General features: G+C 54.5%; 48 protein-coding genes (1 of these 48 running past the window's edge). 25 read left to right on the forward strand and 23 right to left on the reverse strand.

Features of this window, described 5'->3' with window-relative positions; all coding sequences use genetic code 11:
- The 6 genes from AC2FFP_RS02545 to AC2FFP_RS02570 all read left to right on the forward strand — a co-directional run.
- Window positions 1–424: the 3' portion of a tetratricopeptide repeat protein gene (locus AC2FFP_RS02545; protein WP_496769142.1), read on the forward strand. The gene continues 965 nt to the left of window position 1, outside the view; only the last 424 of its 1389 coding nucleotides appear in the window; its start codon lies off the left edge, out of view; its stop codon occupies window positions 422–424.
- Window positions 425–844: 420 nt separating this feature from the next.
- Entirely contained in the window at window positions 845–1102 is a 258-nt protein-coding gene (locus AC2FFP_RS02550) for a YjhX family toxin (protein ID WP_496769145.1), read from the forward strand.
- Window positions 1103–1112: 10 nt separating this feature from the next.
- Window positions 1113–1634: a GNAT family N-acetyltransferase gene (locus tag AC2FFP_RS02555; protein WP_496769147.1), complete on the forward strand. Its 522-nt coding sequence runs from the start codon at window positions 1113–1115 to the stop codon at window positions 1632–1634.
- Between the two features lie 263 nt (window positions 1635–1897).
- Window positions 1898–2788 (forward strand): DMT family transporter, encoded by an 891-nt coding sequence (locus AC2FFP_RS02560; protein ID WP_496843689.1) that lies wholly within the window; start codon window positions 1898–1900, stop codon window positions 2786–2788.
- A 43-nt stretch (window positions 2789–2831) separates the two neighbouring features.
- A complete protein-coding gene (locus AC2FFP_RS02565) occupies window positions 2832–3164 on the forward strand; it encodes a protein tyrosine phosphatase family protein (RefSeq protein ID WP_496723918.1) in 333 nt (110 codons plus the stop codon).
- 44 nt (window positions 3165–3208) lie between these two features.
- A complete protein-coding gene (locus tag AC2FFP_RS02570) occupies window positions 3209–3859 on the forward strand; it encodes a glutathione S-transferase family protein (RefSeq protein WP_496880677.1) in 651 nt (216 codons plus the stop codon).
- A 31-nt stretch (window positions 3860–3890) separates the two neighbouring features.
- Here AC2FFP_RS02570 and AC2FFP_RS02575 read toward each other — a convergent pair whose 3' ends face one another.
- Window positions 3891–4481, reverse strand: coding sequence for a TetR/AcrR family transcriptional regulator (locus AC2FFP_RS02575; RefSeq protein ID WP_496723914.1), 591 nt, complete (start codon window positions 4479–4481; stop codon window positions 3891–3893).
- 138 nt (window positions 4482–4619) lie between these two features.
- Between AC2FFP_RS02575 and AC2FFP_RS02580 the strand changes: the two genes are divergently transcribed.
- Entirely contained in the window at window positions 4620–4976 is a 357-nt protein-coding gene (locus AC2FFP_RS02580) for a TrmO family methyltransferase domain-containing protein (RefSeq protein ID WP_496880731.1), read from the forward strand.
- Window positions 4977–5257: 281 nt separating this feature from the next.
- Here the strand turns inward: AC2FFP_RS02580 and AC2FFP_RS02585 are convergent, their stop codons facing one another.
- The 7 genes from AC2FFP_RS02585 to AC2FFP_RS02615 form a co-directional block, all read right to left on the reverse strand.
- Entirely contained in the window at window positions 5258–6088 is an 831-nt protein-coding gene (locus AC2FFP_RS02585; RefSeq protein ID WP_496880678.1) for a hypothetical protein, read from the reverse strand.
- A complete protein-coding gene (locus tag AC2FFP_RS02590; RefSeq protein WP_496880732.1) occupies window positions 6075–7742 on the reverse strand; it encodes an AAA family ATPase in 1668 nt (555 codons plus the stop codon). The genes AC2FFP_RS02585 and AC2FFP_RS02590 overlap by 14 nt, the downstream gene beginning before the upstream one ends.
- Before the next feature lie 605 nt (window positions 7743–8347).
- Window positions 8348–10213, reverse strand: coding sequence for a TniQ family protein (locus tag AC2FFP_RS02595; protein WP_496880679.1), 1866 nt, complete (start codon window positions 10211–10213; stop codon window positions 8348–8350).
- 1 nt (window position 10214) lies between these two features.
- Window positions 10215–11231 (reverse strand): ATP-binding protein, encoded by a 1017-nt coding sequence (locus AC2FFP_RS02600; protein ID WP_496880680.1) that lies wholly within the window; start codon window positions 11229–11231, stop codon window positions 10215–10217.
- Window positions 11224–13401 carry a TnsB C-terminal domain-containing protein gene (locus AC2FFP_RS02605; protein WP_496880681.1) on the reverse strand — a complete coding sequence of 726 codons (2178 nt, stop codon included), beginning with the start codon at window positions 13399–13401 and terminating at the stop codon, window positions 11224–11226. Before AC2FFP_RS02605 ends, AC2FFP_RS02600 begins: the two co-directional genes overlap by 8 nt.
- Window positions 13398–14129: a hypothetical protein gene (locus AC2FFP_RS02610; RefSeq protein ID WP_282157040.1), complete on the reverse strand. Its 732-nt coding sequence runs from the start codon at window positions 14127–14129 to the stop codon at window positions 13398–13400. The genes AC2FFP_RS02605 and AC2FFP_RS02610 overlap by 4 nt, the downstream gene beginning before the upstream one ends.
- A 137-nt stretch (window positions 14130–14266) precedes the next feature.
- On the reverse strand, window positions 14267–14551 hold the full coding sequence (locus tag AC2FFP_RS02615; protein WP_425597020.1) for a helix-turn-helix domain-containing protein: 285 nt from the start codon (window positions 14549–14551) through the stop codon (window positions 14267–14269).
- Between the two features lie 522 nt (window positions 14552–15073).
- On the opposite strand from AC2FFP_RS02615, the gene AC2FFP_RS02620 reads away from it, so the two are divergent.
- From AC2FFP_RS02620 to AC2FFP_RS02630, 3 genes are all read left to right on the forward strand, one after another.
- Window positions 15074–15340 carry a hypothetical protein gene (locus AC2FFP_RS02620; RefSeq protein WP_282157039.1) on the forward strand — a complete coding sequence of 89 codons (267 nt, stop codon included), beginning with the start codon at window positions 15074–15076 and terminating at the stop codon, window positions 15338–15340.
- Window positions 15341–15489: 149 nt separating this feature from the next.
- Window positions 15490–21876 (forward strand): P-loop NTPase family protein, encoded by a 6387-nt coding sequence (locus tag AC2FFP_RS02625; protein WP_496880682.1) that lies wholly within the window; start codon window positions 15490–15492, stop codon window positions 21874–21876.
- Window positions 21827–22450 (forward strand): hypothetical protein, encoded by a 624-nt coding sequence (locus tag AC2FFP_RS02630; RefSeq protein WP_496880683.1) that lies wholly within the window; start codon window positions 21827–21829, stop codon window positions 22448–22450. Before AC2FFP_RS02625 ends, AC2FFP_RS02630 begins: the two co-directional genes overlap by 50 nt.
- Window positions 22451–22818: 368 nt before the next feature.
- Here the strand turns inward: AC2FFP_RS02630 and AC2FFP_RS02635 are convergent, their stop codons facing one another.
- Both AC2FFP_RS02635 and AC2FFP_RS02640 read right to left on the reverse strand, forming a co-directional pair.
- The gene (locus AC2FFP_RS02635; protein WP_282157036.1) at window positions 22819–23388 is read right to left on the reverse strand and encodes a metallophosphoesterase; all 570 of its coding nucleotides are present in this window, start codon (window positions 23386–23388) and stop codon (window positions 22819–22821) included.
- Between the two features lie 20 nt (window positions 23389–23408).
- The gene (locus tag AC2FFP_RS02640; protein ID WP_282157035.1) at window positions 23409–23831 is read right to left on the reverse strand and encodes a hypothetical protein; all 423 of its coding nucleotides are present in this window, start codon (window positions 23829–23831) and stop codon (window positions 23409–23411) included.
- 195 nt (window positions 23832–24026) lie between these two features.
- Here AC2FFP_RS02640 and AC2FFP_RS02645 point away from each other — a divergent pair, with 195 nt between their 5' ends.
- Window positions 24027–24284 carry a helix-turn-helix domain-containing protein gene (locus AC2FFP_RS02645; RefSeq protein ID WP_282157034.1) on the forward strand — a complete coding sequence of 86 codons (258 nt, stop codon included), beginning with the start codon at window positions 24027–24029 and terminating at the stop codon, window positions 24282–24284.
- A 248-nt stretch (window positions 24285–24532) separates the two neighbouring features.
- Here AC2FFP_RS02645 and AC2FFP_RS02650 read toward each other — a convergent pair whose 3' ends face one another.
- A complete protein-coding gene (locus AC2FFP_RS02650; RefSeq protein WP_496843691.1) occupies window positions 24533–26815 on the reverse strand; it encodes an adenosylcobalamin-dependent ribonucleoside-diphosphate reductase in 2283 nt (760 codons plus the stop codon).
- Window positions 26816–26943: 128 nt separating this feature from the next.
- Here AC2FFP_RS02650 and AC2FFP_RS02655 point away from each other — a divergent pair, with 128 nt between their 5' ends.
- Window positions 26944–27375, forward strand: coding sequence for a DUF1489 family protein (locus AC2FFP_RS02655; protein WP_282118950.1), 432 nt, complete (start codon window positions 26944–26946; stop codon window positions 27373–27375).
- Here AC2FFP_RS02655 and hisG read toward each other — a convergent pair whose 3' ends face one another.
- The 3 genes from hisG to hisS are packed head-to-tail and all read right to left on the reverse strand — an operon-like array spanning window position 27376 to window position 30641.
- The gene (gene hisG, locus AC2FFP_RS02660; RefSeq protein ID WP_058275488.1) at window positions 27376–28065 is read right to left on the reverse strand and encodes an ATP phosphoribosyltransferase; all 690 of its coding nucleotides are present in this window, start codon (window positions 28063–28065) and stop codon (window positions 27376–27378) included. It abuts the gene before it with no gap.
- Complete coding sequence (locus AC2FFP_RS02665; RefSeq protein WP_496770418.1) at window positions 28062–29150, reverse strand: ATP phosphoribosyltransferase regulatory subunit; 1089 nt, start codon at window positions 29148–29150, stop codon at window positions 28062–28064. The genes hisG and AC2FFP_RS02665 overlap by 4 nt, the downstream gene beginning before the upstream one ends.
- Before the next feature lie 3 nt (window positions 29151–29153).
- Window positions 29154–30641, reverse strand: coding sequence for a histidine--tRNA ligase (gene hisS, locus AC2FFP_RS02670; RefSeq protein WP_496696219.1), 1488 nt, complete (start codon window positions 30639–30641; stop codon window positions 29154–29156).
- A gap of 131 nt (window positions 30642–30772) precedes the next feature.
- Between hisS and AC2FFP_RS02675 the strand changes: the two genes are divergently transcribed.
- Window positions 30773–30967: a SlyX family protein gene (locus AC2FFP_RS02675; RefSeq protein ID WP_058275721.1), complete on the forward strand. Its 195-nt coding sequence runs from the start codon at window positions 30773–30775 to the stop codon at window positions 30965–30967.
- A gap of 4 nt (window positions 30968–30971) precedes the next feature.
- Here AC2FFP_RS02675 and AC2FFP_RS02680 read toward each other — a convergent pair whose 3' ends face one another.
- The 3 genes from AC2FFP_RS02680 to dnaE all read right to left on the reverse strand — a co-directional run bounded on the left by AC2FFP_RS02680 (window position 30972) and on the right by dnaE (window position 35150).
- Window positions 30972–31346: a hypothetical protein gene (locus AC2FFP_RS02680; protein WP_496880733.1), complete on the reverse strand. Its 375-nt coding sequence runs from the start codon at window positions 31344–31346 to the stop codon at window positions 30972–30974.
- Window positions 31346–31564, reverse strand: a complete 219-nt coding sequence (locus tag AC2FFP_RS02685) for a YMGG-like glycine zipper-containing protein (protein WP_282151813.1) — start codon at window positions 31562–31564, stop codon at window positions 31346–31348. The genes AC2FFP_RS02680 and AC2FFP_RS02685 overlap by 1 nt, the downstream gene beginning before the upstream one ends.
- An 85-nt stretch (window positions 31565–31649) precedes the next feature.
- Window positions 31650–35150, reverse strand: a complete 3501-nt coding sequence (gene dnaE / locus AC2FFP_RS02690) for a DNA polymerase III subunit alpha (RefSeq protein WP_496843694.1) — start codon at window positions 35148–35150, stop codon at window positions 31650–31652.
- Between dnaE and AC2FFP_RS02695 the strand changes: the two genes are divergently transcribed.
- The 9 genes from AC2FFP_RS02695 to AC2FFP_RS02735 all read left to right on the forward strand — a co-directional run bounded on the left by AC2FFP_RS02695 (window position 35149) and on the right by AC2FFP_RS02735 (window position 46393).
- Entirely contained in the window at window positions 35149–35292 is a 144-nt protein-coding gene (locus tag AC2FFP_RS02695) for a hypothetical protein (protein ID WP_496843695.1), read from the forward strand. The genes dnaE and AC2FFP_RS02695 overlap by 2 nt on opposite strands.
- 202 nt (window positions 35293–35494) lie before the next feature.
- The gene (gene xdhA / locus AC2FFP_RS02700; RefSeq protein ID WP_496880684.1) at window positions 35495–36856 is read left to right on the forward strand and encodes a xanthine dehydrogenase small subunit; all 1362 of its coding nucleotides are present in this window, start codon (window positions 35495–35497) and stop codon (window positions 36854–36856) included.
- On the forward strand, window positions 36853–39255 hold the full coding sequence (xdhB, locus tag AC2FFP_RS02705) for a xanthine dehydrogenase molybdopterin binding subunit (protein WP_496843697.1): 2403 nt from the start codon (window positions 36853–36855) through the stop codon (window positions 39253–39255). Before xdhA ends, xdhB begins: the two co-directional genes overlap by 4 nt.
- Window positions 39255–40190 (forward strand): xanthine dehydrogenase accessory protein XdhC, encoded by a 936-nt coding sequence (xdhC, locus tag AC2FFP_RS02710; RefSeq protein ID WP_496770370.1) that lies wholly within the window; start codon window positions 39255–39257, stop codon window positions 40188–40190. Before xdhB ends, xdhC begins: the two co-directional genes overlap by 1 nt.
- Window positions 40187–41704, forward strand: a complete 1518-nt coding sequence (locus AC2FFP_RS02715) for an ABC transporter ATP-binding protein (RefSeq protein ID WP_496770368.1) — start codon at window positions 40187–40189, stop codon at window positions 41702–41704. Before xdhC ends, AC2FFP_RS02715 begins: the two co-directional genes overlap by 4 nt.
- Before the next feature lie 39 nt (window positions 41705–41743).
- Window positions 41744–42826: an ABC transporter permease gene (locus tag AC2FFP_RS02720; protein ID WP_496725549.1), complete on the forward strand. Its 1083-nt coding sequence runs from the start codon at window positions 41744–41746 to the stop codon at window positions 42824–42826.
- Between the two features lie 3 nt (window positions 42827–42829).
- A complete protein-coding gene (locus tag AC2FFP_RS02725) occupies window positions 42830–43750 on the forward strand; it encodes an ABC transporter permease (protein WP_496725548.1) in 921 nt (306 codons plus the stop codon).
- Between the two features lie 35 nt (window positions 43751–43785).
- Complete coding sequence (locus AC2FFP_RS02730; RefSeq protein ID WP_496725547.1) at window positions 43786–44859, forward strand: BMP family ABC transporter substrate-binding protein; 1074 nt, start codon at window positions 43786–43788, stop codon at window positions 44857–44859.
- Between the two features lie 166 nt (window positions 44860–45025).
- A complete protein-coding gene (locus AC2FFP_RS02735) occupies window positions 45026–46393 on the forward strand; it encodes an MFS transporter (protein ID WP_496880685.1) in 1368 nt (455 codons plus the stop codon).
- Between the two features lie 42 nt (window positions 46394–46435).
- Here the strand turns inward: AC2FFP_RS02735 and AC2FFP_RS02740 are convergent, their stop codons facing one another.
- Together AC2FFP_RS02740 and AC2FFP_RS02745 are read right to left on the reverse strand one after the other, a co-directional pair.
- Entirely contained in the window at window positions 46436–47668 is a 1233-nt protein-coding gene (locus tag AC2FFP_RS02740; RefSeq protein ID WP_496770364.1) for an HlyD family secretion protein, read from the reverse strand.
- A 3-nt stretch (window positions 47669–47671) separates the two neighbouring features.
- Window positions 47672–48052, reverse strand: coding sequence for a hypothetical protein (locus AC2FFP_RS02745; protein ID WP_496770422.1), 381 nt, complete (start codon window positions 48050–48052; stop codon window positions 47672–47674).
- A gap of 204 nt (window positions 48053–48256) precedes the next feature.
- Between AC2FFP_RS02745 and AC2FFP_RS02750 the strand changes: the two genes are divergently transcribed.
- From AC2FFP_RS02750 to AC2FFP_RS02760, 3 genes are all read left to right on the forward strand, one after another.
- Entirely contained in the window at window positions 48257–49324 is a 1068-nt protein-coding gene (locus AC2FFP_RS02750; RefSeq protein WP_496880686.1) for an NAD(P)/FAD-dependent oxidoreductase, read from the forward strand.
- Window positions 49321–49974 (forward strand): DUF938 domain-containing protein, encoded by a 654-nt coding sequence (locus tag AC2FFP_RS02755; protein WP_496770360.1) that lies wholly within the window; start codon window positions 49321–49323, stop codon window positions 49972–49974. Before AC2FFP_RS02750 ends, AC2FFP_RS02755 begins: the two co-directional genes overlap by 4 nt.
- A 68-nt stretch (window positions 49975–50042) precedes the next feature.
- Window positions 50043–50378: a carboxymuconolactone decarboxylase family protein gene (locus AC2FFP_RS02760; RefSeq protein ID WP_496770358.1), complete on the forward strand. Its 336-nt coding sequence runs from the start codon at window positions 50043–50045 to the stop codon at window positions 50376–50378.
- A 39-nt stretch (window positions 50379–50417) separates the two neighbouring features.
- On the opposite strand, the gene AC2FFP_RS02765 is transcribed toward AC2FFP_RS02760, so the two are convergent.
- The 4 genes from AC2FFP_RS02765 to ggt form a co-directional block, all read right to left on the reverse strand.
- Window positions 50418–52925, reverse strand: a complete 2508-nt coding sequence (locus AC2FFP_RS02765) for a GcvT family protein (protein ID WP_496770356.1) — start codon at window positions 52923–52925, stop codon at window positions 50418–50420.
- 137 nt (window positions 52926–53062) lie between these two features.
- Entirely contained in the window at window positions 53063–54310 is a 1248-nt protein-coding gene (locus AC2FFP_RS02770; RefSeq protein WP_496770355.1) for a hypothetical protein, read from the reverse strand.
- A 100-nt stretch (window positions 54311–54410) separates the two neighbouring features.
- Window positions 54411–55817, reverse strand: coding sequence for an FAD-binding oxidoreductase (locus AC2FFP_RS02775; RefSeq protein ID WP_496770353.1), 1407 nt, complete (start codon window positions 55815–55817; stop codon window positions 54411–54413).
- Between the two features lie 25 nt (window positions 55818–55842).
- Complete coding sequence (gene ggt / locus AC2FFP_RS02780) at window positions 55843–57636, reverse strand: gamma-glutamyltransferase (RefSeq protein WP_496880687.1); 1794 nt, start codon at window positions 57634–57636, stop codon at window positions 55843–55845.
- Between the last annotated feature and the right edge of the window lie 35 nt (window positions 57637–57671).

Genomic DNA, 57671 nt, shown 5'->3' on the forward strand with positions numbered 1-57671 from the left:
GCTTCGACCCAATGACGGAAACGTTCTGGACTTTCGCGGCGTGATACTACTGGTTATGGGTCGCTTTGAAGAAGCGTATGACGTCAGCGACCCAAGCCACCCCAGAGAGATAGGAAGTCATCGGTTTGCCCACAGGAACATTCACGCGGTTGCCAGTTTTCACATCGGTGAGTTTAGGGAAGCAATCGCATCTTTGAAATTTGCGAGTGACAATGGGGACCCGGTCAGCGCGCTCTCTTTGGTTTATTTGGCGGCTGCCCATCAGAGTTTGGGTGAATTCGAAGAAGCAAAGGCAACACTAAAACAACTTAAACAGTCCTGGCCAGAGTTCAGGCCAGATCTTGTACTAGCTGTGTTTTATTCCAGTCCAGATTTATCAGAAGAGGTGATTTCAGCCTTAACGGATGCGGGATGGCGGTTTTAAGATATACCCTTTCGAGCCATGGTTGGAGACAGGCCCACGCACGTAAAGTGTGTTTTACCGCCAACACAAGCGAACATACCTTGGTAGTTTTATTGAACGCCGAAAGCGGTCATTGGAATTTGTTGTAGCTAACGGCGGAATTGTCCCGCATCTTACCAGTTTAAGCGCCGTGTAGCGAACGCCTGCTTCTCGGCAATAGATGCATTCCGCATGGTCTGTATTTACCTGAACCGATTCAGAGCCTAAGTGCTGACAGTGACTGGGGCAGCGGCCTCTCACAATGGAGATTTTGTGAAAGAGTCCCGGGCCTAACGCCCGTTCCTGCCGACGCAAATTCAGGAACACCCACACTGATAGGCACACTCATGCGCGACGCTGAGTGGCCCGTTTGTTGTACTTTCGTAAAATCGAGACATCCCAATGAACATCTCAAAGCACGAGCAACGTGTTTTGCATGAACTCGCTTTAGGCGGCGAGATAAAATTCGTGCGCGCTGACAACGGCAAGGTCAAATCCGTACAGTGCTTCACACGTTACGGCTTCGTATTCTCAGCTTGCACCTTGGACGTATTCACGCGGCTCAAGGAAAAGCGCTTCATCAAATCCATCAAAGGCGGCCAATACCGCATCACCAAACTGGGCAACACATCCGTGCGCGCCCAAATGAACCAGACTTGAGGAAACACACATGAAAAACGATGACATTGACGCCATTCTAGACGTCCACCGATTGGCATTTGGCGAGGCCGAAGGCGAAGATATAGCTCAGCTCGCCAAGAGCTTCCTTGACCATCCGGAGACGATTTCGATCAGTGCTGCACGGGACAGGAAACTCGCGGGTAATGTGCTGTTCACGCCATTTGTCTTTGCGGATCATCCCGATGCGACATGCTACCTGCTCGCACCGTGCGGCGTTGTTCCAGAATACCAAGGCCATGGCGTTGGAAAAGAAAACATGGAGACTGGCATCGAGCACCTCAGGTCCATCGGAACGGACGCAGTGTTCGTGTTGGGTGTCCCGACATTCTACCCGAGATACGGCTTTGTGCCGACCCAAAAGCAGGCACCTTATCCTGAATTGATGAGAGCGGCTGATGCTTGGATGGCTCTGGAGTTGACCTCAGGTATAGTCGAAAGACTGAGCGGCCCGACAAAGGCTATCCCACAATTCATGCATCCGCATTGGTGGGATACGTCACAACACGGTTGATGTCTGCATCGCCAGCAGAACCAGGCACTCGGTTTCAATGAACGAGTGCCTGGTTCGTCCCGCGATTGAAATCAACTCCACCAAATGCCGCAATTTCCCAATTTGAATGCTATCGCCATCCAATAATACGGTTAGATCAATAATCATACCAATTAGTATGATTATTGTTGACTTGGTGCTCACGCCAACATAATCACACTTGAAAGTATGATTATGAGTGGCCGAACTTCATTTGCTGCTCCTACAACGCAAAGGATACGGCAATGTCTGAAACAACAACCGCTCAACTAGGCAAGAACCTTCGATTCAAAGGAATGTTAATCGCGCTTGTCGGTGCAGCTCTGATGAGCCTCGACCCGGTGTTCATCCGGCTTTCTGGAGTCGATGAACTTGAAACCACATTCCTTTTTGGTTTGTTTACCGCAATTTCCATGGCTGTCGTCATTCAGGTAACTGACAAACGGGGTTTGTTCAAAGTCCTGATCGAAAGCGGGTGGCCTGTGATTGTCGCTGGCATTTTGATGTTGGGCAGCAGCACTGGCCTGGTCTTCGCCATTAAGAACACCTCTGTCGTCAATACCTTCGTAATTCTCAGTGCAATACCCGCCGTTGCAGCTCTGTTTGGTTGGATTTTCTTGCGCGAACGTGTCTCCAAGCAAACGATGTTTGCGATCATCGGGGTTATTGTCGGCATTGTCGTGGTTGTTTCCGGTTCTACCGGTGGCGGTGCCAGCAGTTTATACGGCGACTTGCTTGCCCTGTTTGCCGTTGCCGTTCTGGCACTGATGCTGACATTGCTGCGCAAATTTCCGGACGTTAGCCGCATGGGCGCGGTAGGCTTCGGTGGCTTCCTCGTCGCAGTGGTCATGTTCTTCTTCACCGAACCATCCTCCTTCAGCACCAACACATGGCTGATCATGGGCGTGATGGGTCTTCTTACGGCCCCGTTTGGCCGTGTACTGTCGATGGTTGCGACTCGCTACGCCACAGCGACTGAAGTTTCGATGACCCTGATGCTGGAAACCGTTCTGGCACCAGTTTGGGCATACATTTTCTTCACTGAAGTGCCGGGTGCCAACAGTCTCGCCGGTGGCGCCATCATCTTGATCACCATCACTGCTTACACGCTGTATCTGGCGAAACAGAAGGACTGAAACCGCAAGGTTTCAGTCCTCTTTATGATGACAGGAGTTCAAAATGGACATCAAACAGATCTCAGCCGACTTCAGCGTAAGCTCGCAAATTTTTGAGAATGACCCGACAGCCGTGAAAGACGCTGGATTCAAGGGGATCATTTGCAATCGGCCCGACGATGAGATTGCGGGGCAGCCCAGGTTTGCCGAGATAGACAAGGCAGCGAACAAACTTGGATTGGCTGCCCGCTATGTGCCCGTTCAGCCCAGCGCGGTAACGAGCGAAGATGTGGCTGCATTTATCAAAGCGCTCGGAGATCTCGAAAGCCCAGTTTTGGCGTTCTGTGGGTCGGGTATGCGCTCTGCCTCACTGTGGTCCCTGCTGCACGCAAAGTAACCACTGACTGAACTTCCTGACCAATTTCAAAGCAAGAGGTGACCATGACTAAATTTGAGATTGTAGGTTATGATTTTTGCCCATTCTGCCAACCCACCTTAATCACGCTCAAGGAAAAGGGCGCTGAGTTCAAGGTTACTTACATAGAGCCCGACAAAAAGCCGAAGTGGGTGTACCAGTTATCGCCGCAGGGCGCGACGCCGTTTCTATTGGTGAACGGTAAGCCGCTATTCGAGTCTGCTGCCATGAACGAGTTCGCCAACGACGCAACCAGTGGCGACCTGCATCCCGAGGATGCGTTCCAGAGAGCGCAGAATCGCATGTGGATTGGTCGCAGCTATGATCTGCTGGATCACATCTATGAATTGAAAACCGCCAACGAACAGGTTGTGTTTGAAGTTGAAAAAGAGAAGCTGAGAGCCAAACTCTGCACGATTGACGAGGCTTTGGGCGATAACACGTATTTTAACGGGGGCGATTTCAGCCTGGTAGATACAGCGTTTGCACCTTCACTCCGAGCCATCGTGATACTGGATGAACATTTCTCGACGGCCATACTATCTGAATTACAAAACATCGCTCGGTGGTCCAACAACGTCCTAAAAAGGCCATCGGTTCGGACGTCAGTTGTTGAACACTTTGAAGCCAATTCAGTGGCAAAAATCGCTGCTAGCGAAGCGTTCGTGGTTCGCTAGCGCACGGTTAAGGCGGTGTGCGCACTGAACCCTAAGACTGATTAGAGTTAGCCAATACCATAGTGGTTGCGGCCTCCGCGAGCCGGACGATCTGCTGGTCGTTCGGCTGCCTTCTTCCAAGCAGAGCTTCATCCCGGTAGGCTGAAAGCATCGATGTATAAAGAAGTATCTCCTCGTGGGGATCGGAAATGGACAGCCGTTTTTTGAAGAAATTATATAGTGCGGCATTTGTTTCATCAGGGGCCGCTGTAAAGAAAGTCTCTATGATCTCTGGCGATTTGACACTTTCTGCGGTCAGCAACCTAAAGACACGCATTGGTTCTTCTTGGATGTGCCAGCGGATAAATCCCTCTGCGAAGCCGACTAGCGCTTGTCGCGTATCAGAATGCTCAAGATGGCGAGTGAAGTCCGCATTGCTTGATTGTCCAAGGAACTTGATAGTTGTTCCAAACAATTCGATCTTGGATGGGAAGTAGCGATAGACGGTCTGCTTCGTCACGCCTGCTAGCGAAGCTATCCTGTCCATATTGGCGGCTTCATAGCCCGCCGAAAGAAATTCTTCCCTAGCAGCGTTCAGGATGGAGACGCGCTTCGCTTCTCTCTTTTCTTCCATCTTGCCCATACTGCGGTAACCACTCCCAATATTATCATCCCCATAAGTATGATAATATTGACTCCGGAGCAAGCGCAAGTTAATCACACCGCTCCGTATGATTATTGGAAAGTTCTCTAGATGCTTACCCTCAACCCAATTGGGTGAATCAAAACGCCCGACGAACGACTTGAAGATTGCCCGAACAATGTCGAGGCCGAAGGACCTGAATGTGAAGTCATCTTGTATCAAGAGTTTGCGCCGGGCTTGAAAGGTCTACGTGTCGGCCAATCGGTATTATTGTCATACTGGTTTGAAGGTGTTGAAAGGCCTCTTGTTACACAAACCCGTGGACCAAAGGCCAACGGTAAGGAAGTTGGCACCTTTTCCCTACGTTCTCCGCATCGACTAAACCCAATTGCTGCCTCAACTGTTCCAATTCAGTGGATATCCGACGACAAACTTGGTGTGAGAGGGCTAGACTGCCTCAGCGGATGTGAAATGACCCATAGTTTGCCCATTTGATCTCGTGTAACTCGTTGTTTTTGTTGCAGTTCATATTTGAATATTACTCTTTGGCGCCCATAAAATACACATAGCACGTACATTCAGTACAAGTTGGTTTCTTATCGCAAATTGAGCCCTAGGCTTGCGCTGAGGGCTATTCTAATGCCTCACGGCCCACGAATTTGTCCTCTTGCATCTATGGAAATCAAAGACCAGTTGTTGTGAGGTATTCAGCATAGTGTTTTCTTCCTCGCAACACAGGCAGATGTTCTCTACCACCCTAAAATTGATCTAAAGGCCTAGCAGTTATCAAAGATCCAGTCTGAAACACTTCGCCTCGAGATTGAGCGAAAGAAAATCGCTGCCCAAGAATTTGGGCCTGTCTCAGCAGATTTCCCATCACTAAGCTCAATCAAGTATGAGTGAAATTCGTCGCTGCTAGCCCGGTAGTCCCTATGCTTAGGAAGAATCGCATCGGGTTGAGCCTTCAAGCGTCCCCATCTCTTTCCAATATGCGTTAAGAAGTTGGTCCTAAGAACTATGTTGTCTACATGAAATTTGACGTTGTTGTAATTTGGATTGGAGGCTGCAATCGTATAGTTGATCGTAAAAAGCGGTGGAGTGTCGTTCGGGTTAAATTTTAGATCGATCAAAGGCTCTACCATGCAATCATCGTAGTAGGGATGAAGGACCCTTGCATGAGTTACCTGATCAAATAATCTCTCACCACGCATTCGATTGCAGGAGCAAGCTGGTACAAGATTATATGAAACGCATGCGTACTCTGGGTACTTTTTTTTCGTTAAATAGTGGTCAAGTTCGGTTGGATTATATCCCCCGCACATTGGGCACGTTTCCCCGGCAAGTGAATCCCGAAGCTCTCCAATGTAGCCCATTCCTTTGGGAGGCGATTCATACAGGTCAAGAACGGCCCGTTTCTCTTTAGCAGAAATGCGAGTAGACCTTACAATGTTCGGGTCTCCACCCGCAGCATCGTAGTGCTGAGCCAGGCGCCCCGCACGCAATCCGAGTCTGAGAAGATTTGGGTACGTTTTTCTTAGTTGCTTGTTTCTACTGGCCGCACATAGACTGGCCGAGCCGCTGTCATGCGGCTTATCAATCTTCTTCATTTTTGTTTACAATCTTAGAAATCAAATCTTCTGATACGAGCGACTTAAGAGATGAGACGTCCTGACCGGTTCTTGAAATGTGACTGAGAGCACGGTTTTCGGTAGTTTCCATTTCGTCTTCGCCAAAAACAAAAAGAGAAATTAAGCCGACATCGGCTCCGAACGTCTTCATCCTTGTTTTTTGGACGCCCACTCTACCGCCAACAACACTTTCTGCGCCGTCCCTAATGATATGAACCATCTCTTCTTGCACACAACGGACAACATAGGCCGAGTGGGTGGCAACTACGGCAACTGATCCCGTCAATTCTAAGACTCTGTGCAGAGAACCCATCAATGCATCGATAAATTGAGGATGCAAAAACACTTCTGGCTCATCCAGCAAAATTAAAGATCCATTTTCGGTATAAGCGGAGGAAAAGATGCAAAATCGTATATAGGCTTCTTCACCGGAACTTAGATCGTTTGGTTCCCGGCCGAACACGCCCTTTGAACGATCTATTGATTCCTGAAAATCAGAGATATCTTCTTGGACTTGACCATCGGTTCGCGTGAAGAAAACAACGTTACCATCACCCATGTGTGCTGGACGAATTTTCGACACATCAATCGGGCCATGTATTTCATGGAAAATGGAGATAGGGCGTTTCTTTCGAGCTTGGTCCAAACTATCAAGTAATATTTCAAACCGAGTTGTGTCAGCTACCCTAGCGTCCGAACCAATCATTTCCAATAAAGTATCAATTAGGCTGGCTGACGATCGCCCGGCCTCATCAGCCATATTGTATATCTTATACCCAGATACCATTCGCTTTAGTGTCTGCGGTGGGAAAACCTTTGAGACCCTATGACCTGAGTAAAAACCAATAATTCTGCTTGGTATAAAATTTCCGCGCCAGTCGTTCGAAAGAGCACCTAGCGCCATTTTGGCGATATGCCGTAAAGTTTGAGTTTTCCCTGAACCATTCTTCCCGATTAGAACTGCAATCCGCTGCCCCAGATCCGTAGTCAAACCGAATCTAAAATCAAATGAATATTCCCTACCGTCCCGTAACCGGAATCCACACCTAAACTCGGGGCGTGCAGCGTCAATCGACGCACGCTCGTTTTCCTTTAGTATTTCGATGCCATTTTCTAAAAGAAACGATTGTTCAGTCCGCCTAATCAGGGACTTTAGCACTCTCTTCCTAAGGCGGTGATTTTTGATTTCTGGGTTATTTGGCCGATATTCTTTCAATGAAATGATGTCGTTAACTGCGAGTAAAGCCTCCAAAGCATGGTGATTGCCAAGATGGTCAACCAGCGCACGATAATCCATGGCCGAAAGTCCCATCGTGACGAATGAAACTCCTAGATCATTTGAGCTTACGTCAACAAAGGCTGTTTTTTTGGTGCTTTCATCAATAATATGGATAGCTTCGCCTGCATCAAGAATCCTTTGGCCCGTTTGATTTGATAAGAAGCAAATACTTACCGGCCCGTAGGTATACCATTTGGGTCCCAAAGCACTCTTTGGCACCCAAAAGTGAACCCTACAACTGCCATCCGGAGCGACTTCAATGACCGCAAGCCTAGAACGATAGTACTCTTTTAGCTCGGCCTCAGCTAAGCGTATTGGATCCTTACCCGTAAAGAAAAAAGCTGAACTTGCCATCAATGCCAACCATGATTGTTTTTAACTTAGCGTACTGTTCTAAATCTAAAATTTCACCCCCTAGACGCGCCCTATCTGTATAGGACCTAGCGACCTAGTGCTTCAACACTCACCAGCCTGAAAAGTTCGCAGCAGCCGCGAAAATCTGAAGCGGCATTTGGCCGCCAGCAATGTACGCGAGAGTTTTGGTGCGGCTAGCGGCACTACTTGCCCGGCGACCCAGCGAGGAACGGGCTGTTCTGCGCAGAAGAGCCGAGTTACCGGCTCACCTGAGGAAGGATGTCGGCCTTCCGCCGGAGGTTGAACAACCACCTCCTTCGCTCTATCGGTTCCCATTTTAAGGAAGCGACCAAGCAAACCGCTTCAACTCGTTGGTCCGAGTACAGATTAAAAGGAAGGAAAATCCGATCACTGACTTTGAAAGAGAATATACCTTTGCTGGCGACATGGACGCACAGTTTGAACTCATCAAAGACGCGTTTCACAGCGGAGATGAGCAAAAATTTGAGCACGCGCTTCGCACCGTATGTGACGCGAGAGATAGCCTTCGTCGCGGAATTCTCGATATGTTAAGAGACGCAGATTGAAGCGAACCGCCGCATTCGTCAAAAAACATTAGTATCCTCGTTAGCCAACGCGGCTTCAGATGGTACCATGTTCAGAACATGTTCGACGTCCCTGCGACGATAGACATTCCGACCATTCTCGTTAGAGCGATCAAGCGGTTCAACCGACGCCTTTTTCAGCATGGATTTAAGTCTTTGCGAATTGAACTTGCTTTGCCGCGCCAGATTTCTAAGTGTCACGTAGCGCCTATTGAAGTTGTCTAGATCTTCCTGACGCACCACGGACTGAGATTTCCGGGAAATTGGTGACCTGCTCTTTCGAAGCGGCAGATAACCACTGTCGCATAGCCATTTGATGACGCAATCATTGACCCCAAGAAGGCTTTTGAGTTCTTTCTTTGTGAGGCCTTCAACGACCGCAGTGTGCAACTTTGACATGACCTCATCCACATCAACAACAAGGTTTCGATATGTCCGCTGACCGTTGGTAAAACCGACCCAATCCAGTTGGCTTTCGATGATGAGGGTTACGATCTCACCAGTACTGCAAACAGCCTTTCTTGCTGCTGTCTGAATATCGGCATGCGTTCGACCCAGATACCTGACGGGAACCGCCTGCCTTATTAAACGATGTCGAAACTCCTTCAATGCGATGAGCGAATATCGTGGTTTAGCACGGGCTCTACCTGTGACAGGTACAATGAAACCCCACTTCCGCATGACATCAAACTGGCTGCGCGACATATTGAACACCTTCTGGGCCTGGGGTTGAGCAACGGAAGCGGACGTCTCTCTTAAGAAGTCGTCGGCTGCAATTGCGTCAAAGAAACCCATCGCACCATGTTGGATCTGTCCATCGTCAGCTGGTAGAAACTTCTCTTCAATCAGCAATGTCCTCAAACGCTTTGGATGCAATCCTGTCTCTCTTTGAGCAGATGCCAGCGAGTGAACTCGTCGCCTTAGGCATTTCTTTCCAAGAACAGTTTCGTCTGCAGCGATCGGATAATTTGAAATGATGTGGTCACGAACGATGCCCAACATTTTGTTGTACGACTGTGGCTTTCCGCTGAATGCCAACCACTGGTAGAAACGTCCCCAGTGAGCCTGCGGTCCGCCTGACGGGACACCTGGGCGGCGCTGAAGATCTGTAAGCACGGCGCGAAACGCTTCTTCGCCTTGCGACGCGACAGAGAATCCAGCCGATCCCGCTGCCAGCCAATCCTCTGCTTGGAATGCCGCCAGATTTGCCGTTGGGCCGCGCATCATAACCGCTCCGAGCATTTCACAGGTTTTGCTCGCAACTTGAATGCTGAACTTATTGAGCCAATTGTACTCGACACGTCCTTGGAACCTGGCGATTAGGTAGCTTTCCAAATCCGTAGGGGATCTTCTGGCGCTTGCTGCGTCAGCACTGGAGATGATTTCGAAGTCATCAACAATGCGTCCATGAAAGTCATGGGCATTGCGAGGGCTCTTCAGGGCGTCGAGGCCTAGCAACGGCCTAGAATGGGCAACACAGGTTCTCACGCTTGCCATATGCCAGTAACTCCGGCCATAGGCACCAAACTCGCCTCCTGTTTCGATGTCAGCGATGATGCAGGCCGGGCATACGCGTTGGGTAGAACGTAGCAAGGTACGTTTCTCGAAGAACTGGCCTCCAATCGTGTGCCCTTCACCGGTACCGCTGCGGACCGCATTTGACTGAAGCATCTCGCGATCAACATCGCCAAGCTCTGAGAGGCGATTAAGCTGGGCTGTTTCACCACGGACCAGTGCAGGAAAAGCAATCTTCACGTCAGTGTAAAAGTATTGGGCGTACTCTGCTAAGTTTGCCGCAGCCAAACGTGACCCAAATGAGGTCTGTGTCTCAAACGGCTGTAGGTCGATCAGGAACGGCAATGGCATTTCAACTCTCTCCGTCGAGGTTGACGTTTACGTTTGCACCTGAACTTGGGACTACGATATTGAGGTAATCTGGAACGATATACGGGTTGGCGGCGTCAACCAGTTTGTACTTCTCCTGGAATCCCGCAGCGAAGTCAGCGACGGTAACCTCCTTGGCTTGGTTTGTAATTGCAGCGGTCAAACCTCGAATTATTTCCTGAATGGTCTTACCGAAATCACCGCTGGATGCATGAAGCAGTCTCCGGACGAAACTCACTTTTCTCAGATCCGGGTGCAGGTCAACATCGACCACTGAAGCATAGTGCGAGACGATCGACATCACGTCCGATTTGTGCGTTTCGGCCACCAGTTTTGAACATGAAATTCTCGTCGTTCGGTTCACCAGTTGATCATCGCGCTGAACCAATGTGTTGAGCTCGGGCATGCCGGCAAGAACCACGCATACTGGCCATTCTTTGTCCTGCAAAAGGGAATTAAGAGTATTGATAACTTTAGTGATCTCAATGCGGTTCTGATTGATGATAAAGTCCTGCGCTTCATCAATGAATAACACCAGAACCCCCGATTTCTTTAAATACTGCCGCACAAGATTCCAGATGTAATGGGCTTCCTTGTTGTTGAGATTGAGGGGGTCAACATCGCTTTTGTACCCCAGTTCAGCTAAGATATTTTGCCCAACGGATTTCAGCGTCGCAGGAGAAGATGCTTTGATTGCACATACGTCAGTTTTGGTTATCCGCTCCACGCCACGCCTGACAACACGCTTGGGCTGAAGATGCGGATGGTGATCCAGCACATAATCGATGACGGTACTTTTTCCGGAGCCCGAATTGCCGAAAAGAACAATGCCCTCGCATTTCCGGCGTTTTGGGGCAGCGATCTCGATATCCAACCTTAAGTCAGCCAAAATGGATGTGAACGCCCTTGAGAAGTCTTTATGAAGTTGGTTTTCAACAAAGATGTCGTTGAGTTTGCGGGTCTCTTTCGAGACCCGCATTGCACTGTTAAAATCATCCATTGTGGCCTGTCCCATGAAAAACCAAACCACTTGCCTCAACAATGGCTTCGTCGTCTATGGCTGGACATTCCGGTTGCTGAACGACCTTGCGGGCTTCAGGAGCTGCTGCCTCTGACGCAGCAGAACTCACCTTGAACGAGGTGGCGACGAAGTGTTTCTCCATCTCCGCCGAGGACAAAGCTTCGGCTTCAAGCCCTAGGAAGACAGATTTCTCAGCCCGGTTTATCTGCTTCGCCGTGCAACCGAACGGGGTCATGTCCATCAACAGGAATGGTTCGTTATTCATCGCTCGAATATCTGCCAGCGCCTCCAGAACGACGTGTCGCTTCAGTAGGGATTGATCATGATTGTATTGACGAATGGCCCTCACCTTAGCGATCCAAAGATCCATTCGAATACCATCAAACCCACCCCCGACAGCCTTGGCAGGAAACCACATCCCGTCGATCAGCACGTCAACAGTTCCAATGTTTTCGGGATTAATCCGCACTTTGACATTGTGTTCATCGTCTGGTCGACGAAGGAATAACTGGTCAAGTTGGTCGCATCGATATTGAATACCGCACACCAGAACGCCGTTCCCGCGCACCTTTCGGCGCACATTCAGACCGAAAATAGCGCGGCGATCCTTTGGCAGCGGCGGCGGACACATCGGATACCGCCGGCTCAATCGGTCCCATGCGTTGTTTGGCGTTTCGCCATTCAAGCCCTCATGTGGTCGATTGTGGTAAACATCGACAACAAATCGCACCAACATCATCGCGAGCATGTCATCAGTTAACGTCGCCGTACCCTCGGAGTCGAAATCTCCCTTCTCGGCAGGGTTTGAAAATACCCTGCCATTGGCCTCTTGGAACAAATCCGTATTGAATGTTCCGAACACCCTTTCGATGAACGGGCGCAGCCATGGAGTTGCCCCTGCAGGTGTATCGTGCGTGGCGCCTAACGCGGCCAGAGCTTCCGCAAACTGATACGATAGAAAAGCCGTACCCTGGTCCGTCGATACGAAAGACAGCCCGCAATATTTATCCCAGCGGTCTTGCGCACCGGCTGCGATTGCAATGTCTGTTTTATCTCTCGTAGCCAGCGATAAGCATTTAACAGCTTCTGCGCCGGATGGGTTTTTGCATATGTGGATCGCCAAAATGCACTTGGTCGTCGCGCAGATCGCAACATACATCCAGCGCCGTTGCTTTGGGATTTTCTTGCGTTGCTCTTCTGTCAGTTGCTCCCAAATGAAGGTTGTCGTTGCCAGTGTCATCAAGTCGATTTTGCCTTCGTCGATCTCTACATGCTCACCTGGAAACTGAAGAGGAATCCCTCTTTCAAACAGAGCATATTTCTTGCGAGCGGCATCGAGGCCCCGACGCTGGCAGTATACAAAAAATGCATCCATTTTAAGGATAGCCCGCCGCACGGCGCTGAGTTTTGGGATCTTCCATTCGTGCAGGCCTGCTTCACGGCGTTCAGCATTGACCTTAGTAAACGCCTCTTCGGTCTCTTCCGCTATTTTCTTTTGGCTCTTTCTGCGACGTGTCGCGTACTCCTGAACACATTTTGTCAGCAACGCCACCACTCCGGGTTCAAACCGCTGTGTATAGTTTCCTGACTCGCCAATGCGGCTTCTCAGACCTTCAATGCGCAATCCCGCATCTTCATAGTCCCAATACCATCGGAGCAAAGTGCGAGCCCCTGGTTCATCCGGAACCTCGCATACCTTTCCAGCCCGCTTGTTCTTGCCGTTACGCTGGAAAGCTTTCCACTTCTTTGTCACCGATGCCGTGATACTCGGCAGAAGCCCTGCGATTGAGACATCTGTTCGAACAGCCTCCTTCAGTTCAAACGCGCGGTGTAATTCATCGCAAAAGAGCTTTTTCCAAAACACATCTTTGCGCTCGTCTTCGGGGAGGTCTGCAAACTGCAGGCCATCATCGACACGCGGTTTCCGAGATTTGCGAAGACTGTAATCGTCCCGCTTATAGACCAACCGCTCGGACTGGCCGAGTTCGTAGATTTCTTCGTGTGAAAATGTCTCAACTACGCGTGGTTCAGTCACCGTTTCAAGCATGACGCACTTGGCGTCTTGTCTGACAAATCTATAAGCGGTCTCGTCGATTACAAATTTGTCGCCGGTGCAGTAGTTCCAGAAGTTATGATTGATAAAACTCATGACAGTGCCCCCACGCGGACAACTGTGCCGTAGTCGATCAGTCCAGCTGAGACTTGATGCAGGACGCCACGATAGATGGAATTTAGGATCGCCCCGTAGGCTCTTCCTGCGAGCCCTACAGCGTCAATTAGGTCGCTGATTGTTGTACTCCCATTTAGTCGGCGTATTTCCCGCTCAACTGCTAATTCCGCTTCCTGGTCGGCAATCCTCCGGATGGCATGGTACCGCGAGTTGTTGACCTGTTGTTGACGCGAAATCGTGCGGTCCGTGAACAATGCGACTTCGTTTGCAAATCCTGCAGGGACGCAGGCAGCGATTTGCTGGAGGGTGAGATCAAGCCGGTCTCGTACAGCTGTTTCAAATGGTTTGACGGCCACCAAGATCTTGTAACCATCTGAACGATGGGCAAGTAAATCGAAAGTGTGCTTCTTCTGGTTACCGTCAACATCCACGTATCCAACTGGGCCAGCCTGCCCAGTAACTTTAACAATGCCTGGTTGAGACAGGTAATGCTGAAGCCCTTTTCGCTCCAAAATAGCCTCAACCGAAACAACGTGGTTTGGACCGGAGCCCTCGTTTGGTAGCACCACGTTGCTTGTACCGTGTCCTTTTGTTCGCCGATTGATAGCTCTCGCTCCCGGTAGGAAAACGGGTTGAGGAAAGCCATGGGTAGTAACATTTGAAGACATGCTGTCTCCCTTCTTTTGATGAAATTGACCAAAAGCCATCTGTCGCTGCCCCAAGCGGTGCTGCGTTAACTTGACTTTTGGCGTTAAAAGAGGGATCAAAGCGGTGTGATGGATCTGCCAGATTTTTCACACAGCTTACAAAGGTCGGAGCGCTCCAACGCTTCGGCCTTTGCCTCTTACGGAACCCCAGAAACTTTGTCGTTCTGAACCTCCTTTTGCTGGTTTTCGTTTTGTGATTGATCTGGGTGGTCAGAATATCGCGACGGCCATATGGCGGCCGGATCCTCACCAAGCTTAGCGGCGATAGCGCTCTGAATTCGCTTGCTTTTAATAACACCCGAACAGCAATTTGAGACGGCCCCGGTACTAATCTTAAGCTCCGCGGCTATGCTACTGAAGCTATGTCCGAGCAGCCGAATTCGGTATTTCAGGTTTTCTCTCAAGGCCACTTCTTTTTGCATCGCTTCGACACCAAACCGCTAGATGTAGTATGACTTCATACCGATCTCTATGCGGGTGATTCTCGGCTGGCAAGAGCTTCGAATCGTCATACAGGCACGATTTCCCCACGTGGCAGACATGGAGCTGCTTATTCAGAAAAGCTGTTTTTATTCAGTGCCTTCACAGCTTTCTTAAGGGTAGATTTAATAATTAACTTAGGGAAAATCAGAAATCGCCAATGAAACCTAATCGTTCAAGATCCGAAGGGCGTTCTAACGTTAAATTGGGGTCGGAGCGCACACGTATCGAACTTCAAACGCTTCATGTATGAAATTCGGCCTTAGTGATGTTAAATCACTCGTAAGTGCGACAATTCGACTCACGGCATATCAAGTACGTCTGGCACTGCTTTTGAAGCGCATGACGGCCCACAACGGCCATTCACCGACCAGTCAGGTTACTGCAAACCTAGCCAGCTTTGCGGACATTGGCTTTCGTGATCAGTGCCTCTATCATCCACTGAAGATCAAAGAGGTATTTAGATGGAACGCGAACCCAACCTTGTCATTTCTAGCGCCTCGCAGCGCATCGTTGAGGATGGGCTGCCATTCAAGGTAGACATCTACAAACTCGAAGGCGGGGACGGATGGTCGCTGGAGGTTGTGACCGAAAACGGGACATCCATCGTCTGGGACGATCTCTTTGACGACGACCGGTCTGCGCTAGAGGAAGCCGTCACCACCATTCGCAGAGAAGGTGCAGTGGCATTTGCCAATGGCGGGTCAAACGTCATTCCATTCAAGAACTAAGCTAGGCACGAACGGCCCAGAACTGTCGTTCGACGCTGGTGTATGCCCTATGGCGACCGATAGCCTTGCCAAGGCCTTGAATCGTAGGGCAATCGATGTGAACATCGTTGGAGACTTGTCACTAACTATCGCATTGAAAAGATGAAGTATTGAGCAGATCTTTAGACGTACTTGGCGCACCCGCATCTAACGCCGGAGATGAATTTCATGAAGCCTGGGCACTCGGAAACGCCCTAAAACTGCTGGACCCGGCTACAGGCCTTACGGAGCTAACAGTCGAGGGTGTTAGGGAGGCTGCAGAAACTAGGGACGACGCAAATTGGGACGGTGTGGACTGCGCATTATACTTCGACGACAATGAGAATCATGAAAACTCACGCGTTGAACTCGTTCAGCTAAAGTACTCGGTGACTGGCCAGAACAATAGTTGGACGCTTGCTCGTTTTTGCGCATCAACAAAGAAGACAGGCAATAACTCCGTGGCGCGGAGACTCGCAGACGCATTTCGGGGTGCGATTAAGGGGAAAAATACTGGCCAGGTGAAGGCATCGCTGGGCATTAAGCTGGTAACGAACCAGCCAATAGCAAAAAGCCTGCAGAACACTATAGATAAGGCAAAAAGCAGTGAGTTGCAGGGAGACGATTACGACACGCTGAAACGAGCAACTGGTCTCGGGAAAAACCAACTAATCCAATTTTGCGATTTGCTTTCGCTTGAAGGCGGTGAAAACGCCAGAGCTGAGCTCCGTGAACAGAATACAAATGCAATCGCAGAACTTGTTCTGAGCCCAGTCAAGGACATGGCCGACAATCTGCGTGTGCGTATTCAGGAACTGCTTGGCCCGGAGGGGAATCGCGCTGTCAAGCGCGATACGGTGTTGAGTTGGTTTAACCTTGGTAGAGGGCAAGGGCTGTTCCCTTGCGAACCACAGCTTGAGCCCCTTTCCGAAGTGATCCCGAGAACCATAACTGAAACTCTAGCCAGCGAGGTTCAAAAGCATTCACCGGTAGTGCTGCATGGAAAAGGGGGCTGTGGAAAAACAACGACAGCTAGAAGTCTAGAGACCGCGTTGCCACCTGGCTCAAGAACCATAGTTTACGACTGCTACGGCGCAGGCAGCTATCGTGACCCGTCAAGGCCAAGGCATAGTTCGTGGCAAGGGTTCACTCAATTATCTAATGAACTAGCGAGGTTGACCAAAACTCCGCTGTTCTTTCCTTACAAAGAACGGGAAGACATGGCGCCGTCGTTCCGCCAAAAGTTGGAAACGGCGGCTGAGATTTTTGGTCGAGAGAATCCTGGTTCACTGCTGGTCATTGTAATCGACGCTGCGGATAACATCACAACTCACGCAGCTTCACAAACTCCGCCACAGATGTGCTTTGTGGATCAGTTGATTGCCTTCACAGATTTACCCTCCAACGTTCGTATTGTTGTCACCTGCCGCACCTCTAGACTGTCAAAAATGAACCTCCCTGAGGGGTCAAAAAAAATCCCATGCCCCGAGTTTTCTCTGAGTGAAACAAGCGCAATGGTCACGCTTCGTGGTTTGGAAGGAAGCGAAACTGAGATCACCGATTTTCATGCTCTCTCGCGTTGTATTCCTCGCGTTCAAACAAGTGCGTTGGCCGGAGCAAAATCGTTGTCAGATGCGATCGACTTTCTACGCCCTAATGGAAAGTCGTTGAATGATCTCTTCGATGCAAAGGTTCGCGAGGCTTTTGACCGTAGTGGAGTTAACATACGGCGTAGCCATTGGTGTGCAGCTTTGGACGAACTTTCAGCCCCGATACCTATTGGTGTATTGTCTCGCGTTTGCAAACTTAACGAAGAAGTCACTGAAGACATAGTGAACGACCTTGCACCGAACCTGCGGTTAGGTGATCGGGGCATTGAGTTTTCTAACGAGGACTTTGAAGAGTACTCGGAGGCCACTGCCCAAGAGGCAAAGGACACGGTGCGTTCGGCGATTGCCGATGTTCTTGTATCTGAGAGACTAAATTCAGGTTATGCAGCCTCGCATTTGTTTGACGCGCTGATAGCTTGCGGCAGAAAATCTGAGATGGGTAGTTTCCTCGGAGAAAGGGACGGCACTGCCGCGATTTCGGATCCGATTGTTAGGCGAAGAGTGGATCTTTCACGTCTGCGAGCCGCACTCCACATCGCATCAAATGATCAAGACGAAATAGCCGTTGGAGAGACAATGTTTGTCGGAGCCGAAGCGATGCGAGCCTCCGGCAAAGTTGACAACCTAATTTTGGAGAACTCTGATTTATCGGCCCCTTTCCTAGAGGAAACAGTTGGCCTTCTCGTCCTCAATGACCCCGAGAAACGAAGCAAGCAAGGCTCGGTATTGTTCAACCTTGCACGAGAAAAAGCGAGGCAAGGCAAACCCTTTGAAAGCCGCCTAAATCTGCAGGCCGCCGAAGAGTGGATGCACCAAACCTTTAATGATGAAAACCGGCATCATAGCTGGAACACACAACAGCGTGATGTCGTAACAAGATTATTGACGTTTTATGCCCTTCGCGGATGGCCGTTGGTCGAACAAGATTGCGATCGATGGACGAATGCCTCTTTCTGTGTAGCTTTGCGCAAATGGGTAATCGCGAAGATTGTGATCGAGTGCGGCCCTAGCGTGATCGCTAATATCTTGGAGGAGATGAACTTTCGCTACCATTTCCTGGCAGTCAATGCTTTGCGTCGAGCCGGCGTTACTCCCTCACCCGAACAGCTGAAAAATGCCCTCATCGGCCTCTCCCAATTCGATTTTGAGATGATTGCGGAAGATGACGGATTTGGATCCGGACCGTCGCTAACAGCCGAAATAAGGGATGAAATACTGTTCTTTCTCGAGGGGTTAGTGCCAACTGGAGAAATTGCACAGGAAACTCCGAAGTTAATCTTGAATATACTGCGAAATGACTGGCCGCGAAATTTCCAAGGGCTTCATCTAACCTATCCTTACCGCATAGACTTTGCACTGCGCACAGCCATTTTAACGTCGCATTCAAACGGTGAGGAACCAGACCTCAAAGCTGTCTTCACTGAACCGGAAAGGCCTAGAGAAGAAGAACAGGCTGAGGAAAGCGAAAGGGAATTCAAGCTCGCAAAAGAGCGGTATGATGAGATCTACGGGTTGCTCCCAGCATATAAAGCATACGCATCTTTGTTAGGCAGCAGGACAAGTACCGCCGCTAAGCAGTTGGATCAGAAAATAACCAACCTGGGTAACACAAGTAGCAGGAGTTATCACTTTTCTTACATGAGGAGTATTCTGCGCCTCAGAGCGACCGATCTACTGCTTTCGTCAGGGTTGGACCGACCAACCAAAGTCACCTTCTTGAATTCCTCGCTGGCCAAAGGCGAAGGCTTTTCTGACCAAGACGCTGAACTGTGTGCGATCACTTTGCACGATCCCTCACTGCAAGCTGTAGTTGCCGAAACGTTGGAGCGAAAGTCGGAGGAAGTTCGGAAGCTTCACGTCCGAGCAACCGAAAAATCTGAGTATCTGCTTTCAATAGCGCGCGTATTCATGGACTTCTCTAAAGACCATGCATCGGTGATTTTTTCGGACGCGCTGAAGATTGCAGAGGAAGTCGATCTCGAAGCGTTAGACGTGTTACATGCTTTCTGCCGCGTCGTGAGGCGGGAGCGCCCAGATACATCGGAAACGAGAGAACTCTTGGGCGCGTTTGCGAGGGTTGTACGGCATGCCGGCGAATTGCTAGATTCGGAAGATGGGTTTCCTTTGGAAGAGGCCTTGGAGGCGATCTCCATATCGAACCCACCTGTTGGCGCAATGACCGCTTCTCGTTGGGGAGATGAAGGGTTCACTACGCGCTGTAACGAGATATCGCTGTTCCTAAAAGCTACGCTCGACACAGGTTGGCTTAGCGCACCCGATGGATATTCGCTTGCCCAGGTCCTGGGAGATGTGCCGCCATCGGTTGAAGACAGAATTCTGAATGACTTGGGCAAAGTTTCTGAGGACGTAGGGGGTGGTTTGTTGAATCATCTCGTTCAGCGAAAGATTTTGGAAACAACACCCTACTCTGATGCCCATCTTCCCGACAATCTGGAAGAGATGTGTCGATCCACGAAATCCGCAGCGGCAGCTTGGTCCCGGCTTGAACAGATCAGGCATTTCAAATCAATGGCTTCGTCGCCGCAAAAACCTTATAGCGAAAAAGCCGATCCGATGCGGCCCGAACCAAATAAGGAAATTCAGACGGATAAAGGTGAAGCCAATTGGTCCTCCGTTGATCCGCTGTCTGCTGATACAATCGCTGACGCTCAAGAAGCAGATCGAAATGCAAGAATTTTCGACTACAAAGAGCGTCTGCTTGAGTTGCGGACGCGAGTTCGGTTTGCAGATCAGATAAAGCACCTCAATACACTCGCTCAATGCGCACGGACATCTAGATGGCCCGACAATGAAATAGAAGCGATCTTTGCTGCTTTGGACGACTGGCCAGGAAGGGCTACAAGCGAGTGGTGCGCAAGCGAACTTCCTAAGCTGACTGTGGACCTTGGCAGCAGAACGATGGGCTATAGTTGGTATCATGGAGAACAGTTCACTGAACTCCAGACCCGATCTGGGCTACCTCCAGAAGGCCGACGTCAAGTTGTTTTAGACTTGGTTGAACAGAATGCCTCGAAGCTGGGTGCAGCGAGTCTTCTGAAGCTTCTTGCCGAGTACGTGAGCAACCTGGAACTGGAAACAGCGGATGAACTATTGGTTCGGCTGATCGACCGCACAGAAGTTCGCCTAAACATTGATGACGACGTGCGTAATCGGTACCTATTTGAGCCACAAAACCTACCCTCAACTCAAAGCGAGATCGTCTCAGCTCTGATTTACAGGTATTTGGGCGATATTGATTCAAGAGTGCGTTGGCAGGCTTCTCACGCACTTTTGACTTCCGTGCAGTTAGGCCTAGCAGACTTGATAAAAGGTGTTTTGGATCATGCTACTGGGCAGTTCAATTGCCACTACACTTTCGCCGACTGCCCGTTTCAAGAAATGAACGCTGCCCAACAATTGTCGATGGTGTTGGCTCGAGTGTCATCTCATCATCCGGCTATTATTGAGAACCATGAAGCCGCAATCTTGAAGCTATGGGCCAAGCACCAACCGCACATTCTGATCGGACATTTCCTAGCGAGAGCGCTTGATCAGGCACGACAATGCGGAGCGAACATAGAGGTGGATGAAACAAACCTGGCCTCAATGAACGGCGCAGCTTCGACGAGGGCACCGAGATTGAAAGATCGCCATTCCCGTGCTTTCGATAGTCACGCCGACCCAGGCTCGAGATTTAGCTTCGACAGCATGGACATCATACCATATTGGTACTCTCCCGCATGCCGGATGTTTGCAGATTTGTCATCCAGTGAGTTGATCCAAGTTGCCGAGGAATGGATCGTGGATCGCTGGGATGGCCACAAAGAGACCAGTCATTGGGTGAATGAGCCGAGAAAGAGCCGTTTGAAAGATGACGACTACGGACTTTATTCGGCGGGGCATGGGTCACGACCGACCATCCATCGACACTCGGTCTATTTACAATGGCACGGCTTGCACATGGCGGTTGGCGAACTGATGAAAACACGCCCTTTGGTGGGAGCTGATGACGATCACTATGACACTTTTGAAAGTTGGTTGGAGCGCGATGACACGACCTATCCAACGATCTGGATATCGGACCTTCTAGAAGCGTTGCCACTTTTGAACAGATACTGGGAACAACTTGAACCTGATCGAGAGGAATGGGTTGGCGAAGTGGATGCAGTTGATCCGCTGGCAGAGCTAATTGCGGAAGACGGTAGCCTGGTCCTTTGTCAATATCGCGAGCACGGGGTGTATGAGTATGGAAGTCAGGCAGCCCATGGAGAAGTTCGTAGTAAAGCTGCTTTCGTTCCAAGCAAGACGGCTCCCGCGCTTTTGCGTGCTTACGCAGCCACCGAAGACTATTATGATGTTTTCATTCCTGACCTTGACGAGTTTGACGAGGACAAACCAAAGAATCGAGATTTCAGTACAATTCCAGCCATCCAGCGCCCAATGGGCAATCGTGATTCCGGAGTAGACGAAAAAGACCCACGCCGCTTTGAAGCACGGAGTATTCAAGCTGCTCCTTCAAGCGCTCTTTTGGGTGCCCTTCAAATTTCAGCTGGCGCTTTGTCATCTCCGTCGTGGGGTGTTGCAGAAAATGGGACCACAGATTTGCGCTACCGTACTTGGAGCACTACTCCGAGCGACAGCGAAAGGTCTATGCGACATAGATCATATTCCTTTATCGACGGATTTCGATTGTGCATCACCAAACATAGCCTTCGAAAGTGCATGGATGAACTTGAATGCGATTTAATAGCAACTGTGAATTTTGAACGTTCAATTGGGAGCGACTATGGCCAAAACAGAAGAAAAAGAGTCGCACAAAAAAGGGTCGAAGTCATCCGGCTCTGTCGCGACGGAACATATGAAACGAGATCAGGCAATAGAGGAGCTTGGGCGCAAGCTCATCAGTGAACTGGATGACCGTGACATAACAGCAAAGTGGATGGCTGCTTACTTGTCGGAGCAGATGATCGCCTCTGAGGAAGATGCAACACTCAAACAGGAAACTGCTGATCTGATTTTGAAGCTTTGGCCGGAACGACGCCACTACCCTGGCAGAGATCCAATGCAACGATATGAAAAAGCACTTTCTGCCATGGAGTTACAGCTATCTACTGGTGATCCAGTGTTCCAAATCCGGACGCCATTCGAACCGCCAAATGGTCCCAATGAGGATAAAATCAGCTTGGCCAGAAAACTGAAGCACCATGCTGCAAGTTTGGCTTCCATGTTGGTTAGGGAAGTCGTGGCAGAACTAGATCTCGACCAAGACCAGCTTGCTGAGATTGCCGAAATTGCCGATCCAGATGCAGAAACACGTTTTCTAAATGTCTTGAGGGTTGTGGTATACGATAAGGAAAATGGAAAAGACCAAAACGATACACACGGTGAAATTCGAGAGGTGATATCTGATCTTCGACTTGCTCTCGAAGAGCTCGAGACAGTTCTTCAGCAAGGGGTTGAGGATTCGAAGCGAATAAACTAGCTGAATTTGATGCGCGCAAATTTGTGACAATGCAATCCGAGTAGATGTTTCATCTTCCAACAGGGTGGAGCATCATTCTGATTATGTAGCGAAAGGCAGCTTTGCAGGCAGCGTATTGGGCTATTTGCGAACGCGGCGAATTCACACCTTCCGCCCTTCACCGTGTATGCTCTGTCTCCTTACCCAAGGTGGCGGAGTTTAGCGCGCGTTGCATGGCATCGAAGTGTTCGCGTGATATCATCGCAAAGAGAGATTTCCTGTACCTAGTGATCATAACGGGTTCACATTGAACCGCCTCCAGGATTTCAGACGTGTTGCGTCTCAATTGGGTCGTTGAAAAGGCCTTCAAATCTTGCCCTCGTAGCGGTCTAAGTGTTGAGTTTCGCCCTATGCTCAACATCGCCCCAATGCTTGTTTAGCGGCAACTTCTTTGCCCGACGCGCAATATCGGCAAAGGTAACCGGCATAAAGTCCCACACATCAACGCCGACATTCACAGAATTGCGAGACCCGCGCCAATTGTCGTGAACATGACCGAAGAGCTGTAGTGCACCTTTGCGAGCATGGTTCCAGGTAACCATTGGGTAGTGGCACAATGTGTTGGGCAGGTTTTGGGGACCATCCTGCAATTCTACGAAGTGCGCGATGGAGTCCCAGGGTAGTTCCAGTGTTGGCTTGAGATCATGATTGCCAACGACCAAATGACGCTCAGCGCCCGGCAACTGATTGAATATCTGCTCAACATAAGCGCTGTCCTTGGCCTTGGAGCCAAAAGCGAAATCACCCAGAATCCAAAGTTGGTCCTCCGGGCCGACCACCTTCCACATGTTTTCCAACAGTGCCGCGTCCATCTGCGATGCCGACATGAAGGGGCGGTTGCAAAACCGCATGATGTTTTCGTGGCCGAAATGCGTATCAGCCGTATACCAGATTGTCATTGTGTGTTCTCTCGGCTCGGTCAGCCCGCCAGAGCCCTAAATTCCTCAGGGGTGTAGTCGAGGGCCAGTAATTTCAGAAAGAGCAGTTCCAGCGGCAATTGTGTCTCCATCCACTGCACTTTTTCGGCATTGATGCTTAGATCGAAACCGCCAAACTTGTTCAAGGAAATGCAAATTTCACGCCCATTTAGAAAATCCCAAAGGAGCTCGGAAAACGGACCCTCCCCACTCTTTGGATGCGTTGAAAGGCCGGAACACTGAGCAAGGATTGATGGCAATACGTCCGTAAAGACAGCCCATGCCTGATGTAGCTCCTGTATTTTCAATGTTTGCAAACTAGAAGTGGGCTGCAGTGCTGTCGACTTTAGCGCCAGTACCGGTGCAAACTTCGATAGGATAGCTTCCTTGGTGTTTGAGACATCGCCTGCTTTCACGCCTGTCATCTCAACACCCAACCTGTATGTCGTCGATGGCAGCTGAATCCAGAGAGCTTTGCGAAACGCCCAAAGCGCAATACAGGTCCGCAAGGGTTATATGTATATTTGGCATCACTACCCACCTTACATGTATAATCTGATTTTTAGATAATCTGAAAATGAGATTACTGGAAGTGTCCGAAGCATCTTACGGACACTCAATTGACCAAAACACTTCACACCGACGGACACTTGGCGCTCATTGAAGCGCTCATTTCAGCCCGTAAATCCCAAAATCTCTCACAAGCAGCCTTGGCGGAGCGGTTAAGGTGTCATCAATCGTTCGTTGCGAGGATCGAGTCGGGTCAGCGGCGTATTGATGTGCCAGAATTGGTGATCATTGCGCGGGCGCTCGATGTTCCTGCGGAACACTTTTTCGAAGCCGTCATTAAGGCCGTACCACCGGGTGAACGGATTTAAATATCTGATTTTGTTTACTAATCACGCAACCAACAAAGGACTTGTGCGACTTTGGATGTGACCGAAGCAAGATTTTCGCGTCCAAAATCTACTCAAGCCCCATACTCAAAATAGAGACGGCTTCACCCCGAAAGCATCGTTGTGAAGCCGCTCAATGTACAAACTATGTGTAGATAGTGGACCCAAGTTAGAACGAATTGGGCAATCTATGGGTCACTTCACAGCGGAACACGCTGAAATTCACGACATCAGCCACATTTTGAATGACCGCAGCTGCGGCAGGTCATGCAGCCCTCGATCATCACCATGTCGTACTGGCCGCAGGATGGGCAGGCTTTGCCGCGTGGCGCGTCCATGTTGACGACCTGAGCCTGGGGGTCGGATTTGAGCGCCATGCCCTCGCCCTCAAGAAAGCCGATATTGATCATGTGCTGTTCGATCACGCCACCAATTGCGGCCAGGATCGACGGGATATACTTGCCCTGAACCCATGCGCCACCGCGCGGGTCAAACACGGCCTTCAGTTCTTCCACAACAAAAGACACATCCCCACCCCGGCGGAACACGGCCGAGATCATGCGGGTCAGCGCCAGCGTCCAGGCGTAATGCTCCATGTTCTTCGAGTTGATGAACACTTCGAACGGACGACGACGGCCACCAATGACAATATCATTGATCGTCAAGTAGATCGCGTGTTCGCTGTCGGGCCACTTCAACTTATAGGTCGACCCTTCCAGAGATTGTGGGCGATCCAGCGGCTCCGACATGTAGATCACGTCGCCACCGTCAATTTCATGCGGTGCGCTTGCACTTTCACCCGGCGCTTTGTCTTCGCTTTCCGACACGGTCAGGACGGACCCCGTCACATCGTTCGGACGATAGGTCGTGCACCCTTTGCACCCCTGATCCCAGGCCTGCATGTACACATCTTTGAAAGCGTCAAAGCTGATGTCCTCGGGGCAGTTGATCGTCTTCGAGATCGAGCTGTCGATCCATTTCTGCGCCGCGGCCTGCATCTTGACGTGATCGGAGGGGGACAGCGTCTGTGCGTTGACGAAATAGTCTGGCAGCTCTTTGTCGCCAAATTTGTCGCGCCACATCTGCACGGCGTAGTCCACGACCTCTTCTTCAGTGCGCGAGCCATCCTTTTGCAGGACCTTCCGCGTATAGGCATAGGCAAAGACCGGCTCGATCCCTGACGACACATTCCCCGCATAGAGAGAAATTGTCCCCGTCGGCGCGATCGAAGTCAGCAAAGCGTTGCGGATACCGTGTTCGCGGATTGCATCGCGCACGTCATCATCCATCTGCTGCATCGTGCCGCTTTCCAAGTATTTCTCGGCGTCGAACAGAGGGAACGCCCCTTTTTCCTTCGCCAAGTCGACCGACGCCAGATACGCGGCGCGCGCAATCGCTTTCAACCAGAGCTCGGTCTGACGCGCGCCCTCGTCCGATCCATAGCGCAGACCCAGCATCAGCAAGGCATCTGCCAGCCCGGTCACGCCCAGCCCGATACGGCGCTTGGCCTGCGCCTCGGCGGCCTGTTCGGGCAGCGGGAACTTCGACGCGTCGACAACGTTGTCCATCATGCGGACGGCTGTCGCGACCAGCTCTTGCAGGGCAGCCTCATTCAGATGGGCCGCATCTTCGAACGGCTCTGCCACAAGACGGGCAAGGTTGATCGACCCCAACAGACATGCACCATATGGCGGCAACGGCTGCTCGCCACACGGGTTCGTCGCCGCGATGGTTTCGGCATAGCTGAGGTTGTTGGCATTGTTGATCCGGTCGATGAAAATCACACCCGGTTCGGCATAGTCATAGGTGGCCTGCATGATCTTGTTCCACAGATCACGCGCTTGAACGGTGTGGTAAACCTTGTCTTCGAACACCAGCTCCCACGGGCCATCGGCTTTGACAGCTTCCATGAAAGGATCGGTGACCAGCACAGACATGTTGAACATGCGCAGGCGTGCAGGGTCGGACTTAGCCGTGATGAACTGTTCGATATCCGGGTGGTCACAGCGCATGGTCGCCATCATCGCACCCCGGCGCGAACCTGCGGACATGATGGTGCGGCACATCGCGTCCCATACATCCATAAAGCTCAGAGGCCCGGATGCATCCGCCGCGACCCCATGCACATCCGCTCCGCGCGGGCGAATGGTCGAGAAATCATAGCCGATCCCCCCACCCTGCTGCATGGTCAGCGCGGCCTCTTTCAGCATATCGAAGATACCGCCCATGCTGTCCGGCACCGTGCCCATGACAAAGCAGTTAAACAGCGTCACACGTCGCGCAGTGCCTGCGCCAGCGGTGATACGGCCAGCAGGCAGGTATTTGAAATCTTCCAGCGCTTCGAAGAACTTCTGCTCCCAATGCGCCGGGTCTTTTTCGACCTGCGCAAGATCGCGAGCGATACGCCGCCAGCTGTCCTCAACCGTTTGGTCAATGGGCGTGCCATCGGCCTGTTTGAAACGATATTTCATGTCCCAGATCTGCTCGGCGATGGGGGCGGCAAAGCGGCTCATTGGTGATTCCCTGTTCTGAAAGAGGTATCCAGATTATCCCAGATCACACCTTAACCACAACACCTTGATGACAGGCTTTCTTGAGCTACAATGTATAGACGGTCTTGGGACGACTCTGTGGGAAAGCTGTGGATAAGTACATAAACCTCATAAAACTCTCCGTCGGATCGGAAAGCGTCGACACGCTGATGGAATGGCAGGATAGCCGCAAACCGCTTTATGAAGACGGCTTGCCGCGCCACGTCACCCGCATGTGGCCCAAGCGCGAGGCCGAGATTCTGAACGGCGGATCAATCTATTGGGTGATCAAGGGTGTCGTACAGTGCCGCCAGAAGATCCTGCGGCTGGACGAAGTGCGCGGCGAGGACGGTATACGCCGCTGCGCCATCGTGCTGGACCCTGAGGTGCACCGCACACAGAATGCCTTGAAACGCCCGTTCCAAGGGTGGCGATACCTCAAACCGGAAGATACGCCTGCCGATCTTCCCAAAGGACGGGCCGAGGATGATTCTCTGCCCGACGATCTGAATCGCGCGTTGGCGGACATCGGCGTGCTGTAATCAGCTCAGCCGGTCAAGCAATTCGGAAAGAACCTCTTTTTCACCCACACCATAGCTGGCAACCCGACTACGCCACAGCGTGGCCTGTGATTGCAGGATCAGGCCGTCCGACAGGATTTTTAGGTGGTTTGCGCGCAATGTCTCACCTGTCGAGGTGATATCGGCAATCGCCTCGGCGGTTTCGTTCATCACAGTGCCTTCGGTTGCGCCCTGGCTGTCGACCAGAGTGTAATCTGCAACCCCAGCGTCCGTCAGAAACTCGCGCACCAATCGGTGGTATTTGGTCGCAATCCGCAACCGGTGCCCGTGGGTTTTGCGAAACGCTGCCGCCGCAGCATCGAGATCGTCCAGGGTTTCGACATCGACCCAACAGGCAGGGGTCGCAATGATCAGATCCGCTTTGCCGAAGCCCAACTCGGAGACTTCTTCAATCTGCTGTTCCCACCGTGGCAATTTTTCGTGCACCAGATCTGTTCCGGTGACACCCATATGAATGCGGCCAGCTGCCAGTTCGCGGGGGATTTCCCCGGCAGACAGCAGGATCAGCGAGACTCCGTCGATCCCTTCAACCTTACCGGCATATTCGCGGTCTGATCCGCTGCGCGACAATGTGATGCCGCGCTTTTCGAACCACGAAAAGGTCTTATCCATCAATCGGCCCTTCGAGGGCACGCCCAGTTTCAAGCTCATTGCGCGGCCTCCTCGATTTCCAGCATCAGGTCCGGGCGCAGTACGCCGCCAACAGCTGGAATTTCTGCCCCGTTGCCCAGTTGTCGCGTCAGCGCATCGTAACGCCCGCCGGTGGCAATCGGAGGCAAATCGGGGCGACCTTCGGCATAAAACCCAAAGACAAACCCGTCGTAATACTCCATCGACGTACGCCCATAGGCAGCCTCGAAATCCAACCGGCTCACGTCAACACCACGCGCCTGCAGGGCAGCAATTCTTGCCTCGAGCCTGTCCAGCGCCGGGGTGATCTGAGGCAGGTCAACGGCCACATCCCGCAACTGCTCCAAAGCAAAGGGCATGGTTTCCCGAACGGTCAGCAGAGATTCCAGGCCTGCAAGCTCGTTGTCCGAAATTGGCGGCGTCTCACGATCTTCGCGCAACGCGTCGATGCGGGCCTCAATCTCGGCAGCGCGGCGTTTTCCGATCATAGGAACGTCAAACCCCATCGGGTCTGCAGCCTCCAAAAGCATTGTGCGGTGATCCGGCTCGGGCTTTCGTCCGGCGAACCGGTCCAGCAAGACGCGGAACCGACGTGGACGCCACAGGTGGCGCATCAGCGCGGCCTTGCGCCGATCCGTAGTGCGCAGCCCCTGAACAGCCGCCGTCAGGATGCCGATGTCACCGGTTGCCGCGCGCAGGGGCAGCCCCCGCAATTGCAGGGCAAACAGGGAAAACACCTCTGCATCGGCCCCGGCGGGATCATTGCGATCGAAAACTTCATATCCGACCTGAATGTATTCGTTGGATCGATCCGGGTCATGCTCTTGCCGACGAAACACTTCACCTGAATAGGTATAGCGCGCGGGTTCAGCCCCTTCGGTCATGTGCATCTGCACCACCGGAAGGGTGAAATCCGGGCGCAGCATCTGTTCGCCACGCAACGCATCCGAAGTCACGTAAGCACGCGCGCGGATGTCTTCGCCATAAAGGTCCAGCAACGTTTCAGCCGGTTGCAGCAGGGGCGTATCCACAACCTGCGCCCCGGCGGCTTCGAACCGGACACGCATCATCGCGGCGCGGGCCTGTATCTGGGAACGATTGGGCATCGGTCAGTCCTGACTGTCCAGAATCTCGCGCACTTTGGCGACCAGATCACCACGTGACACTTCGAACTGGCTGGGGCGTTCTTTCCATTCCTCGAGCGTGGCGCTTTCGGCAATCTTCGCGCCCAGGATCAGATCCTTGATCTGCACGATCCCATTGGCTTTCTCGTCACCGCCCTCGATCACTGCAATCGGAGAGTTCCGTTTATCCGCATATTTCAGCTGATTACCGAAGTTCTTGGGGTTGCCCAAATAGACCTCGGCCCGAATACCGGCATTGCGCAGTTCCGCCACCATCGCCTGATAGTCGGCCATCCGGTCGCGATCCATAACGGTCACGACTACAGGACCCGTGGCTTGCGCGGCTATCCTGCCTTTTTCGCGCAGGGCAGCCAGCAGACGGTCGACACCGATGGAGACGCCGGTCGCCGGAACTTCCTGCCCGGTGAAGCGTTTGACCAGATCGTCATAGCGACCACCACCCGAGACCGATCCGAATTGCCGCTTGCGGCCTTTCTCATCGAAAATCTCAAAGGTCAGCTCGGCCTCATATACCGGCCCGGTATAATAACCCAGGCCGCGCACGACCGAAGGGTCAATCTCGATCCGGTCCGCGCCGTACCCGCCCGCATCCAACAGGGTTCCGATCTGTTCCAACTCGGCGATCCCATCTGCACCGATCTTGCTGTCGCCTACGGCGGCGCGCAGGTTGGCCAATGTTCCGGCGGTTTCGGCGGCCTTGGAGGTCAGAAACGCGATCACCGGCTCAGCCTGATCCTCGCTGAGGCCAACGCCGTCGATAAACGCGCCAGAGGCGTCCAGACGGCCTTTGGTCAGCAGCTCTCGCACGCCCTGCTCGCCAACTTTGTCGAACTTGTCGATGGTGCGCAGAACGTTGTCGCGGGCAGCGACGTCTTCGCCAAGCCCCATGGCCTCAAGCACGCCATTCAGAACCTTGCGGTTGTTGACCCGCACCAGATAGTCGCCGCGCGGAATGCCCACGGTCTCCAACGTATCAGACAGCATCGCGCAAATCTCGGCGTCTGCGGCCATCGAGGCCGTACCCACCGTATCCGCATCGCATTGATAAAACTGACGATACCGCCCCGGCCCCGGCTTTTCGTTCCGCCAGACCGGCCCCATCGCATAGCGGCGATAAGGCGTTGGCAGATCGTTGCGGTGCTGCGCATAGACGCGGGCCAACGGCGCGGTCAGATCATAACGCAAGGCCATCCAGTCGCCCTTGTCATTCTCGTCGACTTCCTGCCACGCAAAGACGCCTTCATTCGGGCGATCTACGTCGGGCAGGAATTTGCCCAGCGCCTCGACGGTTTCAACCGCGCTGCTTTCCAGGGCGTCAAACCCGTACTGATGATAGACGTCCGCAATAGCCCGCAGCATCTCGGTGCGCTGCGTGACTTCCTGGCCGAAATAGTCGCGGAACCCTTTTGGCGTTACGGCCTTGGGGCGGGGCTGTTTCTTGGGCTTGGCCATGTGGGACGTCCTTGGGAGTTGCCTTGTTCCGCGCGCGGTCTATCCCATGGCCTGCATCGGGGCAAGGCGCGCTTTCGCTGGCCATGCGCTATCCGGGTCGCTATGACCGGCCTAAGACACAGGAGTCCCCCATGCAGCATCTGGAAGAGCAGATCGCCCATCTTGCCCGTACGGTCGAAGACCTCAACTCGGTCGTCACTCGACAACAGGACGAGATTGATCGTTTGACACGCCGTGTCGAAATGCTGATGCGCCGCGAAGGCGAACGGGCGCAGGAAGGCTCGGGCGGGATCGTTTTGGGCGACGAACGCCCGCCACATTATTGATGACTTAGAGCCCCAGCGACTTTTTCACCGCGTTGTCGACCACGCCGCCCAAAAGGGCATCCTTATCCGCGGCGCATCCTTCCGACAGCGCCGCTATGAAGGCTTCGCGCAACTGGGCCTTTTCCTCATCTGTGGCCGCATGTTCTTCGATATTGATCTGACGATTATGAAGAGATAGCGCCGTCATTTTTGCGACTACAGTCACAACAAATTCTTCGTCACCATCCGCCTCTTCAGCTATTGAGGCGCAGGTATAGTGCATCACAGGCAATGCGTCCTGCACCATCTGCTCAGCAGCTTCATCGGCAGATACCACGCACGGAGCCGCTAGAATTGCGGCGCAAGCTGACATTCCAAGTTTGTTAAACTGCATCACCATCACTTCCAGTTATGTCCAATAATGGCTCCGGCCACGCCACCAATTGCGGCGCCTTTTCCATCACCGACAATCGCACCAACACCTGCGCCGATCAGCGCGCCCTCAAGGGTCTTCTTTTTCTTCTTGTCGTCCGCCGACGCGACCGAGGCTGCAACCAAAGCCAGCGATGCCGTCGCTCCAAACAAAACTCTTCTGAAATTGAGACCTGCAATTGTCATATCAACACCCTCCTGCGGCATGACCCAAAGACATCTCTGTCGGGTCAGCCTAGCGGGGTGCTAACTGTCTGGCAACAAAGAGAGGTCAGATCTCTTCGACGGACAGAATACCTTCCAGCGATTTTATCGCGCCTTTGATCTGCGGGTTGATCGGAAACTCAGCGCCCAGGTCCATTTCGACATCACCTGGCAGGCTTGGGTCCAGTAACAACAATTGGATCGGTCCGCGCGCCGCGCCTTTAGCGGCAGTTGCGGCATCCTCAAGAACTTTTGCCACGGTTGGCACCGCTTGCGCTGCGTCAACAAAGATACGCAGGCCCGTCGCCCCGGCTTCTGCCACAACGGAATCCGCCGGGCCGACTGAGCGCCCCAGCAGCTTGAGTTGGTCAGCTTCCATCGTCGCCTCGACGGTCAGCACCACCTGTGCTCCGGTTTCCAGATACTCGCGTGACTTTTCGAGCGTTTCTGAAAACAGCGTTACTTCATATGCACCTGTCGGGTCGGACAACTGGGCAAAGGCGAACCGGTTGCCGCGTGCGGACTTTCGCTCTTGCCGTCCGGCAACAACTCCGGCCATTTTAGCGATCAAAGGGCCCGAACGCGCCTTTTCGGTCACTTCGTCCAACGTCAGAACCTGCTTACGCCTTAACGCGGGCATGTAGTCATCCAACGGGTGGCCTGACAAATAGAAACCAATAGCCTTAAATTCTTCGCTCAAACGTTCCGCCGGCAGCCAGTCTGGCGAAGGCGACAGGCGCGGTTCGGGCAGATCGTCTCCGGCTTCACCAAACAACGACACCTGGTTCGAGTTCTTCTGGTCATGGATTGCCGCCGAATATTGCACCAACGGATCGAGACTTTCGAACACGCGACGGCGGTTTTTGTCGAGCTGATCGAAGGCCCCTGCCCGCGCCATCATCTCCAGCGGGCGCTTGCCGACCCTCTTCAGATCAACCTTGCGGGCAAAGTCGAACAGGTTCACGAACGGCTTGCTTTCGCGCCCCGCGACCACAAGGTTCATCGCCTCGACGCCCACGTTCTTTAGTGCCCCCAATGCATAGACAAGATGGCCGTCGACCACATCGAAAGTCGACAGCGAGCGGTTTACGCAAGGCGGCACATAAGGCAATTCCAGCCCTTTGCGCACCTCCTCGAAGTATACAGCCAGCTTGTCGGTCAGGTGGATATCGCAATTCATGACACCGGCCATAAACTCGACCGGGTGGTTCGCCTTCAGCCAGCCTGTCTGGTAACTGACCACGGCATAGGCGGCTGCGTGGGATTTGTTGAAGCCGTAGTTGGCGAATTTTTCCAGCAAGTCGAAGACTTCGCTGGCCTTCTTGGCATCGACTCCATTCTCGCCCGCACCCTTTTCGAATTTCGGGCGCTCGGCATCCATCGCTTCTTTAATTTTCTTACCCATCGCGCGGCGCAGCAGGTCGGCACCACCAAGGCTGTACCCAGCCATAACCTGCGCGATCTGCATCACCTGTTCCTGATAGACGATGATGCCCTGGGTTTCCTCAAGGATATGGTCGATCAAGGGGTGTACGGATTCAATCTTGCGAAGCCCGTTCTTCACCTCGCAATAGGTCGGGATGTTCTCCATCGGACCGGGACGATAGAGCGCCACTAGGGCAACAATATCTTCGATACAGGTCGGCTTCATGCGCTTGAGCGCATCCATCATGCCCGAGGATTCCACCTGAAACACCGCTACCGTCTTGGCCGCGGAATAGAGTTTGTACGTTGCCTCATCATCCAGAGGGATGGCGTTGATCTGGTTCTCGGCCCCGTCGGCAGGCTCATAAAGCTCGGTTCCGTCGGCGGCGACGTGCAATGGACGGTTGGATTTGAAGATCAGATCCATCGCATTCTGGATCACAGTTAGCGTCTTCAGACCAAGAAAGTCGAACTTTACCAGCCCGGCCTGTTCCACCCATTTCATGTTGAACTGAGTGGCCGGCATGTCGGATCGCGGGTCCTGATACAGCGGCACCAGCGCATCCAGCGGGCGGTCTCCGATAACCACTCCCGCCGCGTGGGTCGACGCGTTTCGCAGCAACCCCTCGACCTGCTGGCCATAAGTCAGAAGGCGGTCCACAACCTCTTCGTTGCGCGCCTCTTCGCGCAGACGAGGTTCGTCTTTCAGCGCCTTCTCGATGGAGACGGGTTTGACGCCTTCCACCGGGATCATCTTGGACAGGCGATCCACCTGCCCGTATGGCATCTGCAGAACGCGCCCAATGTCGCGCACGGCAGCTTTCGACAGCAACGCACCAAAGGTGATGATCTGCCCCACCTTGTCGCGGCCATATTTCTGCTGCACGTAACGGATCACCTCTTCGCGGCGATCCATGCAGAAGTCGATATCGAAGTCCGGCATCGAAACCCGTTCCGGGTTCAGGAACCGTTCGAAAAGCAGCGAATAGCGCAGCGGATCAAGGTCAGTAATCGTTAGCGCATAGGCCACCAAAGATCCCGCACCCGAGCCCCGACCCGGCCCGACCGGGATATCGTGATCCTTGGACCACTGAATAAAATCGGCAACAATCAGGAAGTAGCCGGGGAACCCCATGCCTTCGATGATGTCGAGCTCGAAATCCAAGCGTTCCTGATATTCCTCTGGCGTTACTGCGTGCGGGATCACTGCCAGGCGTTTTTGCAAACCATCATTCGCAATACGGCGCAGTTCGGCAACCTCGTCATCAGCGAATTTCGGCAGGATCGGATCGCGGCGATAGGCCATGAACGCGCAGCGCTTGGCAATCTCAACGGTGTTCTCAATTGCCTCAGGCAAGTCGGCGAACAAAGTCGCCATCTCCTGCTGCGACTTGAAATAGTGCTGCGCGGTCAGGCGACGGCGACCTTCTTGCTGATCGACATAGGCCCCCTCCGAGATACAAATCAGCGCATCGTGCGCTTCGTACATATCTGTGGTCGGGAAATAGACGTCATTGGTGGCGACCAGAGGAAGGTTCTTGGCATAGGCCATTTCCACATGGCCACGCTCGGTCAGACGTTCGGCCTCGGGTTGACCGCCCTCACCCGGATGACGCTGGAGTTCGATATAGAGGCGATCGGCGAACATCGCTGACAATCGGTCCACCAAGGCTTCAGCCGCGGGGCGTTGACCCTGTTGCAACAACATCCCAACCGGTCCATCCGGCCCACCGGACAAGCAGATCAACCCTTCAGATCGTTCCGCAAGTTCTTCCAGAGTCACCTGCGGCAACTGCCCACCCTTGTCGACGTAAAGACACGAACTGAGCTTCATCAGGTTCTCATACCCGGCCTCGGACTGGGCAAGCAAAACCACCGGTGCGGGTGTTTTGGGCTTTTCGCCCGGTTGCGCCTGCACATAGGTCAGGTCAACCTGACAACCCATAATCGGCTGCACTCCGGCCCCGCTGGCGGTGACCGAAAACTCCAAAGCCGAGAACATGCTGTTAGTATCCGTCACAGCGACGGCGGGCATATCCATCTTATCACACAAACCGGGCAGCTTTTTCAGCCGCACGGCGCCTTCCAGCAGGGAATATTCGGTGTGAACACGGAGGTGAATGAATCGAGGAGTACTGCTCATGACTGCCACGCTATCCCAGCCGCGCGCCCGGCAAAAGCAGGAACCTTGGCTTTGGATTGCCAAAAAGATGGGCTTTGATTATTCGGCTTTTCCAGAAGGTGCTTCGGAGCCCGACAGTAGCCAAAGACAAAAAATGCTTTAGTTTCAATCAGGTGATCGCTAAACGAAGATAACAATCACGCAGCGTCAGTGCTCAATGGTGTATCACATAGGTAGTTTTTCTTGCCAGACAACCTGCGCTGTTTCTAACATCAGTTGGCAAGCTATCCGCCCGCTACTCTTTCTACGTCGCATCGAAGGGGGGCACGCAAGGGCGCAACCGGGTAAGGCGACGGGTTTCTCGAATGAATATCACGTTTCTTCTGAACGGAGAGACAGTGGAACTGGCGGATGTCGATCCGACAGCGACCCTGCTGGATTGGCTGCGTGAGGATCGCGGCCTGACCGGCACCAAAGAAGGCTGCAACGAAGGCGATTGCGGGGCATGCACTGTCATGGTGACGGATGAAGGTGGCCACAAGGCGCTGAATTCCTGCATCCTGTTTCTGCCTCAACTGCATGGTAAGGCGGTTCGCACGGTCGAAGGCGCCAGTGGCCCCAACGGCGAGGCGCACCCAGCCCAGCAGGCGATGGTGGATCTGCACGGCTCGCAATGTGGCTTCTGCACCCCCGGTTTCGTTATGTCGATGGTGGCAAGTCATGCAAATGGCGCGACGGATCACGACACCCAGCTTGCTGGCAACCTGTGCCGATGCACCGGCTACGCGCCGATCATTCGCGCCGCCAAGGCTGCCGAAGAAGTTCCCGTGCCAGTTTGGGTGAAAGACAAGCCAGTCGCCACGCGGGTCACATCGCAGATGTTGCCGGAGTCTTCGGATGAATTGGCCAAAATCTACGCGGAACACCCGGACGCCACTCTGGTCGCCGGCGCGACGGACGTTGGGCTTTGGGTGACCAAGCAACTGCGTGACCTCGACCCAATGATTTTTCTGAACCGCTGTGATGATCTGAAAGAGATCACCATCACGGATGACGAGGTTCTGTTCGGCGCGATGGTCGATATGAACCGGATGGGCGAAGCACTGGCGGACCTGCACCCGTCTTACGCCGAAATGATCCGGCGCTACGCCAGCGTTCAGGTGCGGCACGCGGCCACCGTGGGCGGAAATATCGCCAACGGCTCGCCCATCGGAGACAACCCGCCCGCACTGATCGCCCTGGGCGCAACGCTACATCTGCGCAAGGGCGACGAACGTCGCTCGGTCGCATTGGAGGACTTCTTTATCGACTACGGCAAACAAGACCGGACACCTGGCGAGTTTGTCGAATCCGTGAGCTTTCCGCGTCAGGCGGATCGTTTGAAGGCCTACAAACTCAGCAAACGGTTCGATCAGGATATCTCGGCCGTGTGTGGGTGTTTCAACATCTCTGTTTCGGACGGTATGGTTGCTGATGCCCGTATTGCCTTTGGTGGTATGGCTGGCACTCCAAAACGGGCTTCAAATGTCGAAGCCGCGCTGGTTGGCAAGCCATGGACGCATGAGACCGTTCAGTCCGCCATTCCGGCCTTCGACAGTGATTTCACGCCAATGACGGACATGCGCGCATCGGCCAACTATCGGCTGCAGACCGCCAAAGCGCTGCTCGAACGATATTTCCTTGAGGATCAAGGCGAAGTGACAAATGTATTGGAGGTGTCCGCATGAGCGTGACCAAACCCCTCCCCCACGACGCGGCGCCACTGCATGTCGCGGGAACCGCACGCTATGTAGATGACATTCCGACACCCAAAGGATCGTTGCATCTAGCCTTTGGAATTAGCCCGATTGCCAAGGGTAAGATCACCACGATGGACCTGTCGGCGGTGAAGGCAGCTGAAGGTGTCGTCATGGTGATGACAGCCGACGATCTGCCATTTGCCAATGACGTCTCACCGTCGATCCATGATGAACCTCTGCTGTCTGATGGCACGGTGCACTATATCGGGCAGCCCGTTTTCCTCGTCATTGCGACCAGCCACCTTGCCGCGCGGAAAGCGGCGCGTTTGGGCCAGATCGATTATGCCGAAGAGACCCCAATCCTGACGGTTGAAGAGGCGCTTGCCGCAGACAGTCGGTTCGAGGACGGTCCGCGCATCTACGCCAAGGGCGATGCGGATGCGGCCATTGCGGGTTCGGCGCATGTGATCGAAGGTGGATTCGAGCTTGGCGGTCAGGAGCATTTCTATCTGGAAGGTCAGGCTGCACTGGCCGTGCCCAATGAGGGCGCGGATATGTTGGTGCATTCTTCGACCCAGCACCCGACCGAGATTCAGCACAAAGTAGCGGACGCTCTGGGTGTTCCGATGCACGCGGTTCGCGTTGAAACGCGCCGTATGGGCGGCGGCTTTGGCGGCAAGGAAAGTCAGGGCAACGCTTTGGCTGTTTCCTGCGCTATCGCGGCACGTGCAACCGGCAAAGCCTGCAAGATGCGCTATGACCGCGATGATGACATGATCATAACCGGCAAGCGCCACGCGTTCCGGATTGCATATAAGGCCGGATTTGATGAGAACGGCCACATCCAAGGCGTTTCCTTCCTGCATCATGCGATTTGTGGTTGGGCACAGGATCTGTCCCTGCCGGTCGCGGACCGTGCGATGCTGCATTCGGACAATGCCTATCTGTTGCCGAATGCCCGGATCGAAAGCCACCGGCTGAAGACTAACACTCAATCCGCTACCGCCTATCGCGGGTTCGGCGGACCTCAGGGTATGGTCGGGATCGAACGCGTGATGGATCACGCCGCGTATGAACTGGGCATGGACCCGGTCGAATTGCGTCGCCGGAACTACTATGAGCCGGCGCATGTTGTTGCGGATCCCGTGATCGCTGAAAAGCCGCTGGGCCATCCTGACCCGCACGAGGACCTGACCAGCCGAGGCGCGGTTGAGATGGGCAACGCCCCGGTGCGTCCCTTGCCCGCAGGTGGCAATACCACGCCGTACGGGATGGAGGTCAGTGACTTCGAACTGCACGGCATGACTGCCAAGTTGCTGCAATCCAGCGACTACAACACGCGCAAGGCAGCCATCCAGAAGTGGAACGCCGAGAACAGCGTGATCAAGAAAGGCATCGGCTTTTCTCCGGTTAAGTTCGGCATTTCGTTTACGTTGACCCATCTGAACCAGGCGGGCGCGTTGGTGCATGTGTATCAGGACGGCTCGGTCCACCTGAACCACGGCGGCACCGAGATGGGGCAAGGTCTTTTCCAAAAGGTCGCGCAAGTGGCCGCGTCCCGCTTTGGTATTCCGTTGGAGATGGTGAAAATCACCGCGACCGACACCGCCAAGGTGCCGAATACCTCGGCTACGGCCGCGTCCTCGGGCAGTGACCTGAACGGTATGGCGGTCAAAGCGGCCTGCGACACGATCCGCGACCGGATGGCTGACTATCTGGCGCATCGACATCAGGCCGATCCCTCAACGGTGACGTTCTCTGATGGCCACGTCTCGGTCGGCGTAGAGCGCTACACATTCTCAGAAGCAGCTGCGCTGGTTTATCAGGGCCGGGTCAGCCTGTCTGCGACCGGGTTTTATAAGACACCCAAGATCGAGTGGGACCGGATCAAAGGCCGGGGGCGTCCGTTCTTTTATTTCGCCTACGGCGCGTCGATTACCGAAGTCGTGATCGATACACTGACAGGCGAGAACCGCATTTTGCGGACGGATATCCTGCATGATGCAGGCGCGTCGCTGAACCCGGCGCTGGATATTGGGCAGGTCGAAGGCGCATACGTACAGGGTGCGGGATGGCTGACCACGGAAGAACTTGTCTGGGACGGCAAGGGCAATCTGCGCACGCATGCGCCGTCGACCTACAAGATTCCCGCTTGCTCGGATCGGCCTGACGTTTTCAATGTCGCGCTCTGGAGCGGTGAAAACCGCGAGGACACGATCTATCGCTCAAAAGCGGTCGGAGAGCCGCCCTTCATGCTGGGTATTTCCGCGTGGCTTGCCCTGTCGAATGCGGTGGCGGCGTGCGGTGACAGCTACCCGGCACTTGATGCACCCGCCACGGCTGAAGAAGTCTGGAAGGGTGTCCAGCGGGTAAAGGGAGAGACCTGATGGGATTTGATCGAGAGGCTTTGAGGGAGGCGGTCAAAACCCACGGCAAGGTGACCCGGGTGGTTATCGCCGGGATCAAGGGGTCATCCCCCCGTGAAGTTGGCGCTGCAATGCTGGTTTGGGAGGACGGGCAGTCGGGCACAATCGGCGGCGGCACGTTGGAGTATCAGGCGTCTGAAGCAGCCCGATCCCAAGCAGCGCCCATGCGCCAAACGCACCACGCGCTCGGCCCGGATATGGGCCAGTGTTGTGGCGGTGCAGTAACTCTGCTGAGTGAAATCTACGATCTTGCGGCCGTCGACCGGCTGGATGATGCAGTCATTGCGCGCTCGGCTTCGGGCGGTGAGATGCCGCTTTCGGTCAAGCGACTGTTGTCGCAGGCCCGCGGTCAAGGTGTTGCGCCCGAACCGCAGCTGATTGACGGCTGGATGGTCGAACCCGTTCACGAACCGGCGCGCAATCTGTGGATATGGGGTGCCGGTCACGTTGGCCGGGCTCTGGTAGACGTTCTATCCCCATTGCCTGATCTGTCGATCACCTGGGTCGATACCGGGCCTGAGCGTTTTCCCGAAACGGTGCCCGCAGGCGTAACCGTCGTTCCGGCAAGCAAACCGGCCGAGCTGGTTCGCCATGCGCCGCGTGATGCCGAGCACCTTGTGCTTACTTATTCACACAATCTGGACCTGGAACTGTGCAACAGGTTGCTTTTGCATGATTTCCGCTTTGCGGGCCTGATTGGCTCGGCTACGAAATGGGCGCGGTTCCGATCCCGGCTGGCCGCTTTGGGACATGCGCCCGAGCGGATTGGCCGGATTACCTGCCCAATCGGAGATCCAGCCTTGGGCAAACACCCGCAGATGATCGCAGTTGGTGTCGCGGCGCAGATCCTGCGCCCTGCCCGGCAAAACGAAATAAAGAAGGACCTGAGCGCGTGACCACTCCACTTCTAAGCTTACAAGGGCTGACTAAAGCCTATCCCGGCGTCGTGGCCAATGATCAGGTGTCCTTTGACATCGGTGAGGGTGAGGTACACGCCTTGCTTGGCGAAAACGGCGCCGGCAAATCCACGTTGGTCAAAATGATCTACGGTTTGGTAAAGCCCGACAGCGGCACCATGCTGCTGCGCGGACAAGCCTTCGCGCCACCCGAACCCCGTGCCGCACGGGCGGACGGGATCGCGATGGTGTTCCAGCACTTCTCGTTGTTCGACGCATTGAACGTGGCCGAAAACATCGCCTTGGGGATGGAAAACCCGCCAGCCATGGGCGATCTGGCTGCGCGTATTCGCGAAGTTTCGGAAACTTACGGTCTGCCACTGGATCCTTATCGCACTGTCGGTGATCTGTCCGCGGGTGAGCGTCAGCGGGTCGAAATCATCCGCTGTCTGCTGCAGGACCCCAAGCTTCTGATCATGGACGAGCCGACATCGGTTCTGACACCCCAGGAAGTCGATATTCTGTTTGAAACGCTGAACAAATTACGGTCCGAGGGTACCTCGATCCTGTATATCTCGCACAAGTTGGAAGAAATCCGCACGCTGTGCGACCACGCCACGATCCTGCGTTTGGGTAAAAATGTCGGCGAATGCATTCCCGCTGAGACCTCAGCGCGCGACATGGCCGAGATGATGGTGGGTTCGACCCTGCAAACGCCCGAGCGTTCGGGGCGTGAGTTCGGTGAGGTCGCCCTGGATGTCAGCGGTTTGTCAGTTTCATCACCATCTGAATTCGGTACTGCGTTGAAGAATGTCCACATGACCGTCCGCAAGGGCGAGGTTCTGGGCGTTGGCGGTGTCGCTGGCAACGGACAGGACGAATTGCTGGGCGTTCTGTCAGGTGAAATCATCACAGCGCCCGACGCGATTAAGTTCAACGGCCAGCCAATCGGCAAGCTGGGACCGACCGCACGTCGCAAGCTGGGTGTTCTGACCGCTCCGGAAGAGCGGTTGGGACATGCGGCCGCCCCTGACATGAGCCTGACCGAAAACGCGTTGCTGACTGGTTCGGTCCGGGAAGGACTTGAGAACAACGGGTTTCTCAAATGGGCAGAAACCAAGAGCTTCGCGGAAAAGATCATTAGTGCTTTTGACGTCCGAACGCCCGGACCTGAAAACGCTGCGCGATCCTTGTCAGGCGGTAACCTGCAGAAATTCGTCATAGGACGCGAGGTCCTGCAAAACCCTGACGTGCTTGTTGTGAACCAACCAACATGGGGCGTGGATGCAGCCGCCGCGGCGTCCATTCGCCAAGCCATTCTGGATTTGGCGGCAAAAGGCACAGCGGTCATCTGCATATCTCAGGATCTGGATGAGCTGATGGAAATCTCGGACAGCTTTGCGGCGCTCAATGAAGGTCGGCTTAGCGCTCCGCGCACGACCACAGGTCTGACGGTCGACGAAATTGGCCTGATGATGGGCGGCGCGCATGGCATGGAGGTGGCCCATGTCTAAGACATATCAAAAAAGAAGTGAAAACAGGGGGATGAGCGGATGATTGTGTTGGAGAAACGGCCGCAGCCGTCCAAAGCGTGGTCTTACGCGACCCCTTTGGTAGCCGTGTTGGCAACCATGGTTTTCGGCGGCATCCTGTTCGCCATTCTGGGCAAGAACCCGATCCAAGCCATTGGCACCATCTTTTGGGAGCCTTTGTTCGGTGAATTCTCGTTCTACTATCGCCCGCAATTGCTGGTGAAAGGTGCTCCGCTAGTTCTGATCGCAATTGGTCTGTCTTTGGGTTTCCGTGCCGGCATTTGGAATATCGGAGCCGAAGGCCAATACATCATGGGCGCTATCTTTGGCGCAGGTACAGGTCTGGCCTTTTATCCGCTGGATGCCTGGTATGTCTTCCCGATCATGGTGATCGCCGGTGCATTTGGCGGTTGGATATGGGCAATGATTCCGGCCTTCCTGAAGGTGCGCTTTGGTACCAATGAAATCCTTGTCTCACTGATGCTGGTCTATGTGGCCGAGCAGTTTCTGGCCTCTGTTTCGCTGGGGTTGCTGAAAAACCCGGAGGGCCACGGTTTTCCCGGTTCACGCAATTTACAAGCTTACGACAGCGCACATAACGCCGAGCTGATCGCGGGATCGGGTATGCACTTGGGTGTTGTTGCGGCCTTTATTGCGGTAATCTTCGCCTATGTTCTGCTGAACCGACACATGCTGGGTTTTCACATTCGACTGACCGGAGAAGCACCCCGCGCGGCAAAGTTCGCCGGTGTGAACCCCGCACGGTTGATCCTGTTTTGCCTCGGTATGGCTGGTGCTTTGGCCGGATTGGCGGGCATGTTCGAAGTGTCCGGTCCCGCCGGCGTGGTCAGCATCGATTTCAATGTAGGATATGGTTTTACCGCGATCATCGTGGCCTTCTTGGGACGCTTGCATCCGCTGGGCATCTTGCTGGCCGGTGGCCTGATGGCACTGACCTATATCGGCGGCGAGATCGCTCAGTCTCAACTGGGCCTGCCTGCGGCCGCTATTCAGGTGTTTCAGGGAATGTTGCTGTTCTTCCTGCTCGCCTTCGACCTTTTGACCAACTACCGCATCCGTGCGGCCCGTAGCGAGGTAGCCTGAATCATGGACCTTTCAGCAATCAACCCAGTCCTTCTGGTGGCATCATTAATGGTCGCTGCAACCCCCTTGCTACTGGCCGCGATCGGAGAGCTGGTCGTCGAGAAAGCCGGTGTTCTTAACCTTGGCGTCGAAGGCATGATGATCGTCGGCGCAATCAGCGGATTTGCGATCTCGGTCGAGACAGGCTCACCCTGGCTGGGCTTCATTGCGGCTGCCATTGGTGGCGCGGTGCTGTCGCTGCTGTTTGTCCTCCTGACACAGGTCGCGCTTGCCAATCAGGTCGCCAGTGGCCTTGCCCTGACGCTGTTCGGCCTCGGTTTCAGCGCTCTGCTTGGGCAAAGTTATGTGGGTATCAAGCCGCCCAGCATGGGGGACATTCACATCCCTCTGATCAGCGACATACCGGTGATCGGCCCAATCCTGTTCCAGCATGACCCGATCCTGTATGTCGGTATTGCTCTGACCGCAGCCGTCTGGGCCACGTTGAAATACACTCGTGTCGGTCTGATCCTGCGCGCAGTGGGTGAAAACCACGACGCCGCACACGCCCTGGGCTACAAGGTTATCAAGATCCGTATCCTGGCGATCTTGTTCGGTGGCGCCTGCGCTGGCCTCGGTGGAGCCTATATCAGCCTGATCCGCGTTCCGCAGTGGACCGAGGGCATGACCGCCGGTGTTGGATGGATCGCTCTTGCGCTGGTGGTCTTTGCCAGCTGGAAACCATGGCGTGCATTGCTGGGTGCTTATTTGTTTGGCGGAATCACGGTGTTGCAGCTTAATCTGCAGGCAGCGGGCGTTGCCATCCCAGTCGAGTATCTGGCAATGTCGCCCTACATCATCACGATCCTTGTGCTTGTGATCCTTTCGGCCGACAAGAGCAGCGCACCTGCCTCACTGGGCCGGACCTTCCACGCCTCGCACTAGACGGGGCCAATTGAACCAACTTGGGGAGTAACCACATGAAATTCACTTCACTTCTTGCCAGTGCCGCGATGGTGCTGGGTCTGGCGACCGGCGCGGTCGCACAGGACAAAACAAAAGTAGGCTTTGTCTATGTCGGCCCGGTGGGCGACGGCGGCTGGACCTATGAACACGACAAAGGCCGTCTGGCGGTTGAGAAAGAATTCGGCGACAAAGTCGAGACCGTGTTTGTTGAATCCGTTCCCGAAGGCCCGGACGCGGAACGTGTGATGACCCAGATGGCGTTGGAAGGCGCTGACCTGATCTTTACCACCTCGTTCGGGTATATGGACCCGACCATCAACGTGGCCAAGAAATTCCCGAATGTGAAGTTCGAGCACGCGACCGGCTACAAAACCGCCCCGAACGTGTCCGTCTATTCGGCCCGCTTCTACGAAGGCCGCGCCGTTCAGGGCCACATCGCTGGTAAAATGACCGAGTCGAACATCATCGGGTACATCGGGTCCTACCCGATCCCCGAAGTGATCCGCGGCATCAACTCGGCCTATATCCACGCCAAAAAGGTGAACCCGGATGTGGAGTTCAAGATCATCTGGGCCTACACTTGGTTCGACCCGGCGAAAGAGGCTGACGCTGCTTCCGTTCTGATCGAACAGGGCGCGGACGTGATCCTGCAGCACACCGACTCGACCGCGCCGCAGGCGGCCGCACAAGAGGCGGGCAACGTGATCACCTTCGGTCAGGCCTCGGACATGAGCGAATATGCCCCCAAGCCGCGCGTATCGTCGATCATCGACAACTGGGCGCCCTACTACATCGCACGCACCCAAGCGGTCATGGATGGGTCGTGGGAAACCGTTAACACTTGGGATGGCATCAAGGAAGGCATGGTTGAGATCGGTGAGATCTCGGACGCCGTTCCAGCCGACATCAAAGAAGAAGCACTGGCGATGAAAGCGGCCATGGCCGCGGGTGAATACCACCCCTTCACCGGTCCGCTGAAAAAGCAGGACGGTAGCGACTGGCTGGCTGAAGGCGAAACCGCCGATGACGGTACACTGGCAGGTATGAACTTCTACGTTGAAGGTTTGGAAGGCGAAATTCCGCAGTAAACCTATACACGAACACGTTGAGGGGCTGGCCATTTGGCTGGCCCTTTTTCGTGTCTATGCGAGCACCTCGCCTAGCCTTAACTAAATACTGTCTTGACGATTGCAGACACGACGGACCTGATGGGGTTAATGTTTTACCTCTCTCAACACGAAACGTAAAAACCCCATGGAGATCAAAGCGCAAGACCACAGCCGCTGGTGGATACTCGGCGCGATGGGTGCCATCTTGGGTGTTATTCTGCTGGACGAAACGGTCGTCAGCGTCGCGCTTCCAACCATCCGCAATGAGCTTGGCCTGTCTCTGCTTGAAGCGCATTGGGTGGTGAATATCTATCTGCTGGTGCTGGCTTGTTTTGCGGGCGCAGCAGGACGATTGGGCGATGTTCTGGGCATTCGGGTTTTGCTCAGTGCAGGTTTATTGATTTTCGGTTTGTCCTCCGCACTGGGAGCGTTTGCCGAAAGTGTATTTGCTCTGTTAACAGCGCGCGCCGCACAGGGCATCGGTGCAGCACTGATTTTCCCGCTGTCGCTAGTGGTTCTGATCCAGTCTTTTGACGAAAAGGAACGCGGGCTGGCACTGGGTTTATACGGCGGGATCGGGACAGTATTCCTGTCAATGGGTCCGCTGGTTGGAGGCGTTCTGACCGAATATCTGTCTTGGCGCTGGATCTTCTGGGTCAACCCCCCAATCGTGCTTGTGGTCGCTCTGGTCGCATGGGTTTTCTGGCGGGACCCGCCACACCAACGGGAGCGCGAGTTCGACCTGAAAGGGCTAATTCTACTGGTGACGGGTTTGGCGGCTATTGTGTTCGGTGTCATGGAGGGCCCGGACAGAGGCTGGGTACAGCCCGAAGTTCTTATGGCCCTGTCAGCGGGTCTTATTTTTTTGGTGTTATTTGTCCGCGTCGAACAGAGGGCAACATCGCCTCTGATTGCCATCTCCCTTTTTGCCGGCCCCGGGTTTGCTGCTTCAAACATGATCCTGTTCACCGCACAATTCGGCAAGATTACTCTGTTCGTGTTCGGCGCATCCTACTTTCAATCAAAGCTCGGGTTTTCACCGCTGACTGCTGGTGTCGCCCTGTTGCCGATTGCTTTTCCGCAGATTTTCATTGCCCCGATGGCGGGGAAAATTGCTGATAAATTTGGCTCTCGCGGCCCTTCTCTGACAGGTACAGCGCTGGGTGCGATTGCCATACTTATTGTCGCACTGGGAATGCATTTAGACGTCGCCGCGCTGATCTATGCTGGCTACTTCCTTTGGGGTTGTTGCGTGCCGTTTCTGTTTGTCCCCCCAAGGCGGGCCATCATGTCAACGGTACCACAAGCTCTGCACGGACAGGCAAGTGGCATCTCGATGACATTTCAGCTGCTGGGCGGTACGGTCGGGATGGCCCTGGGCAGTTCGGTTTTTGCCATAACCGGCTCGTTCACTCTGGTTTTCTGTTTTGTTGCGGCGTTCGCTGTCTGCGTTCTCGCGTTTGCTTACGCGTCCCTCGCCTTAGATAACAAACCCGGCCGCCCAGCGGTTTAAACCTCACACAGGCCGGATCTGAAATCAAAACGCGTGAATGGCTCAATGCCCGGTCAGCACCAACGTATTCACCGGCATCAGGATCAGACGCAGGCGCAAGCCCGCCGCGTGGACAACACCGATCGTGTCTATCACATGCAAGGCGGCGGTGTGCCAGAATCCCAGGTCTTCATGTTCCAGCCGTTCGTGGTTGTCGGTGTAGACATTCGCCAGACAATTGCTACCGGGCGGTATGTCATCGGCCATGTTTTTGTACAACGGCTCCATATAAACCAGAATCGAACCGGGTACCTTGTTGGCCTGCACATCGCGCAACTCATCCGAAGGGCGTATCTGACCTGACGGGATGACATCCTGCACCTCAACCACAACCATCGGGATCACGGTGAAGGGCTTGGTCATGCAGCCTAGCTCTCCGATCATGCCCGGCTTGATGACCTGAGCGGCCATCTGGTTGAATGCAGCCTGAAACCGGTTATGGCCCGAGCTTGACGGAACCAGAATGCCCGCAGGCCGCAGCAAGGGGCTGACATAGTCGCCCACCTGAAGGCCGAATTGTTCAACCCGACCGGTCACACCTGCGCTTACGACTGTTTTGTCCAGCTCGGTCAGCGCGGCGTCCAACTGGGCGTTGGCGCTGGCCAGTTGGGCCGGGATCAGTTCTTCGATCTGCTGCACCACGGCGGCACGGCGGGATCGCGATGCGGTAAGCTGCGCTTCACGCTCGGCAACAAGGTTTTCCAACCGGTCGATTTCGGCCAATCGTACGGCGCTGGAGCCTTCGTCCCGCAGGGTGGTGTTACGCTCCAAATCCTCAAGCGATTGATCCAATGCAGCGCGCGCGCCTGCGATGCCTGCGTCGGCCTCGGCCAGATCGGTTTCCGCCACTTTCAGCGAGGCCTGAACTTGCGCGATCTGCGCATGCGCGGCCTCAACCTGTGCGGTTTGGGTGAAATCCTCGATCCGGAAAATCGGCTGGCCCGCAGTGACCTGCTGGTTATTGGTGACATAAACCTCGGACACGCGACCGCCGAGCTGTGGAAGGATCGTGACCGTGCGGAAATATGACGCCGCCGTTTTGCTTGCAGGATGGAAGTAGAACAGCGTGGTGATCACCGTCAGCGCAAGAATGGCACAGGTGGTCAGGCCCCAGCGCAGTTCATACCACATGGTGAACAGTGTGATTTCATGGCCTATACGTTTGCCCTGTACGTAACGGCGGAACAGGTAATCCGGCAACACGGTGACCAGCGCGCACATCAGTGTCTCAAGCATCTCTTACTGCCCCTGCTGCGCGGTCGGTTGCGATGGGGCCGCGGGGGCAGGAACATCGTTGCCTTGATCGCCCAAGGATCGGATCGCGTCAGCAATGGCGCGCAAGGGGGCGGCGACATCCGGGAATTGGAACCCGGCCACCAGAATGGCCGCCACCCAGAACAGACCATTGTGGGTAAACAGAGCCAACAGCGCCAATATCCCCACAAGTTGAAACTGAGGGTGGTTGGATTCATGCGCGATTTTTTCCGGGATGGAGTGCAGGGTGAAATAGCCAACGCCAATCAGCACGATCACCAGAACGGTAAAAATAAACATGAAGGTTAGCAAAAAGTCACTGCCATCCGCCTGCGTGACGTAAGAGGGGATATGCCCCGTGGCCATTGGGTGTAGCTCTGCCGGTATCACGTTTTTCTCCGATTCCGATGTTGGCCGCACTAAAGACAGGCCAATCTCTATGGTTCAAGTTTACATTGCGGAAATTACGCCTCTTTTCCAATAGTGTTACGCATGCGAAGCTTAGCGCATGAATGAAAGCAGATCTCAAATCCACCCGTTTTGGGGTGATCCCGGGGCGGAGTTACTGACATGATCGATTTCCTGGTCATCGGCGGCGGCATCGCCGGGTTAAGCGCAGGTGCGCGTTTGTCTGAACATGGACATGTCGTCGTGCTCGAAGGCGAAGACGCGCTGGGATATCACACCTCTGGCCGGTCGGCGGCGTTGTTCGAAAAGGGGTATGGACCACCTTCCGTGAAGACCCTGAATGCAGCGAGCGAAGCTTATCTGAGGTCGAATGGCTATCTGTCGCCGCGCGGGTTGATGCTGATCGCCGGGCATGATCAACGAGACGCGTTTCTTCAGGATCAAGCTGACCTTCGTCTGTCAGAAATCTCGGTTGAAGAGGCCATTTCGCGAATTCCGATACTGAACCCTCAGACTGTTGGATTTGCCGCCGCCAGCAGTTTTGCTTTTGACATTGATACCGACCGGATGATGCAGGATTTCGCTCGTGTGATTAGGGCCAACGGCGGTCTGGTGCTGACCCGCCAAAAGGTAAAACGTATCACCAAAGTTGGTCATTGGGTTGTCGAGGCGGCAGACGCTTTCGAGGCTAAGGCCCTTGTAAATGCCGCAGGCGCGTGGGTGGATGAGATCGCTATGATGGCCGGCGTTACACCGATCGGTATAGAACCACGCCGACGATCAGTGGCACGTATTCCCGCCCCGGCTGGTCATGGCGTGACAGGTTGGCCTTTGATGTTGGGTGCTGGCGAAGGCTGGTATGCGAAACCGGATGCCGGAAAGCTGATCGTTTCACCTTGCGAGGCTGATCCCACCTTTCCCCATGATGCCTATGCGGACGACATGGTGTTAGCCGAAGGACTGGCGAGGTACGAAGCGATGGTGACCGAACCGGTCACAAGGGTCGAGGCGAACTGGGCCGGGCTTCGCAGCTTTGCGCCGGATGGTACTCTGGTTCTGGGCCCCGACCCTGCTGAGCCTACGTTTATTTGGTCGGCCGCCCAAGGCGGATACGGCTTTCAAACAGCACCGGCGGCCTCGCAACTGGTGGCGGATTTGACGACTGGTGTTCGTTCAGAACTGGAGGCGGCCAGCGTTTCGGCCCTCAGACCGGGAAGACTACGTAGATGACAAAACGCAAACTCCCTGCAAATGCCAGCGTGGCGACGGTATCCGATGGGCAAAAATTGGTCGCTCCGGCGGCCAGCAGGAATGCCGATGCGCTTTGTGATCTGCTGGCGCGGTTTGGCCCATCGTCAGGTCGCGCGTTGGAATTGGCGAGCGGTACGGGGCAACACGTCGCGGTCTTTGCCAATCGACTGACCGGTCTGGATTGGCAACCCAGTGAGGTTGAACCTGAACGACGCGCTTCAATCGACGCATATGCCGAAGGCGTAGAAAACATAGTCCCTGCGATAGAACTCGATGCGGTCCAACCCGGTTGGCATACTGTTCACGGGGCAAATGACCTGATCCTCTTGATCAACTTGCTGCATCTGATCAGTTGGTCGGAGGTGGAAACCTTGGTGACCGAGGCCGCGCTGGCGCTGAACCCGGGCGGTCGGCTAATCCTCTATGGGCCATTCATGCGCGCAGGCCGATTGACCAGTACCGGAGACCAGAACTTTCATGCTGCGTTGAGCCAACAAGACCCGGACATTGGATACAAGGATGACGCCGATATTTTGGACCTGCTGCGTCGAGTTCAATTGAGTTTAACCGATGCTGTTGAAATGCCAGCAAACAACCTGGCATTTATCGCTGAAAGACCTTCAGTCTGATCAAGATCAAAGTCAGGCAGTTTCCATGAACATATTCACAAGGTGATATGTTTAAAGGAAGCCCACAAATGAACTGGCAAGACAAGCTCTCGGATACCCGCAACAACTTGCGCATCCTAAACGCTGCGATACCTGATACCGCCCGTGCATTCGGTGCGCTTGGAAAATCCGTCAAAGAGGGCGGCTCGCTGGATTACAGAACCAAAGAACTGATCGCTTTGGGTATGTCCATCGCTGCCCGCTGCGAACCATGCATAACGCTACACACCGAAGCTCTGATCAATACCGGAGCAAGCCGCGAAGAAGTGTCAGAGGTGCTCGCCATCGCCATCCAGATGGGCGGTGGGCCATCGATGATGTATGCGGCCAAGGCGCTGGAATGCTTTGACGAGCTTTCCGCGTGACAAAAAAGGGCCCCGGAGATCTCCGGGGCCCTTTTTTGATCAACCGTCCTTGCGGATGGTTTCGTTTTTCGGATCGTAGGGACTGTCGCAGGTCACGACCGCATCCCACAGTTTATCCTGAATCTTGACCTTTAGCTTAGTGCCTTCGACCGCCAGATCGGGCTTTACGTAGCCCATGCCGATGGATTTCTCGAACGCGACCGAGTATCCGCCCGAGGTCAAACGACCCACGCGTTCACCTTCCGGTGTGTACAGCGCCTCGCGGCCCCATGGGTCGGCATCGTCCGGCCCGTCGATCAGAAGGGTGCAGCACTTCACGCGCACACCGGTCTCTTCCAGCTTGTCCTTGCCGTAGAAATCTTTCGACAGATCAACAAAACGCGGCAGGTCGGCTTCCAGCGGGGTCGCGTCGCGGCCCAGTTCAGTGCCAAAGGCGCGATAGGATTTCTCCTGACGCAGCCAGTTCTGAGCGCGCGCACCGACCAGCTTCATACCGTGCTTTTCACCGGTTTTTTCCAGCAGGTCGAACAGGTAGTTCTGCATCTCGATCGGGTGGTGCAGTTCCCAACCCAGCTCGCCGGTATAGGCCACGCGGATCGCGTTGACCGGGCACATGCCCAGTTCGATCTGACGGGCCGACAACCACGGGAAGCGCTTGTTGGACAATGCGGTTTCCGGATCGGCGTCCTTGATGACCTCTTTCAAAACGTCACGCGATTTGGGTCCGGCGATAGCGAAAACGCCCCACTGGGTGGTCACGTCCTGGATCTCGATGTAGCCGAACTCCTCCATCTTGTCCTCAGCCGCCTTGCGCAGATAGTCCGCGTCGTACTCGGTCCAGGCACCTGCAGAGACGATGTAGTAGTTGTTCTCGCCATTGCGGACGATGGTGTACTCGGTGCGGGTGGTGCCGTGCGAGGTCAGCGCGTAGGTCAGGTTGATACGACCGACCTTGGGCAGCTTGTTGCAGGTGAACCAATCCAAGAATTGCGTCGCACCGGGTCCTTTGACGACATGCTTGGTGAAGGCCGATGCGTCGATCAGGCCAACGCCTTCGCGGATCGCTTTGGCTTCTTCGACTGCGTACTGCCACCAGCCACCGCGACGGAATGAGCGGGCGTCATGGTCGAAGTTTTCGGGTGCATCCAGTGGACCGAAATAGTTCGGGCGCTCCCATCCATTGACCCAGCCAAACTGTGCGCCACGCGCTTTCTGACGGTCATAGGCCGGAACAGTCCGCAGCGGACGGCAGGCAGCACGTTCTTCATCGGGGTGGTGCAGGATGTAGACGTGCTCATAGCACTCTTCATTCTTGCGCGCTGCAAACTCGGTGGTCATCCAGTTCGACGAGTAACGTTTGGGGTCCAGCGACGCCATGTCGATCTCGGCTTCGCCATCCACCATCATCTGCGCCAGGTAATAGCCGGTGCCGCCTGCCGCGGTGATGCCAAACGAGAAACCTTCAGCCAGCCACATGTTACGCAGACCCGGTGCCGGACCAACCAGTGGGTTGCCATCCGGGGTGTAGCAGATCGGGCCGTTGAAGTCGTCCTTCAGGCCGGATTCGGCGCAGGACGGCACACGTTCGGCCATCGCCATGTACTGATCGGCAATCCGGTCCAGATCCAGCGGGAACAGGTCAGCGCGGAAACTGTCCGGCACGCCATGTTCGAACTGCGCTGGTGCGCCGTGTTCATAAATACCCAGAATCCAGCCGCCACGTTCCTCACGCGCGTAAGATTCGTTGTCGGCATCACGGACAACTGGGTGTTCGGGGTTGCCCGCTTCACGCCATTTGACCAGCTCGGGGTCCTTGTCCATGACGATAAAGGTATGCTCGACCGGGATCGCGGGCATCTTGATGCCCAGCATCTTGGCGGTGCGCTGCGCGTGGTTGCCTGATGCAGTCACGACGTGCTCGGCGGTAATCACAACTTGCTCGTCAGACGGGATGAGGTTGCCGCCCTTCTCGACCATCTTGGTGCAGGTCACTTCCCAGTGAGTGCCGTTCCAGTGGAAGGCATCGGCCTGCATCTTGCGAACAATATCAACGCCACGCTGACGGGCACCCTTAGCCATCGCCTGCGTCACATCTGCAGGGTTAATGTAGCCGTCTTCGGTGTGATAGATCGCACCCTTCAGGTCCGATGTCTCAATCAGCGGCCAGCGTTCCTTGATCTGCTCGGGCGTCAGCCATTCGTAGGCGACATCACAAGTTTCAGCGGTGGACGCATAGAGCATGTATTCATCCATGCGCTCTTGCGTTTGTGCCATGCGCAGGTTGCCAACGACGGCAAAGCCTGCGTTCAGGCCGGTCTCTTCCTCAAGCTGCTTGTAGAAGTCGACCGAGTACTTGTGGATGTGTGTCGTTGCATAGGACATGTTGAACAGCGGCAACAGCCCTGCTGCGTGCCATGTCGAGCCGGAAGTCAGCTCGTCCCGCTCAATCAACATCACATCGTCCCAGCCTGCCTTGGCCAAGTGATATGCAATCGAAGTGCCGACGGCACCACCGCCAACGACCAGTGCTTTGACTTGGGTTTTCATTACCGGGCGTCTCCCCTTGAATTCAGTTGACACCATATGGCGCATTTGAATGCCCCGGCGCGACATTCATCCGACCAGTGATATAAAGAAAACGACCCGTGCATGGCGCAGAGCGTCGATTTTTCAGGTGAAAGGTTTCAGTTGCCCCCGACAGAGCACCGTTTGCTACTGCCCAACGTTGCACAGGATGATTTGCCCAAACCACCCTTCCTGACTTTAACCTCACCCGATGGAGCAACCTGAGGCTGGGGTTCCTCCGCTTTTGCATCGGCGTGGGCCACTTTGCCCATCAATCCCTTAATGAACCCGCCGATACCACCTGTGCTGGCCACTTCGGTTTCCGCCTCGCTCAGCGCAGATTCAAGCAGCAAGTTCTGGGTGCGAATGTAAGATAATTGCGACAGTTCCTGATTTTCGAAGACTTCGCCGTTGGTGATGTCCATGACGCCTTCAGAGTTGAAGCCCGAACTACTTAGCGTGTTCGCCACCAAAGCCGCCGCATCCAGATTTTCCAGCTTTTCCTGACCCAACCTTAGCTGCGCGATTTGCATCGTTTCGTAAAGATCGTGCATTTCATCCGCTATTTCGGGCTGCCGGATCAGGGGAACTTCGATTCCCTTGCCGACAATCAGGGCCGGATGCGGCAGCAACGCGTTCAAGCCTGCGTAATCGACGCGGCCAAGAAACTCTCGGATCGTCGCATCGCTGGCATCTGCATGAAGGCGGATTACAACCTCTTGATCAAAGCCGATACGGCCTGTGAACGCGCGATAGTTGGTCTTTTTGGTATCATCCAGCAAATTTCCGGTTGTTTCGATGAAAGCGACGCCGTCAATCATCGCATACCCTTGTTCGGCCTTCATCCCATCCAGAAACGCATCCTGCGCACTCAGCGCTAATCCGGCCAAAGTGTTTCGTGCTGCTTGTGGTTTGAGGGTGATATCAAGCCAGATCAGTTCACCTTCTTTTGCGTAAACAGTGCCTGTCTCATCCAGCTTTCGAAGCGCGCCGTCTTTGCCGGCAGCGTTGAGCTGCAGCAATTCGGCTGGCCCGCTGATCGAACTGACAAGGGGCACTGGCCGCAACTCTGAAAGAACTCTGGAGACTGCCTTGGTGTCGGGCTCGGTCAAGGCATATTGCGCCCATCCCTCTGGGGGGTTCGGAAGAAAGGACTTTGCACCGGCATTCCACAACTTTTGACGTTCTCGCGCCGCTTGTTTCACTTCCCGCTCTTTTTGGCTTTGATCGAACCGCACCGAGATGGTTTCAAAATATCCGCTAAGCGAAAGCGTACCGTCCGATTTTTTGTCCTGCTGAAAATAATCTAGGCCCGCAACGACCAGACCAACTATCAACGCAAACCCAATGAACCTTAGCGCGCCCATTATGACCTCAAATTCAATTACTGCTTGTTTTCGCAATGGATAGCGGCAGAATCGGGCACCCTTGTGGCTTTGAAGCGAAATTCCCAAGGATGGGTCAATTTTATTCGTTCGGCAGAATCTTTCCTGGGTTCATGATGTTGTCGGGGTCCAGCGCCTTTTTGATAGCAGTCATATACGTGACGGCTGGCCCAAGCTCTTTGACCAGATAGGGCTGTTTGCCCTGTCCGATCCCATGTTCGCCCGTGCACGTGCCTTCCATCGAAATAGCCAGATCATTCAGCCACCCGACGAATTCGTCAGCTTTGCTGACCTCGTCCGCGTTTTCCATGTCGATCAGAAGCAAGGAATGAAAGTTGCCATCCCCGACATGCCCCACCACTGGGGCCATCAGCCCTAGCTCACGCGCTTTGTCCTGAGTCGCTGTGACGCACTCTGCCAAACGCGAGATCGGAACGCAGACGTCGGTGGAGATTCCTCGCGCGCCCGGACGCAGTTGCAAGGAAGCCCAGTACATATCATGCCGGGCCTGCCAGAGTTTATTGCGTTCCTCAGTCGTTGAGGTCGCCGCGAAATCGGTGCCGCCGAACTCTTCCGCGATCTGGTTGAAGGTATCGGACTGCTCGACCGCACCGTTTTCCGATCCGTGGAACTCGAGCAAGAGCAATGGCGTTTCAGGCAGGCTCAGCCCGGAATAGGCGTTGGCGGCCTTGACCGACATTTCATCCAGCAGCTCGATCCGCGCCACCGGAACACCGTACTGGATCGTCATCATGACGGCCTGACAGGCCGCATCCACCGACGGAAATGAACAACGGGCCGAGGTGATCGCCTCGGGGATGCCCTGCAGGCGCAAGGTAAGCTCGGTGATGATGCCCAAAGTCCCTTCGGCCCCAATCAACAGTCGGGTCAGGTCGTAACCGGCCGAGGATTTCTTGGCCCGGTGCCCGGTTCGGATAATCTGCCCATCCGGCATGACCGCCTCAAGACTAAGGACATTGTCCTTCATCGTGCCATAGCGAACCGCATTGGTTCCGGACGCCCGCGTCGCCGCCATTCCACCCATCGAAGCATTCGCGCCGGGGTCAATCGGAAAGAACAAGCCCTGATCCCGCAAATGGGTATTCAGGTCTTCGCGCGTCACACCCGGTTGTACGACGCAATCCAGATCACCAGGGTTCACAGCCAGCACCTTATTCATCTGGGTCAGGTCAACCGAGATACCACCAGCAGGGGCGTTCACGTGACCCTCCAAAGACGTACCCGTGCCAAATGCAATCACCGGTACCTTGTGCGTGGCGCAGGTTTTGACGATCTCGGATACCTCCTGCGTTGAGCACGGAAAAACCACGGCGTCCGGGGTTTGGTTTTCGATCCAGGTGGTCGTGTGACCATGCTGTTCGCGGATTGCCTGACCGGTTTGCAACCGGTCACCAAATTTCTGCTTCAGGATGCCGACAGCCGCCTCGATCCCCACTTCGTTTCGCGGCAAAGCAACTGCCTGCACCATGGTCTTCCCCTTTTAAAACGCCGGGCTATTCGCCCAGCGCGATACCTTCACGACGCGGATCAGCACCGCCGACCAGCACATCCCCGATCTCAATCGCATGCAGACCTGAGGTCAGGTCGCGCGGGTTCACTTCAAAACCCAGCTCAATCAACGCATCCGAGAACCCTTCGGCCGCGGTTCCTTCTTCCACGTCATAGGTGCCAAAACGGTTGACTAGGTGCGGTAGCGACAGGGCCTGTTGCACATCCATGTCCCAATCCGCCCAGGCGATGATCGACTTGGCAACATAGCCGATGATACGGCTACCGCCCGGCGATCCGATGGCCAGAACAGGCGCGCCGTCCTGCATCACAATTGTCGGGCTCATCGACGAACGTGGGCGTTTGCCAGGCTCCAACCGGTTGGCAATTGGAACACCGTCACTGTGCGTTTTAAACGAGAAGTCCGTCAATTCGTTGTTTAGCAGAAACCCGTTTGTCATCAGTCGTGAACCGAACCCGTTCTCAATCGTCGTCGTCATCGACAGGACGTTTCCGTACTGATCAACGATCGAGATATGCGAGGTTGAGGGTAACTCGATCGAGACATCGTCGGCCCAATTCGACGCATGATCAAACTCGGGGTTACCCGGTGCGACCTCTGTCAGGGCGGCTTCTCCGCCTAACAGAGAGCCACGGTCGGACAGATAAGATGGATCAACCAAGCCCTGCGTTGGCATGGGAACAAAATCATGATCGGCCATGTAGCGACCACGGTCGGCAAAAGCCAGACGAGAAGCATCACCGATCAGGCGCCATGCATTGGTGTCTTCGGGGCCCATTGCAGCCAGATCATAGCCGTCCAGCATGCCCAGAATCTGACCGACGGTCAGCGCGCCTGACGATGGCGGGCCCATGCCGCAGACCTCATAGGCGCGATAGGTTGCGCACACTGGTTCACGCTCGATCACCTGATACAGCGCCAGATCAATTCCCGACAAAACGCCCGGGTTGCCTTCGGCGTTGCGTACGGTGCTAACGATGCCAGCGGCAATCTCACCGCCGTAGAAACCGGCCGAGCCTTCCTCGGCCAAAATACGCAGAGTTTCGGCATATTCCGGGTTGGTCAGGCGTTGCCCCTGCTCAAGTGGCTTACCGTCGGGCAAGAAATATTCTGCGGTTGCAGGAAAGCGCGACAGGCGTTCGGCATCCTTTTCGACCAGGCCAGCAAGGCGCGGAGATACCAGAAAACCGTCGTCCGCCAGAGCGATGCCATCGGTAAACAGGCTTGGCCACGGACTGCGCCCCCATCGCCGATGCGCCTCTTCCAGCAGGGCCGGTGTCCCGGGTGTGCCCACCGACAACCCGCCGACAACCGCATCAAAGAACTTCAGCGGTTCGCCGTTTTCGTCATGGAACAGCCTGTGGTTCGCCTCAAGCGGGGCCGTTTCACGCCCATCCAATGTCGTCAGCTTGCCCGATGCAGCGTCATACCGAACCAAAAATGCACCGCCACCAAGGCCCGACGATTGCGGTTCGACCAGCCCCAGCACAACCTGAACTGCGACCATTGCATCAGCCGCCGACCCACCAGCGCGCAAAACCTTTGCGCCTGCTTCTACAGCCAATGGATTCGCGGCAGCAACCATCCAGTTTTCAGATGTGACCGGCTGACCTGCCATCTTGGCCTCAAGCGCAGCGATCACCTCTTCAGTCAGGCCTTGCACCTGCCCCTCGGACGCGCCTTCGGGCGCAACGGCATCTGCCGTTTCCTGAGCAGTCAATGGTCCTGCCAGCACAACCGCCGACAGCAACACTCCCGAAATCAGACTTCGTTTCATCGTATCCTCCTGAAAATATGCGTGTGTAAATTGGC

The sequence above is a fragment of the Ruegeria sp. YTSC004 genome, assembly GCF_059609805.1.

Excerpts from the sequence above, each read along its gene's own strand:
- AC2FFP_RS02550 (WP_496769145.1), top strand. The coding sequence starts at position 845 with ATGAACATCTCAAAGCACGAGCAACGTGTTTTGCATGAACTCGCTTTA.
- AC2FFP_RS02555 (WP_496769147.1), top strand. The coding sequence starts at position 1,113 with ATGAAAAACGATGACATTGACGCCATTCTAGACGTCCACCGATTGGCA.
- AC2FFP_RS02560 (WP_496843689.1), top strand. The coding sequence starts at position 1,898 with ATGTCTGAAACAACAACCGCTCAACTAGGCAAGAACCTTCGATTCAAA.
- AC2FFP_RS02565 (WP_496723918.1), top strand. The coding sequence starts at position 2,832 with ATGGACATCAAACAGATCTCAGCCGACTTCAGCGTAAGCTCGCAAATT.
- AC2FFP_RS02570 (WP_496880677.1), top strand. The coding sequence starts at position 3,209 with ATGACTAAATTTGAGATTGTAGGTTATGATTTTTGCCCATTCTGCCAA.
- AC2FFP_RS02575 (WP_496723914.1), bottom strand. The coding sequence starts at position 4,481 with ATGGGCAAGATGGAAGAAAAGAGAGAAGCGAAGCGCGTCTCCATCCTG.
- AC2FFP_RS02585 (WP_496880678.1), bottom strand. The coding sequence starts at position 6,088 with ATGAAGAAGATTGATAAGCCGCATGACAGCGGCTCGGCCAGTCTATGT.
- AC2FFP_RS02590 (WP_496880732.1), bottom strand. The coding sequence starts at position 7,742 with ATGGCAAGTTCAGCTTTTTTCTTTACGGGTAAGGATCCAATACGCTTA.
- AC2FFP_RS02595 (WP_496880679.1), bottom strand. The coding sequence starts at position 10,213 with ATGCCATTGCCGTTCCTGATCGACCTACAGCCGTTTGAGACACAGACC.
- AC2FFP_RS02600 (WP_496880680.1), bottom strand. The coding sequence starts at position 11,231 with ATGGATGATTTTAACAGTGCAATGCGGGTCTCGAAAGAGACCCGCAAA.
- AC2FFP_RS02605 (WP_496880681.1), bottom strand. The coding sequence starts at position 13,401 with ATGAGTTTTATCAATCATAACTTCTGGAACTACTGCACCGGCGACAAA.
- AC2FFP_RS02610 (WP_282157040.1), bottom strand. The coding sequence starts at position 14,129 with ATGGCTTTTGGTCAATTTCATCAAAAGAAGGGAGACAGCATGTCTTCA.
- AC2FFP_RS02615 (WP_425597020.1), bottom strand. The coding sequence starts at position 14,551 with ATGCAAAAAGAAGTGGCCTTGAGAGAAAACCTGAAATACCGAATTCGG.
- AC2FFP_RS02620 (WP_282157039.1), top strand. The coding sequence starts at position 15,074 with ATGGAACGCGAACCCAACCTTGTCATTTCTAGCGCCTCGCAGCGCATC.
- AC2FFP_RS02630 (WP_496880683.1), top strand. The coding sequence starts at position 21,827 with ATGAAACGAGATCAGGCAATAGAGGAGCTTGGGCGCAAGCTCATCAGT.
- AC2FFP_RS02635 (WP_282157036.1), bottom strand. The coding sequence starts at position 23,388 with ATGACAATCTGGTATACGGCTGATACGCATTTCGGCCACGAAAACATC.
- AC2FFP_RS02640 (WP_282157035.1), bottom strand. The coding sequence starts at position 23,831 with ATGACAGGCGTGAAAGCAGGCGATGTCTCAAACACCAAGGAAGCTATC.
- AC2FFP_RS02650 (WP_496843691.1), bottom strand. The coding sequence starts at position 26,815 with ATGAGCCGCTTTGCCGCCCCCATCGCCGAGCAGATCTGGGACATGAAA.
- hisG (WP_058275488.1), bottom strand. The coding sequence starts at position 28,065 with ATGAGCTTGAAACTGGGCGTGCCCTCGAAGGGCCGATTGATGGATAAG.
- AC2FFP_RS02665 (WP_496770418.1), bottom strand. The coding sequence starts at position 29,150 with ATGCCCAATCGTTCCCAGATACAGGCCCGCGCCGCGATGATGCGTGTC.
- hisS (WP_496696219.1), bottom strand. The coding sequence starts at position 30,641 with ATGGCCAAGCCCAAGAAACAGCCCCGCCCCAAGGCCGTAACGCCAAAA.
- AC2FFP_RS02675 (WP_058275721.1), top strand. The coding sequence starts at position 30,773 with ATGCAGCATCTGGAAGAGCAGATCGCCCATCTTGCCCGTACGGTCGAA.
- AC2FFP_RS02680 (WP_496880733.1), bottom strand. The coding sequence starts at position 31,346 with ATGGTGATGCAGTTTAACAAACTTGGAATGTCAGCTTGCGCCGCAATT.
- AC2FFP_RS02685 (WP_282151813.1), bottom strand. The coding sequence starts at position 31,564 with ATGACAATTGCAGGTCTCAATTTCAGAAGAGTTTTGTTTGGAGCGACG.
- AC2FFP_RS02695 (WP_496843695.1), top strand. The coding sequence starts at position 35,149 with ATGACTGCCACGCTATCCCAGCCGCGCGCCCGGCAAAAGCAGGAACCT.
- dnaE (WP_496843694.1), bottom strand. The coding sequence starts at position 35,150 with ATGAGCAGTACTCCTCGATTCATTCACCTCCGTGTTCACACCGAATAT.
- xdhA (WP_496880684.1), top strand. The coding sequence starts at position 35,495 with ATGAATATCACGTTTCTTCTGAACGGAGAGACAGTGGAACTGGCGGAT.
- xdhB (WP_496843697.1), top strand. The coding sequence starts at position 36,853 with ATGAGCGTGACCAAACCCCTCCCCCACGACGCGGCGCCACTGCATGTC.
- xdhC (WP_496770370.1), top strand. The coding sequence starts at position 39,255 with ATGGGATTTGATCGAGAGGCTTTGAGGGAGGCGGTCAAAACCCACGGC.
- AC2FFP_RS02720 (WP_496725549.1), top strand. The coding sequence starts at position 41,744 with ATGATTGTGTTGGAGAAACGGCCGCAGCCGTCCAAAGCGTGGTCTTAC.
- AC2FFP_RS02725 (WP_496725548.1), top strand. The coding sequence starts at position 42,830 with ATGGACCTTTCAGCAATCAACCCAGTCCTTCTGGTGGCATCATTAATG.
- AC2FFP_RS02730 (WP_496725547.1), top strand. The coding sequence starts at position 43,786 with ATGAAATTCACTTCACTTCTTGCCAGTGCCGCGATGGTGCTGGGTCTG.
- AC2FFP_RS02735 (WP_496880685.1), top strand. The coding sequence starts at position 45,026 with ATGGAGATCAAAGCGCAAGACCACAGCCGCTGGTGGATACTCGGCGCG.
- AC2FFP_RS02740 (WP_496770364.1), bottom strand. The coding sequence starts at position 47,668 with ATGCTTGAGACACTGATGTGCGCGCTGGTCACCGTGTTGCCGGATTAC.
- AC2FFP_RS02745 (WP_496770422.1), bottom strand. The coding sequence starts at position 48,052 with ATGGCCACGGGGCATATCCCCTCTTACGTCACGCAGGCGGATGGCAGT.
- AC2FFP_RS02750 (WP_496880686.1), top strand. The coding sequence starts at position 48,257 with ATGATCGATTTCCTGGTCATCGGCGGCGGCATCGCCGGGTTAAGCGCA.
- AC2FFP_RS02755 (WP_496770360.1), top strand. The coding sequence starts at position 49,321 with ATGACAAAACGCAAACTCCCTGCAAATGCCAGCGTGGCGACGGTATCC.
- AC2FFP_RS02760 (WP_496770358.1), top strand. The coding sequence starts at position 50,043 with ATGAACTGGCAAGACAAGCTCTCGGATACCCGCAACAACTTGCGCATC.
- AC2FFP_RS02765 (WP_496770356.1), bottom strand. The coding sequence starts at position 52,925 with ATGAAAACCCAAGTCAAAGCACTGGTCGTTGGCGGTGGTGCCGTCGGC.
- AC2FFP_RS02770 (WP_496770355.1), bottom strand. The coding sequence starts at position 54,310 with ATGGGCGCGCTAAGGTTCATTGGGTTTGCGTTGATAGTTGGTCTGGTC.
- AC2FFP_RS02775 (WP_496770353.1), bottom strand. The coding sequence starts at position 55,817 with ATGGTGCAGGCAGTTGCTTTGCCGCGAAACGAAGTGGGGATCGAGGCG.
- ggt (WP_496880687.1), bottom strand. The coding sequence starts at position 57,636 with ATGAAACGAAGTCTGATTTCGGGAGTGTTGCTGTCGGCGGTTGTGCTG.